Here is a 57,671-nt window from a genome sequence, read left to right on the forward strand (position 1 = left end):
CTGTTCGATAGAGTGAGAGCTGGGGAGAGGTGCCATGAGCGTCGAGACCGCGCGGCTGGCGGCGGCTCGCCAGGCGTTGAGCCGGGCCGAGGATGCCGCCGGGCTGCGCACCCGGCTGGCCCCGCTGCCGCGCCCGCAGGACGACGACGACGCCGCCGCGCCGGCCGCCGTCGTCGCCCCCGTCGAGGGGGTCACCGTCCCGGGCGGTGGCACCTCGACCGACCTGCTGCCGGTGCCGGCGGCGCTCGCCAGGCTCTTCCCCGGCGAGGGGCTGCGCCGCGGCAGCGTGGTCCAGGTGGCCCGGTCGACCTCGCTGCTGCTCGCGCTGACGGCGGCCGCCGCGCAGGACGGTGGCTGGACCGCGCTGACGGCGCTGCCCGACGTCGGTCTGCAAGCCGCCGCAGAGGCCGGGCTGGCGCTGGGCCGGTCCGTCGTCGTCCCGCGGCCCGGGCCGGAGGCTGCCGCGGTGCTCGGTGCGCTGGTCGACGGCTTCGACGTGCTCGTCGTCGGGCCGTGCCGGGCGCTGGGGGACCGGGACCGGCGGCTGCTGTCGGCCCGGCTGCGCACCCGTGGTGCCGTGCTGCTGAGCACCGCGCCGTGGCCCGGCAGCGACCTCGTGCTGCGCGCGGAGCAGGGACGGCCGCAGGGGGTGGGCGCCGGCTGGGGGGCGGTCGCCGGCCAGGAGATGACCGTCAGTGCCACCGGGCGGGGCCAGGTGACCGAGGTGCGGGTCCGCGTCGGGGCGCGCGGGCTGGTCGCTGCCGGCCCGACGCCGCAGGCCGGCCGGCCGCCGCTCCGGGCGGTGTCCTGATGGCCGCCGACCTGACGGCGACGGCTGGCCCGGCGGCCCCGGTGGCGTCGGCGGCGCTGCGCCGGGCCGCGCTGTGGGTGCCGGACTGGCCGGTCGCGGCGGCGGTGGCCGAAGGGCTGGTGGCCCGTGACGAGCCGGTCGCGGTGCACGACGCCCGCGGCGTCGTCGTCTGCTCGTCGTCCGCCCGGGGCGCCGGGGTGCGTCGCGGGATGCGGCGCCGGACCGCGCGGGGCGTGTGTCCCGAGCTCGTGCTGCTCGCCGTCGACGAGAACCGTGACGCGCGCGCCTTCGAGCCGGTGGTGCAGAGCGTCGAGGACGTCGTCGCCGGGGTCGAGGTGGCCCGGCCGGGGTTGCTGCTCATGACCGCCCGCGGCCCGGCCCGGCACGCCGGCGGCGAGGAGGCGCTCGCCGAGCTGCTCGTCGGCGCGGTCGCCGACGGCAGCGGCGCCGAGTGCCAGGTGGGGGTGGCCGACGGGCTGCTCGCCGCGCTGCTCGCCGCCCGGCAGGAGGTGATCGTCCCGGCGGGCCGCAGCGCCGAGTTCCTCGCCCCGCAGGACGTCCGCTGCCTCGAGCTGGCGGCCACCTCCCGGGACCGGCGCCGCGACCTCGTCGAGCTCACCGACCTGCTGCGGCGGCTCGGGCTGCGCACCCTCGGCGCGCTCGCGGCGCTGCGGCCCGGGGACGTCGCCGCCCGGTTCGGCTCGGTGGGGGTGCTCGCCCGCCGGGTGGCCGGCGGTGGCGACCTCACGGTGTCGGCCGCCCGCCGCCCGGAGCGGGACATCACGGTACGCACCGAGCTCGACCCGCCGGCCGCCCGCTCGGACGTCGCCGCCTTCGTCGCCCGCGCGCTGGCGGAGGAGCTCGCCGAGCGGCTGCAGCGTCGCGGCGAGACGTGCGGGCGGCTGCGGGTGCTGGCCCGCACCGAGGACGGCGCGGAGCTCGGCCGCACCTGGCGACTGGATGCCGCGCCCAGCGCCGCGGACCTCACCGACCGGGTGCGCTGGCAGCTCGACGGCTGGCTCAGCGGACGCAGCTCCCGGCCGCCGAGCGCGCCGCTCGTCCACCTCAAGCTGGTCGCCGAGGAGGTGAGTGAGGCCGGCGTCGTCAGCGACGGGCTGTGGGGCCGGCGCGGCCGCGGGGAGGTGCAGGCGGAACGGGCGGCGCTGCGCGTCCAAGGGCTGCTCGGCGCCGACGGCGTGCTCGTCCCGGTCCTCCAGGGCGGGCGCGACCCGCGAGCACGGACCCGGCTCGTGGTGTGGGGGGACGACCAGGCGCCGCAGCGCCGGCCGGACGCCCCGTGGCCGGGGCAGATCCCGGCGCCCGCGCCGGCGACGGTGCCCGCCGAGCCGGTCGCCGTCGCCGTCCTCGACGACCGCGGCGCCATGGTGGTGGTTGACGCCCGGGGGCGGCTGAGTGCACCGCCGGCGCGGGTGGGGGAGCGCCGCGTCGAGGGCTGGGCCGGGCCGTGGCCGGTGGCGGAGCGGTGGTGGTCGGGCGAGCGACGACGCCGGGCCTGGCTGCAGGTGACGGTGGCCGGTGCGCCGGCGCTGCTGCTCGCGCTGGCCGACGGCGAGTGGTGGGTCGAGGGGGTCTATGACTGAGCTTCGATGGTGGTCTCAGGCGGGGACCGGCGCGAGGACCCGTGCGGCAGCACCCAGCGGACCGGCGTCGCGCCCCAACGTCCCGACGACCACGTCGACGTCAGCGTTGAGCGGCAGGGCGGTGCGGGCCACCGACTCGCGCACCGGAACCGCGAGCAGCTCACCGGCCCCGCTGAGAGCGCCGGTCAGCACGATCGCCTGCGGGTTGAGCGCGTTGCACAGCCACGCCGCGACCTGCCCCGTCGCCTCCCCGGCATCACGCAGCGCGCGGCGGCACGCCGAGTCGCCGGCCGCCGCCCGCTCGAGCACCTCGCGGGGCGTCGGCAGCCCGCCGGGCCCGACGGCGAGCGCGCTCAGCACGGCCGGCACCCCGGCGTACACCTCGAGGCACCCTCGCCCTCCGCACCGGCACAGCGGTCCGCGGGGGTCGACCGGCACGTGCCCGAACTCGCCGGCGCCCCCGCGGCGGCCGGCCTGCACCTTCCGGTCGATCACCACGGCCCCACCGACGCCGGCGTGCAGCTTGAGCAGGACGAAGTCGTCATACCCGCGCGCAGCGCCCCACAGCAGCTCCGCGCGCGCCGCGCAGTTCGCGTCGTTGTCGGCGACCACGGTCACCCCGAGGGCCTCGGCGAGCCTGGTCGGCAGATCGAGCCCCTCCCACCCTTGGCGCATGCCGCGCGGCCCGGTCGGTGCGGGCACGGCCGGACCGAGCCCGAGCGCGAGCGCCAGGCCGATGCCGAGCAGCGGGGCCGCCCCCGGACGTCCGGTCAGCTCGCGCACGAGGTCGACGGTGGCGTCCAGGGCGTCGGCAGCGTCGTAGGCCGGCGACAACCGCCGGACGGCGCCGGGCCCGTGACCGTGCCCGGCGTCGACCACCCGGGCCCGGATGTGGAAGGCGCCGAACTCGACCCCGACCACCTCGCCACGGCCGGCGTCCAGCGCCAGGAGCGTGCCCGGGCGCCCACGTGCCGGCCCGCCCCGGCGACCGTCGGCAGGGACCGCCGCTCCGGCGTCGTGGGCCGCGCCGCTCGCCACCAGTGCGGCGGTGGCGCCCGAGACGGTCGACTTCGACAGGCCGGTGCGCCGGGTGAGCTCCGCGCGGGTCATCGGCCCGTGTGCGCGCAGCGCGTCGACGATGCGGGCGGTGGCGTCGCGGGTGTCGGTCATGTCGCCTGACGCTACTGCCATTTAGGCCGAAAATGAACCATTGACACCTCGCGGGGAGCCTTCTAGGTTCTGTTTCGTCCGTATCTTTGCCCCCCGGCCCCCGGCCGACGACGATCCCGGAGGAACCATGGCACGCACCCTCACCGCGCTCATTGCCGCAGCCACCCTCACCTTCCCCGCCGCACTCGCGGCCCCCGACGACCCTGCGCCACCCCCGAGCGAGCGACGTGAGTCGCAGGCAACCGGTGAGTCCGTCGCCGCCCCCACCGTCACCGGGCCGCTGGCCCACACCAGTGCGGTCGGCGACCCGAGCCACGGCTACCCCTTCCTGGCCACCGACGTCGACCTCGACGCCGCGGGGTACGTCGAGGAGGAGTTCATCATCTCCGGCGAGGCCACCCGCTACGCCGCGAGCGGCCCGAGCGACGCCACCGTCACCAGCACCGGGCACGCCTACACCACGCGCATCGTCGTGCGCCGCCCGGTGGCCGAGGCCGACTTCAACGGCGTCGTCCTCGCCGAGTGGATCAACGTCTCCAACCAGTGGGACCAGGAGGTCGACTGGTTCCAGACGCACGAGCACCTCATGCGCGAGGGCTACACCTGGGTCGGCGTCTCCGCCCAGCGCGACGGCGTGCACTCGGGCACCGGCCTCAAGTCGTGGAGCCCGGAACGCTACGGCAACCTGGACCTCACCGACGGCGGCGCCGTCGGGGACGACACGCTCTCCTTCGACGTGTTCAGCCAGGCCGTCAAGGCGCTGCGCGACCCGGCCGGCACCGACCCGCTGGGCCCGCTCGACCCCGACTACGTCATCGCCACCGGCCACTCACAGTCCGCCGGGCGCCTGCACACCTACTACAACAGCATCCAGCCGCTGAGTGACATCCTCGACGCGGTCGTCCTGCACGGCGGTGGCGGACCGGTCCGCACCGACCTCGACACCCCGCTGTTCAAGCTCAACTCCGAGGGTGACGTCGCCATCAACCTCATCGGCGCGGCCGAGCGCCAGCCCGACTCCGACGTGGTGCGCACCTGGGAGGTCGCCGGCGCCTCGCACGGCGACTGGAAGCTCATCACCGACTACGGGCCGCTGCGCCTGCGCGACATCGGCACGCTGCCCGGCGGCCACCCGGACATCCCGCAGACCTGTGACCTGCCCTCGCTGTCCCGGGTGCCCCAGCACCAGGTGCAGGCCGCCGTCTACGACCACACCGTCGACTGGGTCGCCCACGGCACCCAGCCGCCCACCGCGGACCCGATCGAGCTCGACGACGACGGCGGGATCGTCCGAGACGAGGTCGGCCTCGCCCAGGGCGGCGTCCGCCTGGCCGCCCAGGACGTGCCGGTACGGATCAACAGCGGCGTCAACTCCGGCCCCGGGTTCTGCTTCCTCGACGGCAGCTCCGACCCGCTGCCCGAGGACGTGCTCGCCGAGCTCTACCCGAGCGTCGAGGGCTACGCCGACCAGGTCGCCGCCACGACCGCCCACGCCGTCGAGCAGGGGCACGTGCCGGCCAACGTCGCCATCGACCAGGCCTGGTACTCCGACCTGTCCTACCTCGTGGCCGACCTCGCCGGCGAGGAGCGCCTGACCGAGGCGCTCGCGACCGAGCTCGCCACCGCGGCCGCACAGGCCGTGCAGCATGCCGACGACGGCGAGCTCGACCTCGTCGTCGAGCAGCTCGAGCTCGTTATCGCCCAGGTGACCGGCGCAGACCTGGACGCCGCTGCCCAGGAGGCGCTGCTGCGCCAGGCAGCGGCCGCGCTCGCGGTGCTGCCGGAGCCGGAGCCGGAGCCGGAGCCAGACCCGGAGCCGCAGCGGTACGGGTTCTTCCTGAACAACGACTGGGATGCGTGGGCAGACATCGTGTTCCAGTACGGCCGGCACGCTGATGAGGTGTTCATCGGCGACTGGGACGGCGACGGCAAGGACACCATCGCCGTGCGGCGTGGCAACCGGTTCCACGTGTCGAACGCCGCCCGCGGCGGGGACGCCGAGCAGGTCATCTCCTACGGCCGCCCCGAAGACACCATCCTGGTCGGTGACTGGAACGGTGACGGGCGCGACACCTTCGCGGTGCGTCGGGGGGCGGAGTACCACGTCCGCAACACGATGACCTCGGGCCCGGCCGACGTCGTCATCCAGTACGGCCGCACGGACGATGCGGTCGTGGTCGGTGACTGGGACGGCGATGGGGGTGACACCCTGGCGGTCCGCCGTGGGGCGCGCTACCACGTGAAGAACACCATGGCTGGTGGGGGCGCTGACGTGGCGTTCACCTACGGCCGGCCGGGGGACATCACCCTGGCCGGTGACTGGGACGGGGATGGTGCTGACACGTTCGCGGTGCGCCGCGGCAAGGAGTACCACGTCAACAACACCCTGACCGGTGGGGCGCCTGACCTGGTCCTGAAGTACGGCCGCACTGATGATGTGGTCTACGTCGGCGACTGGGACGGCAACGGCACCGACACGCTGGGAGTGCGTCGCACCCCCTGACCTGCTGACCGAGCGCGCAGCGAGGCCCGTACCCCGTTTGGGTGCGGGCCTCGCCGCGTTTGCGGCCATGGGACCGTTGAGGCATGGCGGCGGCTGTGGCATGGATGGAGCGACGCCAGGTGGTGCTGTACCTCGTTGCGCTGGCGGTTGGCGCCCTGGTGGGGATGAGCGTGCCCGCTGTCGCGCAACCGGCGGAGGCGGTGATCAACCCGGTGATCGCGCTGCTGCTCTATGCCACCTTCGTCGGGGTGCCGTTCGGCAGCATCGGGCGGGCGTTTCGTGACGGGCGATTCCTGACGACGACGCTGATCCTTAACTTCATCCTCGTTCCGGTCGTGGTGCTCGGGCTGTCGCGGATGGTTGCCCACGACGAGGTCCTTCTCGTCGGGGTGCTGCTCGTGCTGCTGGCACCGTGCATCGACTACGTCATCGTGTTCACCGGGCTGGCCGGTGGTGCTCATGAGCGACTCCTGGCGGCGGCCCCGATCCTCATGCTCGGTCAGCTGCTGCTGCTCCCGGTCTACCTGTGGCTGTTCGTCGGTGCCGACGTCGGCACCGACGTCGACCTGGCACCGTTGGTCGACGCCTTCGTGATGCTCGTCGTCCTGCCGCTGGCGGCAGCAGGTCTCACCCGGCTCGCAGCTCCCCGCACGCGCTGGGGCCGCCCGGTGAAGGACGGCGTGCTGGGCGCGATGGTGCCGCTGATGATGCTGACGCTCGCCACGGTGGTCGCTTCGCAGATCAGCGGAGTCGGCCAGCAGATCACCAGCCTTCTGCTGGCCATCCCGGTCTACGTGCTCTTTGCCGCCATCATGGTTCCGGTCGGCATCGTCGCCGCCCGTGTCGCGCGGCTGGACATGCCCGGCGCTCGTGCCGTGGTGTTCAGCGGCGTGACTCGCAACTCCCTGGTCATCCTTCCCGTGGCACTCGCCCTCCCGGCCGCGTTCGACCTAGTTCCACTGGTCGTCGTTACCCAGACGCTGGTCGAGCTGGTCGTCATGGTCATCCTTGTCCGGCTGGTCCCGCGAGCTGTTCGGACCCGCGTGACATCGGCTGTCACTGCCGAGCACCGGGCGCTCTGAGCCTCGACGCTCCCGGCAGGGGCTGCTGCCCGAACGGGCACCGGCTCTGCCCCGGCGTCGGCACACCCGTCGCGAGGCCCGGCGTACCGTGAGGTCATGCCAGCAGCCCGGGCGCTCGCCGTCCCGGGGGTCGAACGGGGCATCGCGCCGCGTCGGCACCCCGGCGCCCGGAGCGCCGGCGTCCGGCCCGCAGCCGGGACGTTGGGTCAGGTGCCGGTGGACACGCGGATGCTGCTCGCACTGCAGCGGACCGGCGGGAACGCGCTGGCCACGCTGGTGGTGCAACGCCTCGTGCCGCGTGACTCCGACCTGCACACGATGTGCTTCGACCGACCGGTGTTCACCGCGATGTCCGACGCCGAGCTCGACGAGACCATTGCCGCGGTCGACCGGATCCTGCCCACGCTCACCGAGGACGCCGACCTCGAGACGGCCCGCGGCAACCAGGCGGAGGCGCGGCGCGAGCAGGCGGCCCGGCGCCACCCCGGGTTCGCTGCGCACGAGGCGGCCGTCTCGGGTGCTGGCACGGCCGGCAGCCGTCGTGCGGCGGTGGAGGCGCTGGTGACGTGGTCGCGCCAGCAGCTGGATGTCTACCCCGACCTCGTCCGGCGGTTCCGGCGCCAGCAGCAGCCGGACGTCACCGAGAAGGTGCGGGTCCTGGGGCAGGCGGCCGCCGCCGTCGCCCGCATGGAGTTCCTGCTCGGCACGATCCTGCACCGCGGCGGCTCGTGGGAGGCGACCGCGAACGCCGGTCCGATGGTGGACGACTACACCGGCGGCGGGGACGCGGCGTGGTGCACCAAGTTCGCCACGTCCGCGCTCGCGGCGATCCGCGGCGACAGCGTCGTCGCCGGCTCCGGCTACAAGGTCGCCAACCCGACGGAGTTCCCCGGGCTCGACATCGAGACCGACGCCGCGCAGGGCGGCGCGTTCGTCGGCACGCGCCGCAGCCGGAGCGCGACCAGTGCCGACAGCCCGTTCGTCGAGCTGCGGGAGACTCTCACCGCCATCGCCGCCGGCACGGTGGCCGGCCAGACCGCCGCGGAGGCGGCCGAGGCGTTCCTGCGCGACCGCATCCGGCCGCAGCCCGGCGACATCTTGGTCACCCGCCGCGGGGTCGCCGACCCCAACAGCTTCGCCGGCGGTTCCCTCAGTCACACGCTCATGGTCGAGTCGGTCTCCGGCAGCCGGATCAGCCTCATCGAGGGCAACGCGAGCGCGACGACCGACCGGGTGTCGGGGCGGGTGCTCGACCTCAGCGTCGTCGGCGACGTCGAGGAGATTGTCTTCATCAGCCGGGCGAGCCTGGGCAGCGGCGTGGCCGCCGCCGAGTCGGCGCTCACCGGCATCGAGGAGGTCGAGGAGGCGTCCCGGGTCGACAAGGCGGCGATCCTGCGACCGATCGACGACCTCAACATCCTGCTCGAGGGCCTCGCCCGGTCCGAGGGGGACGTCTCGCAGGGGCGGTCCCGTGGCACCGTCGCCGAGCTGGTCGGCAACGGCTGAGCGCACCGGTCCGACTGGGCAGTGTCCGACCCTCGACGTACACTCGAACACGTGTGCGACGTCGGGGGTGGGTGATGGCAGGGCCGCGGTACGCCGAGCTGCACGCGCACTCGGCCTTCAGCTTCCTCGACGGCGCCAACCAGCCCGAGGAGCTCGCCGTCGAGGCGCACCGGCTCGGGCTGACGGCGCTGGGGCTGACCGACCATGACGGTCTCTACGGCGTGGTCCGGTTCGCCGAGGCGGCCCGCGGGCTGGGGTTGCCGACGGTCATCGGCGCCGAGCTCGACCTCGGCGGCACCGGGCGGGCGGCGGGCCGGTCCAAGGCCGGGGAGGACGGCCGGATGGATCCCGACGGCACCCACCTGGTCGTGCTGTCCCGGGGCAGCGAGGGCTACCACCGACTCTCCCGCGCGATCGCCACCGCCCACCTCGCCACCGGTGAGAAGGGCCGGGCGGACTACCGCCTCGAGGAGCTCGCCGCCGCCGCGGCCGGCGAGTGGCTGGTACTCACCGGTTGCCGCAAGGGCGCAGTGCCGCGGGCGCTCGCGGCCGGCGACCACGACGGCGCCCGCGTGGCGCTCGACGAGCTCGTCGCGCTGTTCGGCCGCGACAATGTCGCCGTCGAGGTGACCCGGCACGGCCGGGCGGGGGAGGACGCGCAGGCCGCGGCGCTGGCCGGGCTTGCCACCGAGGCGGGGCTGCCGCTCGTCGCCACCGGTGCGGTGCACGCCGCCCGCCCCGCCGACCAGCCGCTCGCCGACGTCCTCGCCGCCACCCGGGCCCGGGCCACGCTGGAGGAGATCGACGGCTGGCTACCGCCCTACCCCGCCTACCTGCGCTCGGCCGAGGAGATGCTGCGGCTGCACCACCGCACCCCCGGCGCCGTCACCACCGCCGCCGAGCTCGCCGCCGAGTGCGCCTTCGACCTCGCGCTCGTCGCCCCGAACCTGCCGCCGCACCCGGTGCCGACCGGCCACACCGAAGCCAGCTGGCTGCGCGAGCTCACCGAGCGCGGCGCCGCGGAGCGCTACGGGCCGCGCGGGGCCGAGCGCCAGCCCGGTGCCTACGCGATGATCGAGCACGAGCTCGACGTCATCGGCCAGCTCGGCTTCCCCGGCTACTTCCTCATCGTCCACGAGATCGTCGACTTCTGCCGGCAGCGGGGCATCCTGTGCCAGGGGCGCGGCTCGGCCGCCAACTCGGCGGTCTGCTTCGCGCTGGGGATCACCGCCGTCGACGCCGTCCAGCACCGGCTGCTGTTCGAACGGTTCCTGTCCCCGGGCCGGTCCGGACCGCCCGACATCGACCTCGACATCGAGTCCGGCCGCCGCGAGGAGGTCATCCAGCACGTCTACGAGCGCTACGGCCGGACGCACGCCGCGCAGGTCGCCAACGTCATCTCCTACCGGCCACGCTCGGCGGTCCGCGACGCCGCGCGGGCGCTGGGCCACGACGTCGGCCAGCAGGACGCGTGGAGCAAGTCGATCGAGCGGTGGGGAAGCCTGCGTCGGCCCGACGACGGCGGCGGGTCCGGCGCCGCGGCAGGCGGCCCGAAGGAGCGCGGCGGTCGTGGCCCGGCGCCGGCCGACGACATCGCCGCCATCCCCGCCGACGTCCTCGACATCGCCGAGCAGATGCTGCGGCTGCCCCGCCACCTGGGCATCCACTCCGGCGGCATGGTGCTGTGCGACCGGCCGGTCATCGAGGTCTGCCCGGTGGAGTGGGCGACCATGCCCGGGCGCACCGTGCTGCAGTGGGACAAGGACGACTGCGCCGACGCCGGCCTGGTGAAGTTCGACCTCCTCGGCCTGGGGATGCTCACCGCGCTGCGGATCGCCTTCACCGAGATCAACGCCCGGGCCGACGACGGCGCCACCCCGGTGGGCCTGCACGCACTGCCACAGGAGGACCCGCGGGTCTATGACCTGCTGTGCGCGGCGGACACCGTGGGGGTGTTCCAGGTCGAGTCCCGCGCCCAGATGGCCACCCTGCCCCGGCTGCGGCCACGGGAGTTCTACGACATCGTCGTCGAGGTCGCGCTCATCCGGCCCGGGCCGATCCAGGGTGACTCGGTCAACCCGTACATCAACCGGCGGCGGGGCCGGGAGAAGGTCACCTACCTCCACCCGCTGCTCGAGCCAGCGCTGTCCAAGACCCTCGGGGTGCCGCTGTTCCAGGAGCAGCTCATGCAGATCGCCATCGACGTCGCCGGCTTCAGCCCCGCCGAGGCCGACCAGCTGCGCAAGGCGATGGGGTCCAAGCGGTCGGCCGAACGGATGGCCGCGCTGCACGACCGCCTCATGGCAGGGATGGCCGAGAAGGGGGTCGGCAGCGACGTCGCCGAGCAGATCTACGACAAGCTCAAGGCCTTCTCGGACTTCGGCTTCCCCGAGTCCCACGCCTTCTCCTTCGCCTACCTGGTGTACGCCAGCGCCTGGCTCAAGGTCCGCCACCCGGAGGCCTTCTACGCCGCGCTGCTCGCCGCCCAGCCGATGGGCTTCTACTCCCCGCAGTCCTTGGTCGCCGACGCCCGCCGCCACGGCGTCCAGGTGCTTCGCGCCGACGTCCAGCTCTCCCGCCCCCACGCCCACGTCGCGACAGCAGACTTGTCCCCGAGAGCAGACTCGTCGCCCACAGCAGACTTGTCCCCGACAGCAGACTTGTCCCCGAGAGCAGACTTGTCGCCGACAGCAGGATTGTCGCCGAGAGCAGACTTGTCCCCGAGAGCAGACTTGTCCCCGAGAGCAGACTTGTCCCCGAGAGCAGACTTGTCGCCGACAGCAGGATTATCCGGCGACGTTCCCCGGGACCCGCGCACCGGCGTCCGGCTCGTCGACGCCGACCCGCAGCTCGCCGTCCGCCTCGGGCTGGCCCCGGTGCGGGGGATCGGGGAGAAGACCGCGGAACGGATCGTCACCGAGCGCGAGCACGGCGGACCGTTCCGGGACCTGCCCGACCTCGCCCGGAGGGTGGATCTGCGTGCTACCCAGCTCGAGGCGTTGGCCACCGCCGGCGCGCTCGGCTGCTTCGGCCTCGACCGGCGCGAGGCGCTGTGGGCGGCCGGTGCGCTCGCCGGTGAGCACGGGGTGCTGCCGAACACCGCCGTCGGCTATCACGCGCCGACGCTGCCGGGGATGGAGGATGTCGAGGTCGCCGTCGCGGACGTCTGGGCCACCGGGGTCTCGCCGGACAGCTTCCCCACCCAGTTCCTGCGCGACGACCTCACCGCGGCCGGCATCCCCACGATCGCCGCGCTGGCCGGCTACCAGACCGGCACTCGGGTGGAGGCTGCCGGCGTCGTCACCCACCGGCAGCGGCCGGCGACGGCGGCCGGCGTCACCTTTCTGTCGTTGGAGGACGAGACCGGGCTGCTCAACGTCGTGTGCAGCGGCGGGCTGTGGAGCCGCTTCCGGCAGGTGGCGCGCACGAGCGCGGCGCTGGTGGTGCGGGGACGGGTGGAGAAGGCCGACGGCGTCCTCAACCTCGTCGCCGAGCACCTGCGTCCGCTGCCGCTCAAGGTTGCCAGCAGGTCTCGCGACTTTCGCTAGCCCGCGGACAATCCTGCTGTCGGCGACAAGTCTGCTCTCGCGGACAAGTCTGCTGTCGGCGACAAGTCTGCTGTGGGGGACAAGTCTGCTGTGGGGGCGAGGGGAGGGGGAGGGTCAGTCGGCGCTGGCGGCGTACTTGTTCCCCCTGCGGTTGAGCCGGATGGCCAGCCGTTTGGGATCAGGCAGGTCGCCCTCCAGCGGCGGGTCCGGCTCGTGCAGCGCGGAGTAGACGGCCCAGATGACCGCCAGCAGCGGGATCGCGATGATGGCGCCGAGGAGGCCACCGAGGAAGGTCCCGGCCGTCACGCCGAGCGCGACGACGACGGGGTGCAGCGACACCTGCTTGCCCATGACGAGCGGCTGCAGCAGGTTGCCCTCGATCTGGCCGATGAGCGCGATGCCGATGGTGACGATCAGCGCGGCCAGCGGCCCGACCGCGGCGAGCGCGACGACGGCGGCGATGATCATCGCCAGCGGCGCACCGATGAGCGGGATGAAGGCGCCGATGAACACCAGCACCGCGAGCGGCGCCGCCAGCGGCACCCCGACGATGAGCAGCAGGACGAATGCCATGATCCCGTCGGCCGACGCCACGATCATGGTGCCGCGGGCGTAGCCGGAGAACGTGTACCAGCCGGCGCTGGCGGCCCGGTGCATCGGCTCGCGCGACCGGGCGGGGAGCTGGTTGAGGAACCAGCGCCACATGTCCTCGCCCCGGCTGAGGAAGAACACCGTGACGAACACGCTCAGCGCGAGGATGGTGAACACCAGGGCGACGGTGCCGGCGTTGCTCAGCACCTGGCTCACCAGGTCCCCCGCGTTGGCCGCGACGTACTCCTGCGCCTGGGCGACCATCGTGTTGATGGCGTCGACGATCTCCGCCTGGGTGATGTGGATCGGCAGCGGGCCGTCCTCGAGGAACTCGAAGATCCGGTCGACGCCCGCGCTGAACTGATCGGCGAGGGTCGACCACTGGCCCGCAACCGAGGAGATGACATAGGTGAAGATGCCGGCGACGACGAGGACCGAGCCGAGCAGCGTCACCGCCGTCGCCAGCCCGCGCGGCATGTACCGCGACAGCGCTCTGACGATCGGGTAGAGCACGGAGGTGATGACCATCGCCAGGAAGACGGCGATGAACACCGCCTGGATCCGTGTGGTGGCGAAGACGATCATCGCCACCACGATGACGATCCCGATGGACAGCCAGGCCATCTGGCCGTAGCGGCGCAGCCACCGGGGCACGTCGACCTGGTCGCGCTGACTGACCGCCCGGCCAGGCATCCGGCGCACGGTCAACCGGCCCGTCGTCGTCGGGCGAGGCATCCGCGGCCGAGCGGCGTCGGCGAGGATGCCGATGTCACGCGGCGGGTCCACGGGTGTCGCCGTGGGGGCGGCGGCGCGGCGCACCTTGCCGAAGAGCCTCATCCCGGTGGACCTCCTCGTGGCTGTCGCGACTAAGAACAGTGTGGCCCATGGCCGCGTTCGGGATGCTACGACACGACCGCGACGCGTGCCCGTGCTGCCGATGGTGGTGAGCAGCCGCCGGGTCTACCGTCGGGGCCATGAGCGCACCAGGTCCGATGCCGTCACTGCCGGGAGGGGTGACTCTCGTCAGTGATCCGGTGGACCAGCTGGTGGTCCGGACACCGCAGTCCCGTGCGGTGGTCCACCTCCAGGGGGCACAGGTGACGAGCTGGGAACCGGTCGGTGAGCCGCCGGTGCTCTTCCTCAGCCGGTCGGCTCAGTACGTCGCGGGCCGGCCGGTCCGCGGGGGCATCCCGATCTGCTTCCCGTGGCTGGGGGCCGGCCCCGCGCGGGACCGCCACCCGTCGCACGGCTTCGCCCGGGTACGACGGTGGCAGCTCGCGGCAGTCCGTGAGGAGGACGGCGCCGTCGTCGTCGTCCTCGAGCTGCACGACGACGAGGCGACCCGGGAGGTCTGGCCGCACGAGTTCACCGCGCGCTACGAGATCAGCGTCGGGCAGGTGCTGTCGCTGTCGCTCGAGGTACGCAACACCGGCTCGGAGCCGATGACCTTCGAGGAGTCGTTGCACAACTACTTCGCCGTCGAGGACGTCGCCCGCACGAGGGTGGAGGGGCTGGACGGGCGTACCTACGTCGCGGGCTTCCGTGACGCCGCCGCTGCTGCCCGGCAGTCGGGGCCACTGCGGGTCACGGGCGCCGCCGAGCTGGTGTTCCACGACGACGGCGAGCAGCTCACCGTCGTCGACGAGGTGCGGCCGCGGCGAATCCGGCTGACGAGCCGCCGCTCCCGCTCGACGATCGTGTGGAACCCCGGGCCGCAGTACGTCACCTCGATCCGGGACATGGCCGACGACGAGTGGTCGCGGATGCTGTGCGTCGAGACCGCGAACGTGGCGGACCAGGCGGTCACACTGGCGCCGGGGGAGACGCACACGCTGGGGCTCGAGGTCGCGGTCGCAGCGGCGGACTGACGCGGAAAAGTGGTGATCGCCACACTCCGTGCCAGGAGGCCTCACGGGTTCGAGTCGGGCCGGTGCGTCGTGCTATCTTTGCCGACGTCGTCATCGGGCCGGAAGGCCGGGTGGTCACCTGTCCGGGTGGCGGAATTGGTAGACGCGCTAGCTTGAGGTGCTAGTGCCCTTTATCGGGCGTGGGGGTTCAAGTCCCCCTCCGGACACCAGCAGATCCGCAGCAGGCCGAGGAATCGGTAGGCTGCGGGTCTTTTTTGGTCCTGCGTGGAATACCGGCCGGGGGTCGGGTGGTTGAGCCCGCCATGAGCTTCGACGACGTGGTTGGCCTGCTGGAACGTACCGAGGTGGTCGCGATCGTGACCACGCGCGCGGGAGGTGATCCGGCCGCGACCCCAATCTGGTCGGTCGTCGTCGACGGCGTGCCCTACGTGCGGTCCGCCTACGGTGACGGCGCATGGTGGTACCGGCACATCCTCGCCGGCCGGCCGGTGGCGTTCGCCATGGGCGACGGTGCGGTCGCCGAGCGCGACCGCGACGCGGCCCTGCAGCTGCCGCGCGAGCCGGTCACCGCGACATACGTGCCGGCGGACGACGCCGTCCAGCAACGCATCGACGAGGAGCTGGAGCGCAAGTACGCGACCGCGCCGAGGTCCTCGGTCGACGCGACGATCGCCGACGTGGCCCGGGCCTGCACGTTGCGGATCGAGCACCCCGCGTAGCCGATCGCGCTGTCGCCGACGAGCCCCTCTCCGGCCGCCCCCGGAAAATCGCTTGCCGTTGCGCTCGGTCGGGTGACACGGTCGTCGGGAATCCCGACGGTGAGGTGCGGGATCACGACATCTGGGGGGATGTCATGAAGAAGCTACTCGTGGCCGTTGCGACGGCCCTGATGCTCGCGATCTCCGCGCTCGGTGCCCACGCCGCCGGCCCGGACACCGAGGACGCCCGCCGCACGAAGACCGGGTTCGAGCTCGTCACGCTGTGCCTGGCGACCCGAGCCGGCCCGCAGGCAGAGCGCACGGTCGAGGTGCCCGGGCTCGCCGCACGGGTGCTGCTGCGCGTCACCCGCTCCTACGAGGGCCCGTGCGCGGAGTACGGCCAGTCCGCGGAGCGTGGTGAGGGCACCATGACGGCTTACTCGCAGACCGACGACGATGGCAAGCCCGTCTCCGTGGGAGTTGCGTTCACCGCCGGTGTGCTCGACGGCCTGCCGTACGACCCGCCCACGGCGGGGCTGTGGTGCTTCGACAAGGACGACGATGGCGAGGTCGACCCGATGGGTGAGTGCGCCGGCGGCTACGAGGACGCCCTCGAGCTCGGCGAGCACTTCCAGCAGGACGTCGATTCCCCGTTCACCTACGTGCTGACCAATTGGAACCCGCACGGCCACATGCCGCCCGGCGTCTACGACCTGCCGCACTTCGACGTGCACTTCTACATGACACCGAACGCCGAGCGGCTCGACATCCGGGTGGGGCCCTGCGAGGTCCTCGTCCACTGCGACGACTACCCGCTGGGCAAGGACCTGCCCGACGACAAGTACCTGGCCCCCGACTTCGCGGACCTCGACGCCGTCGAGCCTGCGATGGGCAACCACCTCGTCGACCTCACCGGCCCCGAGCACCACGGCGAGCCCTTCACCCACACCTTCATCTACGGGGTCTGGGACGACGAGGTCACCTTCTACGAGCCGATGGTCACCCACGAGTGGTACTCCGGCCTGGTCGGAGGCGACGTCGCTGACCAGTGCTTCGGGATCAAGCAGCCGGCGGCGTGGCAGGAGTCGGGCTGGTACCCGACGGAGTACTGCATGGCACATCGCGAGAACCGCGACGAGCTCACGACGTCGCTCGAGGGCTTCGTGTACCGCGACGCCAGCTGACCACGGCGCGCCCGGACCACGACGGTGACCGCCGCCTGCTGATTTTCCGCCGACGCGGTGTGCCGCCGGCGAGTGCGGTACAACAGGTGCCATGCGTGAGCTCGTGGTGCTGGGGACGTCGTCGCAGGCGCCCACCCGTACCCGCAACCACAACGGCTACCTGCTCCGGTGGGACGGCGAGGCGATCCTGTTCGACCCCGGCGAGGGGACTCAGCGCCAGCTGACCCATGCCGGGGTCGCGCCGCCGTCGATCACCCGGATCTGCCTCACCCACCTGCACGGCGACCACAGCTTCGGGCTGCCGGGAGTCCTCGCGCGGCTGGCGCTCGACGGCGTGGACCACCCGGTGCACCTGCACTACCCGGCGTCGGGAGAGGAAGCGGTGCGCGCGATGGTCGCGCTCGGCGGGCCGGGCACCGACCTGCGGCTCCACCCGCACGGCGCGGCCGGCGAGATCGCCGACGGCGTGAGCGTGGTGGCGCTGCGCCACCGGATCGAGACCTACGGCTACCGGGTGAGCGAGCCCGACGGCCGCACGCTGGTGCCCGGGCTGCTCGCGCGCGCCGGCATCGAGGGGCCCGACGTCGGCGTGCTGCAGCGGGCCGGCTCGCTCGGCCGGGTGCGGCTCGAGGACGTCAGCGTGCCCCGCCGCGGCCAGCGGTTCGCGATCGTCATGGACACCGCCGAGTGCGACGGCGCCGACGAGCTCGCCGACGGCGCCGACCTCCTCCTCGCGGAGTCCACCTACGCCGACGAGGATGCCGAGCTGGCCGCCGCCTACCTGCACCTCACCGCCGGTCAGGCCGGGCGGCTGGCCGCGGTGGGTGGGGTCGGCAGTCTGGTCCTCACCCACTTCTCCGCCCGGTACGACGACGTCGCCGGGCTCGCCGTGCAGGCACAGGCACGGGCCGGGGGCGCCACCGTCGTCGCGGCCGCCGACCTCGACACCTTCGCGATGCCCCGCCGGCGCGCGCTGCGGGCGTCCTGACGACGCCGGACGGCTCAGTGCCGCAGCAGGCGGACGTCGTCGAGGTCGGCGCCGGTCTCGAGCGCGACCTGCTCGGCCGGCTGCCCGGCGGCGAGACGCGAGATGACGTCGGTGACCCCGACTCCGGAGCGGGCGAGCGTTGGTCGGCCGGCGTCGCGGCGAGGGTCGAGGACGACGGCGGGGGAGCGGCCCGGCAGCCGGATCGCCGATGCGCGGCCGTCACGGTAGGTGATGCCGGCGAGCAGCCGCTCGACCGGCTCGCGGAACCGCGGCGGGTCGGCTGCGGCGAGGAGGGCGGCGAAGACCGTCGGGTCCTCGTACCGGTGGAGGACCTCGGGCCCACGAGTCACCAGCGTCTCGCTGGTCAGCGGTGAGACCGGCGCCAGCTCCCGGGCGAGGAAGGAGAGTGCCGGCCGCAGGTGGACGAGGGAGAGGCCGGCGGCGGAGAACGTCGCGAGGACGTAGGCCTCCGCCAGCCCGAGGAACGGCACGGTGAGCTCGTCGACGGCGTCGACCGTGGTGACGAGGGCGACCGAGCCGCGCTGCGAGCCGTCGGCGCCGCGGTAGGTCCGTTGCCGCGTCCAGGCGTGCATCGTGGCCGGCGAGATGCCGAGGATCGTGCTCGCACCACCGAGGGTGTACCGCGGGCGGAGGAGCTCCGGGTCGATCGCGTCGGTGCTGGTCACCGCGCTACCCGGCCGAACGTGCAAGGGTCCCGATCTGGGCGCCCGCCTCGTCGTGGACGAGGAGGACGTCCGGCGAGACCACCGCGGTGGCCGCCGAGCTCAGCCAGGTGTCGACGCCCTCGCAGTGCATCATCGTCGACGCCAGCGCCGGGAAGCTGACCGTCGCGCCGGTGCTGGTCCAGCTGCCGACCAGCCGGTTGCAGCCGTCGGTGCCCGACAGCCGGCCGTCAGCGGAGAGGACCAGCGACGGCTGTCGCGGGTCGGTGGTGTCGCCCCAGGAGCCGGCCGCGGTATGCATGGCGCCACCCTAACCGGCTGTCGCGGCCCGCGTCTGCGCGGGGCACTGCGGCTGTCGACGGCAACGTCGTCGTGGCTCAATTCCGGGCATGCGCTGACGGTTCACTTGTCGATGGAAACTGTCTAGGCTGTTGCGACTACTCGACGACGAGAGGGATTGCACAGTGACAGCGCACCGCATCGCCATGTTGGGCACCGGCCTTATCGGTGACTTCTACACCGCTGCTCTTCACCGCGGTCGTAACCGTGACACGGTTGACCTGATCTACTCCCGCACCGAGGAACGCGGAGCGGCATTCAAGGAGCGCTGGGGAGTGCCACGGTCGACGACGTCGCTGGAATCGGCCTGCGCCGATCCCGATATCGACACGGTCGTCATCGGGCTTCCCAACGACATGCATGAGGAGACCGTCCGACTGGCGGCTGAGAACGGCAAGAACGTGCTGTGCACCAAGCCGCTGGGCCGCACTGCCGTCGAGGCCAAACGCATGCTCGACATGGTGGAGAAGCACGGGGTGTTCGCCGGCTACCTGGAGGATCTCGTCTACACGCCCAAGACGCTGGCGGCGGTGAAGTCCGTGTCGGAGGGTGCACTGGGAGACATTCTCTGGGTTCGGTCCCGCGAGTCCCACCCCGGTCCGCACAGCGCCTGGTTCTGGGACGAGAAGAAGGCCGGCGGCGGCGCGATCATTGACCTCGGCTGCCACTGCATCGCGATCTGCCGCAATTTCGCGGGCAAGGACAACCGACCGGTGGAAGTCTTCTGCTGGAAGGACACCATGGTGCACCCGATCACCGCTGAGGACCACGCGATCATCCTCATCCGGTTCGAGTCCGGCGCTATCGGTCAGGTCGAGGTGTCATGGGCTTTCCGTGGCGGCCTGGACCTGCGGGACGAGGTCGCTGGGACCGAGGGCACCATCTGGCTCAACCACTTCCAACGCACTGGCTTCGAGATGTTCACCAGCGGCGCCGGTGGTGGTTACGTGGCGGAGAAGGCAGAGTCCAGCAGCGGCTGGCAGTTCCCGGTGGGGGACGAGGTCACCGAGCTCGGGTACGTGGACATGTTCACCGACATGTTCGACTCGATCGACAGCGGCACGCGGCCGCAAGAGTCCTTCTACGACGGCTACGTGGTCAACGCGATCATGGACGCCAGCTACGCCTCGTCGGCCAGCGGCGCCTGGGAGCCGGTGGAGATCGAGGACTGGCGCGGTGGGACCACGCCCCGCATCGCCCGGACGCCCGAGCTGCACGACGGGCACGCGATCATCAAGCGCGAGACCCTGCCCGACGGGCGGAGCAAGGTGCTGTTCCAGCACAGCGAGACCGGCGAGATCCTGGAAGAGGTCGCCAAGACCAGCTGACCGCTCGACCGAGACCGCCGGGAGCCGAGCTGTTCGCCAGCTCTGCTCCCGGCGGTCAGTCATGCCACGCCGGTGGCGTCAGTCCGACCGTTGTCCCGAGATCGCGACGTACGCCCAGGCCAGCGCGAGCACGATCACTCCGTACACCATCTGCTGAAGGGCTTGACCGACCCCGAGCGTCAGCAGCAGCCGGTTGAGGACGGTGAGCAGGAGCGCCGCCACGATGGTCCCGCCGTAGCCACCGGAGCCCCCGAGGATCGATGTCCCGCCGATGACGGCCGCAGCGATGCTGGGAAGCAGGAAGGAGTTCGTCTGGCTCGGGCCGACCGAGCCGCTGCTGCCCGAGATGAGGAGGCCCGCGATGGCCGCGAGGACTCCGACGATGACATAGGTCGCGATGAGCACCTGCCACACCTTGATGCCGGACAGGCGGCAGGCTGTGGGGTTGTCACCCACCGCGTAGATGTTGCGCCCCAGGCCCGTCCGGGCGAGCCCGACGAGGAGGATGACCGAGACCGCCACCCACACCACGACGTTCAGCGGGATGGGACCGATGAGCGTCCCGCCGCCGAGAGTGGTGAGGACCGGCAGCACGGCGGCGGAGCCGGACAGGAAGCCGCCGCTCGACAGCCCGACGGACACCGCCCCGAGCAGGACGCTGGACATGCCGATGGTCATGATGAGCGGGTGGACCCGGAACACACCGACACCCACGCCGTTGAGGAGCCCGGCGCCGGCCCCGACGACGAGCGCCAGTGCGATCGCCGTCGCAGGTCCGGCGCCACTCTGGGTGGCAGCCACGTAGGCAGCAAAGTTCGCGATCATGGTGACCGAGAGGTCGATGCCGCCGGTGAGGAACGCAATCGTCTGACCAGCGGCGAAGAGCGCCAACGGACAGGCCAGCAGCAGGATCGAGCGCAGCCCGCCGCTGGTGAACAGGCTCGGGTCGACGATCCCGGTGATGAGGTAGAAGACGACGAAGACCACGCTGAGCACGATCACCGGCCGGTCGCTCAACGTCCGTCGGACCCGCTGGGACCTGCGCAGGGGGGCGGTCTCCACGGCAGTGCTCATAGCTTCCTCCGGCGTAGCTCGAGCAGTCCGCCGAGCATGACCACGCTGATGATGATCAGGCCCTCGAGCAGCACTGCGACGTTCGGGTTGATCCCCATGCTCAGCAGGATCGCGGGGATGAGGGTGAGCACGAACGCGGCGAGGACGGGGCCCAGCAGCTGGCCGCGCCCGCCGGCCAGGGCCACGCCACCGAGGACGACCGCCGCGACGGAGCTGAGCAGTGCGCCGAGGGCGATCGACTCCTGCGGGCTGCCGCTGCCGAGCAGCGCGGTAGTCACCAGCCCGGCGAGCCCGGCGAAGACTCCGGACAGCAGATACGCCTGGATCCTGGCGCGTTTCACCACGATGCCCGCGAGGAACGCCGCCTGGCGATCGCTGCCGATGGCATAGGTCGCGATCCCCGCCCGGCTGCGCTTGAACGGCACCCAGATCAGGCAGAAGATGCCGGTCAGCCAGAGCAAGGAGGGCCACGGGTTGGAGAAGCCGCCGACGATCAGCTGGGCGAGCTGAGGGTTCGACCCGCCGCCGGGCCCCCCGAGGACGAGCAGTGCCAGCCCGACGAACGCGAAGTGCAGCGCCAGCGTGACGACGATGTCAGGCATGCCGGAGACGGTGACGATCCAGCCCATGAGCCCGGACAGCAGCGCGATACCGACGACCGTGCCGACGGCGACGAGGATGCTGGCGCCGAACGACGCGTCCTCCATCAGCCACGCCGAGACGCAGTTGGCCAGCACCATGAGGGCACCCACCGCCAGGTTGATGCCTCCGGAGATGACCACCACCCCTTGGGCCATCGCGAGCAGCGCCAGCATGAGGGTGCCGGCGGTCAGCGCCCGGAGCTCGAAGCCACCGAAGTTCTCGACCTGGAGGTAGCGCACGAAGATCATCGCGAGAAGGAGCAGGGCGACGCCCACGACCCAACCGTTCTGGGCCCGGAAGCGGGCCAGCCGGCTCGTCGGCTCGGGCATCGTCGTGAGCGTCGGCGTCGGCGTCATGACTTGGTCACCTCCACCCCGTGGAGCCCGTGCGCCGCATTGAGCAGGGCTTCCTCGCTCGCGTCGGCTGGCATCTCCGCGACGACCTCACCGCGGTAGATCACGAGCGCTCGGTCGCAGACGAACCCGATCTCGCGCAGCTCACTCGTGTACATCACGACGGCAGCCCCGGAGTCGGCGACCTCTCGGATGAGGTCGTAGATCTGCCGCTTGGTCCCGACGTCGATCCCGCGGGTGGGGTCGAAGAGCAGGAGGGTGCCGAACCCCTCGGCGAGCCATCGCCCGATGGTCAGCTTCTGCTGGTTTCCGCCCGAGAGCCGACGGGCCTGGGACGCGGCACGGGTATCGATCGACAGCCGGTCGATGGCGCCGTCGACCGCACGATCCTCCTTGCCCCTGGCGATCGGTCCCCACCGCGAGACCCGCGCCCGCGACGCGAGCGCGATGTTCTCCCTGATGGACCGCTTGGGCAGCAGCGCCAAGGCCCGGTCGGCCGGCACCAGCACGACGCCCCGCTGGATCGCGGCCGCCGGGTGACGAGCGCCCAGCACCTTGCCGTCGACACGGATCTCTCCGGCGCGTGGGCGCTGGCCGCCGGAGAGGACGTCGAACAAGGTGTCCTGCCCCTGCCCCTCCAGCGCTACCAGGCCCAGCACCTCGCCTGGACGCACCGTGAAGCTCACGTCGCGCAGCATGGGGCCGGCACCGAGCCCGTCGACGACGAGCCGCGGCTCAGGCTCCACCGTGGTCTCGCGTCGGAAGCGGCGTCCTTGCTCGGCCTCTGCCTCCATCCGCTCGCCGAGCATGGACTGGACGATGCGCTTCTCTCGCCCCTCCTTCGGGGCGAAGCTGGCGACGTCGTGCCCGTCACGGAACACCGTGCACATGTCGCAGTGCTCGATCACCTCCTCCAGGCGGTGGGAGATGAACAGCACCGATCCGCCGCCCAGGGTCTGCCGGGCCATCACGGTGAAGACCTTCTCGCTCAGGTCCGCCGGCAGCGCGGCAGTGATCTCGTCGAGGATGAGCAGCCGGGGGCGGTGCGCAAGCGCGCGTGCGAGGTCCAGCATCCGGAGGAACGGCAGCGGGATGTCGGCCACGCGCTCGCCGAAGTCCATCCCGCTGAGCTCGAGCTCGGCGAGGTGCTCCTGGACCGCGCCGGCGTCGGTGCCGGTGAGCTTGAGGTTCTGCCGCACCGTGAGGTCCGGGATGAGCGCCGGGTCCTGGAACACCGCAGCGATGCCCTGCGCGTAGCCGGCTGCCGGGGAGCGCAGGTTGACGACCTCGTCGGCCATGGTGATGGTCCCGCAGTCCTTCGTGATGACCCCGGTGAGCGCCTTGACGAAGGTCGACTTGCCGGCGCCGTTGGCGCCCAGGAGGGCATGGGCCTCGCCGGGCGCCACCGTGAGATCGGCCGATCTCAGCGCGACGACGCTGCCGTAGGACTTGGCCACACCTCGCGCGACCAGCAGTGCATCAGCGGACATCAGGCTCTTTTCAGGTCGAGGCCGGGCGCGTGTGGAGCGGGACAGGTCAGGAACCGCTAGGGCCCCTCGCAGGCGTACAGCTGGTCGCGGGTCATGTCGAGCGGGAAGTCGATCTCGACGGCGGCACTGGTGTCCGGCCCGCGGTCCGGGTTGTAGGCGTCCTCCAGCCGTTCGGCGCTGTCGGCCATCGTCCACAGCTCCGGCGTGAGCATCGTGGTCTGCTCCACGTCCTCGCCATTCAGCACCTGCAGCGCCACGTGCGTCCCCACCGCACCGATGACGGCCGGGTTGGTCACCACGGCACCCGGTGCGCCGTCGATCAGCTGGCCCACGAAGGCGTTGCTGTCCTGGCCGGTGACGGGGACGAGCTCCTTCCCAGCCGTGTTGATGCCGTTGACCACCGTGTAGTCGGCGCCGGTGGTCCAGACGCCGTCGTAGTCGGCCGCGCTGAACTGCTGGACGGCGATCTCCCCGGCCAGCGTGTAGTCCCAGTTGCTCCAGACGGTGGTCAGCTCGATGTCCGGGTAGGCCTCGAGGGCCGCCTCCACGCCTTCGTGCCGGTCGGTGTCGGACTGGACGCCTTCGATGCCGCGGACATAGAGGATGTCTCCTGCTCCGCCGACCTCCTCCGCGAGCCACTCCATGCCGAGACGGCCCCACTCGACCTGGTCGTTGGTCACGACGTACGCCTCGTCGGTGGTGACGCCGGCATCGATGGCGACGACGACGATGCCCTGTGAGGTGGCCTCCTCGATGATTCCGTTGAGCTGCTCAGGGTCGGAGGGGTTGACCACGATCGCGTCGACCCCTTCGGAGATGAGGGTCTGCAGGTGCTGGACCTGCTCGGTGGGCCCGGCGTTCTCCGACATCACCACCACCTCGGACACCTGACCGCTGGCGAGTGCTTCGGCCTGGATCGAGCAGACCATCTGCTCGCGCCACCCGTTGCCGGCCAGGGTGTTGCTCACGCCGATGACGTAGTCACCGGTCTCTCCGCCCGGTTCGCCGGTGGCGGTGGCGTCGTCGGCGGGCGCGGTCGTGCCGGTGTCGTCGTCCCCGCTGTCGCCGCCGCAGGCACTCAACGTCAGCGCTATTACTGCTCCTGCCGCTGCCAGACTCATTTTCGTAGGCTTCATTGCCGAGCTCCGTCTCCATTGCCGGTTGTCCGCGTCCGAGCGGCGTCGGTCGTAACCGCCCCCGGGAGATGCCTTGCTCCATTTCACGACACTGTATGGGCAATCTCAATGCCAGGTATTGACAACGAAACCTAATCAGTCAGCCGGGACCCCGTCAAGGACCGCAACCGGTTCGTGACCTCCGCGAACGGCCGCGGCCCCCGTCTGCGCGCGCCGGCCCGCCGCTGGCGCAGCTTCAGCGACAGGTTGCTGGCTCCGCGTCGGCGCTGGGTCGGGCAGCCGTCGGGCGCGCCGCGACGGTGCGTCACCGGCGCTGGACGTCGCAGGGCAGGTGGTCGCTCGGTCCTTGACCTGCCAGGCGCCATATTCTACTGTCCACACCCATATAGCGGCTGGACTATATGGGCGTGAAGGGACGACTGAACATATGGCATCGACCGGCCAGTTGGCTGGACAATGGTCGACCCGGGTCATCGAGCTGATCCAACAGGTTCAGGAGACGCAGGCGGAAGCCATCGCTACGGCCGCTCATTGGTGCGGCGACGCAATTGCCTCCGGTGGCCTTGCGCATATGTTCGGCAGCGGGCACTCGCGCATGGCGGTGGAGGAGATGTTCCCCCGCTATGGCTCGTATCCCGGCTTCCATCCGATCGTCGAGCTGTCGACGACGTTCCACACCCAGGTCGTCGGCGCGAACGGGCAGCGCCAGGCGATGTACGTGGAGCGGACATCAGGCCTCGCCGACGTCGTGCTGTCGAACTTCGCCTTCGGCCACCGGGACGTGATGATCGTCTTCAGCGTCTCAGGCACGTCCACCGTTGCGGTGGAGATGGCGCAGGGCGCGAAGAGCCGCGGTCTGCGAACCGTCGCGGTAACCTCGGTACCGCACTCCTCGGTCTCACGATCGCCAACCGGCACGACGCTTCGCGAGGTTGCCGACCTCGTCATCGACATCGGCACGCCGCCCGGGGATGCGCTCGTGCAGGTGCCCGGGCTCGACACCCCGGTCGGACCAGGATCGACGGCGGTCACCGTGGCCGTGGTCAACGAGCTCAAGGTGCAGACCGCGGAGCTGCTCGTGGCGCGCGGCGTCCACCTGCCGGTGCTGACCTCGGCGGTGATCGTCGGCAACGAGCGCTCGGCCGAGCTGTTCGACGCCGCCTATGACGAGCATGCCAGACGGGTGGCAACCGCGATCGGCGGTGCAGGGGCAGCGCGTGCTGAGGCGCGAGCAGGTAGGGCTGCGAAGCTGCCGATGGTGGAACGTCCCGAGCGGCCGACCGCTACCTGATCTGCGGGAGCTCGCCGATGAGCGACTCTGCCCCAATACTTCGCAAAACCTTGACAGGCCACCAGCCGGCCGTCAAGGTGGGTGGCTTCAGAAGCCTACTCAGAGTGGAGGGGTCATGAGTAAGCGGTCCATATCTGGATTGTTGTCATTACCATTGCTGATGTCGCTCCTGGTGAGCACGCCGGCTGCTACGCAAGCAGCCGACGATCCCGGGAATGATCATCAGCCAAACCAAGCCTCGACGTTCGCAGATCTTTCTGCGGCTGACGAGTTCGAAAAAGTGCTGCTGACACCTGATGTGCCAGAGCCGATGACGATGGATATAGCTGCCGACGGCAGGGTCTTCACGACCAGCCGCGATGGCGTGATCCGAGTTTACCACCCGGACACGGAGGAGGTGACCGTCGCGGCGGAGCTGAGCGTGTTCGACGATCATCCGTTGCCGGCAGACCCGGATATCGAAGGATCGAAGAACCAGGAGGGGGGCCTCCTGGGACTGGCGCTGGACCCGGACTTCGAGTCCAACGGCTGGGTGTACGCCTATTACACCAGCAGGGATGAGAACAATCATTTCCTGTCGCGATTCGTCGTCGAGGGCGACGAGGTAGATGTCTCCTCGGAGATCGTCATGCTCAAGGTACCGTACAACAAGACGAACTGCTGTCACGTCGCGGGGGACATCGATTTCGACTCCGCGGGGAACCTGTACCTGAGCACCGGTGACGAGTCGACGCCCGACCTCAACGACCAGTACTCGCCGATCGACAGCCGACCGACCCACTGGTACAACGATGATCGGCGCACCTCGGGCAACTCGAACGACCTGCGTGCCAAGGTCTTGCGAATCACCCCGCAGCCGGACGGTACCTACACGATTCCCGAGGGGAACCTGTTCCCGCAGGACGAGTACGACCAGGACCTGACGAGGCCCGAGATCTACGCGATGGGGTTCCGCAACCCGTTCCGGATCTCGATCGATCCGGCCAATGACCGGCTCCACATCGGCAACTACGGCCCGGACCGGCTGGGTGAGTGGACCGAGCGTGGTCCGTGGGGCTTCGACCAGTACATGGCGACGTCGGAGGCGGCCAACTACGGGTACCCGTACTGCATCGGCAACAACTTCCCGTACCGGCCGTGGGACTACGAGACGAACGAGCCGCTCGGCGACTTCTACGACTGCGAGAATGGCCCGATCAACGACTCGCCGAACAATACCGGCCTCGAGCAGCTGCCGCCCGTCACGCCCGCCACGATCTACTACCCGAGGAGCTGGGCGAACTGGCCCTCGACCTGGGTGGGTATGCCCGATGGCGAGGTCAGCCCGATCCCGGAGCCGTTCCTCAACATGGGGTCCGGGGCCGGTGGGCCGATGTCCGGGCCGGTGTATCGCTATGACGAGGACCTGGAGTCCGAGACCAAGTTCCCCGAGCACTATGACGGCCGGTGGTTCTTGCTCGACTACCACCGCGGCCATGTGAAGACGGCCGAGCTCGACGAGAACGAGCAGATCGTCGCGATCGACGACTTCCTTCCCGGTCAGTACTGGGCGGGTCTCATGGACGGCCAGTTCGGCCCGGACGGGTCGCTGTACGTGCTCGAGGGCGGGGGCTTCGGTCCCAGCTCGAACGCCGGGCTGTACCGCATCGACTATGTGGAGGGCGAGGAGCCCGGTCCCGTCCAGTGCGTCACCGACGATTTCGGCGGTACCGAGCTCGACCGTGAGCTGTGGTCGACCATCGTCCGTGAGAACCCGGATGGTTACCGGCAGGTCGACGGCGGGCTCGAGATCGACATGCTGCAGGGGGACATGATCAGCAACCACCTGAGCGGCAACATCGTCACCGACGGGCAGAACTTGATCACGACTCCCATGCCGGACGGGCGGTGGGTTGCCGAGGTCACGGTCGAGATGCCAGCAAATGCGGTGAACCACGACCAGGCCGGCTTCATCATTTACGACGACGACGAGAACTTCACCAAGATGGCGTACTTCCCGTCATACGGCAGCAATCCCGACGGAAGGTTCGAGTACCTCTACCACGAGAACGGCGAGATCCGGTATCAGGGCGGGGTCGACAATCCCGCTGTTGTCAATGCTCCGGACACGATCGAGATCCGGCTGACGAGTGACGGCCAGAACGTTGCTGCCGCGTACTCGCGGGACGGTAGCTCGTGGATCAATGTCGGACGGCCGGCGCCGGTCTCGAATTACGAGGCACCGCAGCTCGGCTTCTTCGCGGTGCACGGCCCGGACGAGATCGCCAGTCCGTTGACGGCGACGTTCAGCGACTTCTCGCTGTGCGTGCCGGAAGGCCCGGTCTGCGGGGCTCCGGCACCCGACGACGGGTACCGGGCGCTGTGGGACGGCTTCACGCTGGACGGCTGGAACCAGGCCGGACCTGGCGGGTTCGCCGTCGTCCCGGACGAGGACCGTGAGGGCGCGTGCGCGCTGGAGACGATCGGCGACCCGGAAGGGCTCGGGATGCTCTGGTACGAGGAGGAGTTCGAGTCCTATCGACTGCACCTCGACTTCAAGGCCGTCGAGGAGAACGACAACTCGGGTGTCTTCTTCGGCTTCCCGGACCCAGGTGACGATCCGTGGATCGGTGTGAACCAGGGCTACGAGATCAACATCGACGACACCGGCGGCCGGCCGGACGCCCCGGACAGCTCGAAGACCGGGTCGATCTACACCTACCAGGCGCCGACGTCGTTCCCGACGGTGGCCGGCGAGTGGAACGAGATGATCATCGAGGTCGAGGACCCGATGGTGCGGGTGTCGATCAACGGCGTCCTCGTCAATGAGTACGAGAACCCGAGCGACCGGGGACGTGACCTGTCCTCCGGATACATCGGCATCCAGAACAACCGCGTGTCGGACAACGTGTTCTTCCGCGACATCTGGGTCCAGGAGCTCGGCGACGACACCTGCCCGGCTCCCGAGGCACCGCCCGAGGGCTACGTCTCGCTGTTCGACGGCGAGTCGCTCGACGGCTGGACGCAGGCAGGTCCTGGTGGCTTCGAGATCGACGAGTGCGGTCTGCTGCAGCCTCACGGCGGCATGGGTCTGCTCTGGTACGACGAGCAGATGTACGAGGACTTCGTGATGCAGGTCGACTTCCGGGTCCAGGACCCGGCGGACAACTCCGGTGTCTTCGTCCGGTTCCCCGATCCGGAGGGCGACGCCGGCAGGCCGGTCAATGAGGGCTACGAGGTCCAGATCTATGACGCCACCGACAACCCCATGGGGCGGACCGGCGCGATCTACACCTTCGCGCCGGCCGAACCGCTCGCAACCAACCCCATCGGTGAGTGGAACACCATGGAGATCGAGGCGATCGGCCAGGAGTACCGGGTGACCCTCAACGGGGTCGAGGTCGCCACCTACACCGGCGACGGCAGTCGCGGCCTCGAGGGCTTCGTCGGCCTGCAGAACCACTCCTCCGGCCAAGCCGCCGGTGAGAGCGTGGACTTCCGCAACGTCTGGATCAAGGAAGTGCAGGACGATCCAGAGCTGACGGTCGACGCTTCGCTGAACCCGGCGGAGCCGGACGGCATCGCCCCCTGGTACGTCTCGCCGGTGATGCTCTCGCTGGAGTCCAACAACCCCGGTGCTGAGCTGCAGTGGCGTCCCAGGACCGACGAGACACAGTGGCAGACGTGGACCGAGCCGGTGACGTTCGACGAGGACGGCGTCTACAACATCGATTACAAGGCCGTGCTGCCTGGTGACGGTGAGCCGAGTGAGAAGGAGATCCTCGTCGGGGAGAACGGCTTCGAGTTCAGCGAGAGCGAGTTCTCGGTGGAGCAGGGCGACACGGTCAAGTTCCAGTACGTCCCCGGGTACCCGCACGACGTCGTCGTCACGGATGCGAACGGTGTGGTGCTGGACTCCCGCCCCGAAGGATCCGACTGGGAGGACGATCCGTTCTACTTCGAGGCGACCGAGCAGGGCACGTTCTACGTGTACTGCACGCCGCACGCGAACCTGCTGGATCCGGACGATCCGACGACGTGGCGGGGGATGGTCTCGACCTTCGAGGTCACTCCTGCCAGCGGTCAGGGGCCGGTGGAGACCGGGATCTCGGAGATCGAGTTCTTGATCGACCAGACGGCTCCGGGCACCGAGGCATCGCTCGAGGGCGAGCCGCAGGGGGACGACTTCACCGGCGAGGTGACGGTGAGCCTTGCAGCGCAGGACGCCACCTCCGGTGCCGCGCAGACCCACTGGCGGCTGGCGGGCGACGAAGACCACAACGTCTACGCCGAGCCCCTCGTGTTCGACGAGGAAGGCGAGCACGCGGTCGAGTTCCGGTCGACCGACGTGGCCGGGAACGTCGAGGACTGGCAGCTGGTCGAGTTCGCCATCGTCGGCGACGAGCCCGGGACGTGCCCGGACTCCGACCAGCGGGCGACCGTCGTCGTCGGTGACGTCGATAGCGGTGTCACCAACCACACCCTCGACGACGGGTGCACGATCAACGACCTCATCCTCGACGACGACGCCTGGCCGAACCACGGTCAGTTCGTGCGGCACGTGGGTGCGGTGACCACGCAGCTGGTGGCAGACGACGTCATCAGCGTGCGGGAACGGTCCGCGATCGTGCGGTCCGCGGCGCAGAGCGACGTCGGTGGGCAGCTGAGCCAGAGCAGAGGAGGGGTGACGCTGCAGATGGTTCGCTGACGTGAGGAGGACCTCCGGCGTGGTGCGGCTGGTCGGCTGCACCACGCCGTATGTCCTCGTGCGCCCTGGCCCGGATTGAGTCAGAACCCCAGGTCCCGCAGCCAGCTGAGCAGCTCGTCCTCGCGCTGCTTCGCCTGCTCGCGGTGCCACGGCCCCAGCTCACGGGAGGCCACCAGCCGGCCGTCCCGCAGGTACACGACGCGCTCGGCCCGAGCGGCGCAGGTGGGGTCGTGCGTCACCATGACGAGGGTGGTGCCCTCGCGGTGCACGCCGGTGAGAGCATCCATCACCTCGATCGACATGCTGCTGTTCAGTGCGCCGGTCGGCTCGTCGGCGAACAGGATGGCCGGCTCACCGGCCAGCGCGCGGCAGATCGCGGCTCGCTGCCGCTCACCGCCGGAGACCTGGGTGGTGCCGTGCCGCGCGACGTGAGCGATCCCGAACCGTGCCATGAGCGCGTCGACGCGCGCGACCACGGCAGCCTTCTCCCTGGGCGCCGCCTTGAGCGCAGGCAGCAGGATGTTGTCCCGGATGTTCAGGTTCTTCAGGAAGTACGCCTGCTGGAAGACGAACCCCATCCGCGTCAGCCGGACCCGGCTCATCTCCGTGTCACCGAGCGAGGTCAGGTCTTGTCCGTCGAGGAGCACGGTGCCGCTCGTCGGGCGGTCCATACCGCTGACGCTGTAGAGCAGCGTGGACTTCCCCGAGCCGGACGGCCCCATGACGACGAGGAACTCGCCCTGCCGCACGGCCAGGTCGATCCCATCGATGACGAGGGTCGGCGGGTCGGTGCCGACGTAGGCCTTGGTCAGGTCCGTCGACTCCAGGGTCACGCGAGCGGTGTGCGGCACGAGGTTTCCTCTCATCGGTTGAGCCACGAGCTCTTGTCGGCATTACGCAGGGGCGCGGTGAGCAGCACCGCCGCGAGATATCCGGTGGCGAGCAGCAGCAGCGGGTAGGTCACGTAGACGAGCAGCGGGGTCGGGATGAATGCGAGATCGGCGATGCCCAGTCCGGCGACGGAGATGAGCAGACCGACGACGGTCTCGCCGGCCGTCGCGGCGAAGACGACGCCCAGGCCGGTCCCGACGGCGACTGACAGGAGCGTCTTGAGCCTCACCTGCGAGACGATCTCGCGCGCCGAGAATCCGATGGTGGACAGCGTCCCCATGGTCTGGCGCTCCCGGGTGAGCCGCAGTCGGAGGAACAGGCTCGTGATGAGCCCTGCGACCCCGACGCCGAGGACGACGGCGAGCACCGCGGCGCTCCGGAATGCGCCGGTGACGGTCGACAGTGTCTGCCGGACGTACTCGCGCACCGGGATGACCGCCGCCGTCGGGAACTGCTCGCTGTACTCCGCCGCGACCGCAGCAGGGTCCGCGCCGTCGCGGGTGTCCGCGTAGACCACGTACCCGGCGGCGCCGGCCGTCACCTCACCGGGCATCTTGGCGGTGTACCCGCCGCTCGTCACGTCCTGGTAGATGCCGCTGACCACCACCGTGGTCGGCTCCCCATCACGGCGCAGGGTCATCTCGTCCCCGGTCGAGAGCCCGTACCTGTCCGCGTTGAGCACCGAGAGCGCGATCTCGCCGGGGCCGGGACGCTCGCCCTGGAGGATCTCGACGGCGTGGCTGGAGTAGTCGCCGACCTCGACCCGAAGGGTCTGCCACCCGTCCTCCCCGGGCGTCTCGTACAGCACGTCGGCGAAGGCGCGCACATCGGTCAGCCGGGTATCGCGGTGCGCACCGGCGAGCAGCGAGTCGCGCACGGCGTCGACGTCGTCGGAGAACTGCAGGTCCGCGCGCAGGTCGCTCTCGGGAGCGCCCATGTAGGTGACGAAGCGGGGGCTCTCAAAGGTGCTCAGCAGGTTCGTCGGCAAGATCATGAGGACGGCGGCGAGGAAGAAGACGACGGGGATCAGTGCCCATTGGCCGCCGTCGGCGCGCAGGTCCACCAGCGCCAGCCGTCGGGTGATGCTCCCGCCGCGCGACGGCGCGAGCCTCGACCGGCGCGCCCGCCTGGCCTGCCGGGCGGCCCGGCGGGCGGAGCGGCGCTCATCGTGGGTGCTGCCGTGGACGAGGGCCGTGACGACCTCGACCTTCCGCACCCTGCCGAGGGCGCGACGGCAGCAGGTGATGACGAGCAGGTACACCAACGCCAGGACGACGACCGGCACGAGGATCGTCATCGCTCCGGTGGGCGCGGCTGCGTAGTTCAGCTCGAGGGGCCGGGTCAGCACACCCGTGGCGACGACGGCGAGGACACCGCCGACGAGGCACGCCAGCAGGGTGATGACGCGGTACTTCGCGAGGTACAGCCCGGCGATGGTGCGGTCCGGGAGACCGATGGCCTTCATCACGCCGATCTCGCGCACCTCGTCCTCCAACGTCCCGCGGATGACGAAGCGCAGGTTGAGCAGCGCGATCGCCACGAGGAGGAGGCTGACGAAGACCAGCGCCACCACCACCAGACCGTCGCCGAACGCGTGGATCATCCGGATCATCCCGAGGGTGACCGCCTGGCCGTTCTTCGGCACCGTCTCGTCGGCCTCGTAGGCGCGCTGGAGGTCGGCCGTCCCGGCCGGGTCGGTGAGGCGGTACTCGACGATGCTCTCGGGGGCCCCGCCGCCGGCCCGCTCCAGCGCCAGCAGGTCAGGCTCGGAGACCAGGAACCGGGTGGCGGAGGACAGCGAGGAGGCCATCTGGGAGTCCCGGACGAAGCCCTGGACGATCAGCTCGTGGCTCCCGGCATCAGTGCTGATGCTCAGCTCGTCACCGACCTCGAGGCCGACGCTCTGCTGGTAGGCGACCGGGACGTAGACCTCGCCGGGGCCGGGGGAGGGAATCGCCCCGGTCTCGTCGATGAGGAAGTCGAACTGCTCGTTCTGGGTGACGACGAGGTTGTCGATGAGGCTGGCGGAGAGGTCGCCGGACTCGCCCGTCGTCGCGCGGTGCCAGCCGATGGCCGCGCCGTCGAAGCCGAGCATCTCCACCACGAGCCAGGCCTCGATCTCCGGATGCTCCGCGGCGAACCGGGACAATGCGGCCGGGTCGTAGTCACCCTTGTGCATCTGCAGGAAGTGGGGCGGTCGGGCCTCCTCGAAGAGCTGGTCGACCGACCCGATCAGGCGTTCCATCACCATCGCGCCCGTGGTCGCCAGGAACGCGCTGAGCACGAGGACGACGCCGAGCGCCAGGTTGACGCCCGGGGTGCCCTTGAGCTCGTTGCCGGCGTACCGGCGATCCAGCGCATCCCTCGACATGCTGCCAACCTGCCAGCCGTCTGTCACGGGCACATCGGGGATCCCCCGGGTCCCGACCCTGGTCGCGCGCAATGTTCGTCGGCTGCTCGTCCGGGGTTTCCCTGGCGTGAGCCGGGTGTTCACGCCCGGCTCCTAGCGTGAGATCGCTCACCGTCGTGGGCGCGGCACCCGCGGTGCCGCCACTGGATTCATAAGCCGAGAGCGAGAGATTCCTGATGAAGCACGCAACCGCATGCTGGGCCCGTCGCGGCCTGGTCGGCGTGGCTGTCACCAGCATGGTGGCAGTGACCGCCGCCCCGGTGATCGCCGCACCCGAGGGTGACGCACCCGCAGAGCCCGCGAACGTCATCGTCCTCATCGGTGACGGCATGGGCTACAACCACGTCGCCAACACCAACCTCTACGAGACCGGACAGAGCGACTACCAGGTCAAGATCGACACCGCGACCGGCGTGGTCGAGCGCGTCCCCGGCGAGCCCGTCCAGGTCTTCGAGAGCTGGGACCTGCGCGCCATGACGTCCTTCCAGCACGGCAACTCCTACGAGCCGGACCGCGCCTGGACCGATCACAACTACGTCAACGAGAGCACGACCGACTCCGCCGCTGCGGCCACCGCGATGGGTACCGGCGTCAAGACGAACAACGGCGTCATCGGTCTGGACCACGAGGGCAACGAGGTCGAGAACCTCGTCGAGCGCGCGGCCGCCACCGGCCGCTCCGCCGGGCTCGTCACCTCAGTGCCGTTCAACCACGCCACCCCGGCCGGCTACGTCGCGCACAACGCCGACCGCAATGCCTTCACCGCGATGGGCACCGAGATGATCGACTCCAGCCTCGACGTCGTCATGGGCGCCGGTCACCCCGGCTTCGACGACTCGAACCAGCCGATCGACACGCCGCGCTACGACTACCTCACGCAGGCCGACCACCAGCGTCTGCTCGACGGCCAGACGAACTTCGACTACATCGAGGACGCCGCGGACTTCGAGGCGCTGGCCGCGGGAGAGAACGTGCCCGAGACCGTGTTCGGCCTCGCGCAGGTCGCCTCCACCCTCCAGCAGGGCCGGGCCTCCGCCGGCATCGAGGAGCGTCCCTACGACGCCCCGCTCAATGAGAACGTGCCCACGCTGGAGACGATGACCGCCGGAGCGCTCAACGTCCTCGAGCAGAACGAGGACGGCTTCTTCCTCATGGTCGAGGGTGGCGCGATCGACTGGACCGGTCACGCCAACGACACCGTGCGGAACATCGAGGAGACGCAGGACTTCAACGCCTCGGTCGAGGCCGTCGTCGACTGGGTCGAGTCCGAGGACTCCTCGGCCACCTGGGACAACACCATGGTGGTCGTCACCGCCGACCACGAGACCGGCTACCTCGGTGGCCCGGACGAGGACCCGAACTGGACCGAGATGACCGGCCAGCCCGGCCGCACGCCGACCGTCGGCTGGTACTCCGGTGGCCACACCAACCAGGTCGTCCCGGTCTGGTCCAAGGGTGCGGGTACCGACGCGCTGTTCGCCCGCGCCAACGGCACCGACCCGGTCCGCGGCGACTACATCGACAACACCGACCTCGCCAACGTCCTCCTCGAGGACCTGTGGCTGATCGAGCCTGCTGACGGCGACATCCCGGTCGAGGCCGTGATCCCGGACGCCGGCTCCGAGGGGCCGGGCGCGCTGGCGCTCTCCGTCGCTGACGGCAGCGTCACCCTCGGTGACCTCCGCAACGCGGGTGACCGCCTCCGCCTCGCCGGCGAGCTGCCCTCGGTCTCGGTGACCGACTCCCGGGCCGAGGGTGCCGGCTGGTCCGTCGCCGGTCAGTCCTCGGACCTCGTCGACGGCTCGCGCACGGTGCGGGGCTCGAACCTCGGCTGGACGCCGGGGCTGATCGAGGCCAAGGACGGGGTGACGGCCGGTGCCCGCGTCATGACCGAGCTCTCGGGCGGCGAGGGCCTCAGCGCCCCCGCGACCCTCGGCTCGGCCGACGCCCAGGGCCGGGTCGGCACCAGCCGGCTCGATGCCGACCTCGAGCTGGAGGTTCCGGTCGACACCCGTCCGGGCACCTATCAGGGCGCGATCACGGTGACGCTCTTCCCGGTCGACTGATCACGTCGTCACAACGATGACCGGCAGGGCGGGCCTCACCAGGTCCGCCCTGCCTGCTGCCGAGCGACGAGCAGCCCGCTGACCTACCCGGAGACGCGTTCGCTGGCCTCGGCGCGGGCGGCGTCGATCCGCTCCTGGGCGAGTGCCGAGCGGCGCAGCGGCGGGATGATCTCCTCGTCGGGCGTGATGATCACCAGGTCGTTGTCCATGTGGTCGGCCATGGCGTGGACCGCGTCGATGAAGTCGGAGCGTCGGACCGCGTCGACGATGCGTTCATGCTCGAGCTGCATCGTGGCGGCGTCGCCCGCGTGGACCAGTCGCTCGCGGTTCTCGGGGACGTTGAGCTTCTCGGTGATACCCGCGTACAGCGAGGCGAGCAGCCGGTTCTTCGCGGCGTCGAACAGCAGGTAGTGGAAGCGCGAGGCGAGCTCGCGGGTGGCGTCGTCGTCGCCGTGCGCGGGGCAGTGGGCGATCTGCAGCGGCGTGGCGATCGCCGCCTCGAGCGCCGCGACGTCGTCGTCGGTGCGGTGGAGGGCGGCCTGCTGGGCGGCCTCCATCTCCAGCGCCCGCCGGTAGCTGAGCAGCTCCTCGAGGGTGTAGGCGGTGAGGAACTCGGAGAGCACCGCGCTCGTCGGGGCGCTGGACCGCACGAACGTGCCGCGCCCTGGCAGCGTCTCAAGCATGCCGATGCTCGCCAGCGACCGGACCGCCTCGCGGATCGTCGACCGGCCCACGCCGAGCATCTCCGAGAGCGCCGGCTCGATCGGGATCCGCGACCCCACGGCCCACTCGCCGGTGGTGATCTGCCGGCGCAGGTAGGCCAGGGTGTTGCGCGCGCGCTCGGTACCGCTGGTAGTGGCCATCACCCGAGTATAGGAAGCGCGCCGAGGAACCGGGCGATCCCCGACGCCGGGACGGCGTCGGGGATAAGTCTGCTGTCACTGATAAGTCTGCTGTCACTGATAAGTCTGCTGTCACTGATAAGTCTGCTGTCGCTGACAAGTCTGCTGTCGGCGAGAGGGGGGCTGTGGGAGCCGGCTACTCGGTGGCGAGCCACTCGGCGATCTGGGCGCGGCCCTCGACGGTGCTGGTGAACCCCAGCGCCTGCACGTCGCGGCCCTCGACGAGCAGGACGCGGTCCTCGGCCACCGCCGGCAGCCCGGCGACCGCGTCGTTGGTGAGCAGCGGGGTGAAGATCTGCTCGCCCGAACCGTTCATGTCCACGAGCAGGATGGCGTCCGGCTCGGCGGCGAGGACCTGCTCGGCGGTGATCGGGCCGGACCGGACGAGCCCGAGGTCCGCGCTGGCGTCCTGCGCCCCGGCGAGGCGCAGCACCTCGAGCGGGAATGCGGAGCCGGCGGTGACGAACGGCTGGCCGGCCTGGTTGCTCAGCACGAGCACCCGCGGCCCGTCGGGGTCGGACGCGTCACCGAGCCCCGAGCCGATCTCCTCGGCCAGCGCGGCGGCGTCGTCGTCCAGGCCCAGCGCCTGGCCGACAAGCCCGATGTTCAGCTCCATGTCGGCGACCGACGCCCAGTTGTTCGGCAGCACGAGCACCGGGATGCCGGCGCCCTCGAGCACCTGCCCGATGCCCTCCTCCAGGCCGCGCCGGTCGCTGAGCAGCACGAGGTCGGGCGCCGCGGCGATGACCTGCTCCGCGTCGATCGCGCCCTCGGTGGGGGCGTGGTGCTCGACGGCGGCCATTGCGTCGGCGTGGTCGGACAGCACCGGGTTGCTCATCGCGTCCTGCACCATGACGAGGCGGTCCGTCGCGCCGAGCTCGGCTACCAGCTCGGCGGTCTCGTAGGTGAGGGCGGCGATCCGCTGCGGCTCGTCGTCGAGCGTCACGCTCGCGGCCGCCAGCTCGCGGCCGGCCGGGACCTCGACGGTCCGCGGGAAGTCGGTGGCCTCGGTCGTCGGCGCCGTCGCGCCCGGGTCGGCGGACCCGTCGGGCGCAGGGTCCGCGGCGCAGCCGGCGAGGACGAGCAGGGAGACGAGCGCAGCCGTGAGCACGGCGGGCGGGCGGAGTCGCATGAGGGCCTTTCAGCGGTGTGCCGCCACCGGGAGGCGGCGGGAGAAGGTGGTCGCGGTGGGGCACGAGGGCCGCACCAGGCTGAGGGTGGGAGAGCCGGTGGGGGAGTCGAAGACCTCCGCGGTCACCCCGTACACCCGGCGGATGAGCTCGGCGGTGATGACGTCGGCCGGGGCGCCGAAGGTGGCGACGCCGTCGGCGATGATGCCGACCCGGTCCGCCCAGCGCAGCGACTGGGTGAGGTCGTGCATGGTGACGACGACGATGTGGCCGGCGGCGGCCCGCTCGCGCAGCACGTGCATGACGGTGAGCTGGTGGCCGAGGTCGAGCGCGGCGGTGGGCTCGTCGAGGAGCATGACGGGGGAGTCCTGCGCCAGCACCCGGGCCACCTGGACGAGCTGGCGCTCGCCGCCGGAGAGCCGGGCGTAGCTGCGGTCGGCGAGGTGCTCGACGCCGAGCCGCTCGAGCGCCGTCGTCGTCCGGTGCTCCGAGCCGGTGGCCCGCCCGGCGGCCCGTGCACCGACGGCGACGACGTCGCGCACCCGCAGCTCGTTGGGGGCGTAGCTGTCCTGCGTCATCAGCGACATCACCCGGGCGAGCTGCCTCGGCCGCAGCCGGTGCACCGCGGTCGTGCCGTAGTAGGCGGCGCCGGTGCGCTCGACGCCGGAACCGACGATCGCGGCCAGCAGGCTCGACTTGCCGGCGCCGTTGGGGCCGACGAGGCCGAGCAGGGTGCCCGGCGTGATCGTCTGGGTGACCGGGGTGAACAGCGGCCGGCCACGGTGGGCGACGAGCCGGTCGAGGACGAGGTCGGTCACGAGGCCCGCCGGGAGAGCAGCATCGCGAGGAACACCGGTGCCCCGATGACCGCGCACACCGCCCCGGTCTGCACGACCACGGTCACCGACGCGGTTCGGGCGATGGTGTCGGTGACGACGAGGAACAGCGCGCCGCACACCACCGAGAGCGGGAGCAGCAGCGAGTGCTTCGCGCCGACGACCAGTCGCACCGCGTGCGGCACGACCAGCCCGACGAAGGCGATGACGCCGGAGACCGCGACGGCCGCACCGGTGACCAGTGAGGCCACGAGCAGCAGCACCAGCCGGGTGCGGTGGACGTCGTACCCGGAGGTGGCGGTGACGTCGTCGCCGAGCAGTAGCGCGTCGAGCGCGCGTACCCGGGTGAGCAGGATGAGCAGCCCGAGGACGATCGGGACGACGGCGATCGCCGCGTGGCTCCACGTGCGCAGCTCCAGGTCCCCGGCGAGCCAGAAGACGGCGCCGCGGGCGAGGGCGTCGTCCTCGGCGTTGGCGACGAGGATGGAGATGACCGCGCCGGCGAACGCGTTGATCGACACCCCGACGAGGATGAGCGTGTAGGTGCTGGCGCCGCGGTTGGCGTGCAGCACCGCCTGCAGGAGCAGCGCGACGGCGACGCTCCCGGCGAACGCCGCGATCGGGACACCCCACTGCAGCGAGCCGCCGAGGCCCAGGGTGATGCCGGCGACCGCCCCGACGGCGGCGCCGGATGAGACCCCGGTGACCCCCGGGTCGGCCAGCGGGTTGCGGAACACCGCCTGCATGACGACGCCGACGCCGGCGAGCGCGCCGCCGACGAGCATCGCGACGGCGATCCGCGGCAGCCGCAGCGACCAGACGACGACGCTCGCCTGGCTGTCCTGCGGGTCGACGATGGCCCGGACCGCCTCGAGCGGGTCGAGCCGTAGCGTGCCCAGGCCCACGCCGAGGACGACGGCAAGCACGAGCGCGACGACGGCGCCGAGCCCCAGCCAGCCGGCGCGGCGGGAGAAGCGGGGTGGTGGCGCGACAGCCGGCTCCGCCGTCGTCGACTCGTCACCGGTGTCGGGAGGTCGCGGCGGGCTCGCCAGCTGGGTCATCGGGGTCCTTCGGGTGGTCAGGGCGACGCCGGCCCGGTTCCCCCCAGTCCGGCGGGCGAGCCGGTCCGGGTTCCCCGGACCGACGTCGCGGGGACAAGGTAGGCACAACGAGTTCATCAGATCAAGTAGTTCATCTGATGTGGGCCCGCCAGGTTCGCCGGCTCTGCCTGTGCGTGGGCGCGGTGCGCCAAGCGGCCGTCCTGATTCGGGCGCCTCGTCGGTGAGTTCCGGTGGGGCGGCGGCCGAAGTAGCACAAGTGCTATTCTTGACTCATGTGCCCATCTGCGCGTGAGCGGCGCCCCGTCGAGATCGGCTTGCGCGAGCTGCGTCAGGACGCCAGCGAGGTGGTGCGACGAGCAGAGTCCGGCTCCCAGTTCGTGGTGACCGTCGCGGGCCGTGCCGCGGCCAGCCTTGGGCCAGTCGCACCGAGGAGTTGGTGTACGCCCGCTGAGCTGGATGCGATCTTCGCTGCACCGGCGTGGGGCACCGGCGTCGAGGCCCGCGACTACCTCGAGCAGAGCGTTCGTGACCCGTGGCAGGAAGCCGAATGAGGTACCTCCTCGACACCTGCGTGCTCGTCGCCGACGCAGCGCCCGCCCTGGGCGCTGACGCCGAGTCGGCCATCAGTGTGATCTCGCTGTCGGAGCTTCATTTCGGGGTCCTCAGCGCCACGAGTGACCGAGAACGGGCGGCACGTCTTCGTCGGCTGACGTTGATCGAGAGCACCTTGCGTGCACTGCCCGTCACCGATGAGGTGGCGCGTATCCATGGCGCGATGTCAGCGCATGTGAAGAGCCTGGGCAGGCAGCCCCGGCCACGCGCGATGAACCTGCTGATCGCAGCTACCGCTGCGCACCACCAGGCGACGGTGCTCACGGAGAACATTGACGACTTCTCCGGCCTCGAGGAGTTCGTACTCGTAGCGCGGCCGCAGCGGGGGGCGTGACCACGGAGCCGGAACGCCGCCCACGGGCGGTGTGCGGACCGGGGATGCGAGCATGTCGCCATGACGGAGGTATCACTGCGCTCCGCGCGCGGCAGGTGGGTGGTGCTCGCCGCGACGCTCGGCTCGGCGGTCGCGCTGCTCGACGGCACGGTGGTCAACGTCGCACTCCGGCCGATCGGCCTCGACCTCGACGCCAGCCTCGGGCAGCTGCAGTGGGTGGTCAACGCCTACATGCTCACGCTGGCCTCGCTCATCCTCGTCGGCGGGACGCTCGGCGACCGGCTCGGCCGGCGCCGCGTCTTCCTTGTGGGCGTGGCCTGGTTCGCGCTCGCCTCGCTCGCCTGCGGGCTGGCGCAGAGCACCGAGCAGCTCATCCTCGCCCGCGGCGTCCAAGGTATCGGCGGGGCACTGCTCACCCCGGGCAGCCTCGCCCTCATCCAGGCGACGATCGTCCCCGAGGACCGCGCACGGGCCATCGGGGTGTGGTCGGCGTGGTCGGGTGTCGCAGCGGCCGTGGGACCGCTGCTCGGTGGCGGCCTGATCGAGGCGCTGTCATGGCGGTGGATCTTCCTCATCAACCTGCCGGTGGCCGCCGTCGTCATCACCATCGGCGTGTTGCGGGTGCCGGAGTCGGGCGGCGTGCCGCGTGCCTCCCGGGCGCCGTTCGACGTCGTCGGGGCAGCGCTGGGGGTGGCCGGCCTCGGTGGTCTGACCATCGCGCTCATCCAGGGCGGCTGGCTGCCGGCGGTGGTCGGCGTCGCCGGGCTGGTGGCGTTCCTCGTCGTCGAGGCGCGGGTCCGCCACCCGATGCTGCCGCTGACGATGTTCGCCGACCGGACGTTCTCGGCGGTCAACGCGATGACCTTCGTGGTCTACGGCGCGCTCGGCGCGCTGATGTTCTTCCTCATCCTGCACCTGCAGGTCGTGGCCGGGTACAGCCCGCTCGCGGCGGGCGCCGCCACCATCCCGTTCACCGTCCTCATGCTCGCCTTCTCGCCCCGGGTAGGCACGCTGATGAACCGCACCGGGCCCCGGCTGCTGATGTCCGCCGGCCCGGCGATCGCCGCCGTCGGCGTCGTGCTGCTGACGCGGGTGCCGCCGGCGGCGAGCTACGTCGTCGACGTGCTCCCCGGCGTGGTGCTGTTCGGGGCCGGGCTCACCCTCATGGTCACCCCGCTGACCGCGACGGTGCTCGCCGCCGCCCCGGCGTCGCAGGTGGGGCTGGCCAGCGGGGTCAACAACGCCGTCGCCCGGGCAGCCGGCCTGCTCACGGTGGCCGCGCTGCCCGCCGCCGTCGGGCTCGGGGGTGACGACTACCAGCTGCCGGAGGTCTTCCGGGCGGGCTACGTCGCGGCGATGTGGTGGTGCGCCGGGCTGCTCGCGCTGGGAGCGGTGGTAGCCGCCGTCTTCGTGCCCGGACGGCGGGCGGAGCCGGCCCCGCAGCAGGGCTGAGCACCGGGTCAGGCCACCAGCGCCCCCGGTCCGCGCAGCACGCCGAGCCAGGCGGTGGCCAGCAGTACCCCGCCGAGCACCCCCAGCACCACGCCGACGAGCAGCCAGTCGGCGGCGACGACCCGCACCGGTCGCCAGGTGCTCCGCGGGGTGAGCCCCAGCCCGCGCGACTCCAGCGCCTGGGCCATCCGCTCGCCGCGTCGTACCGAGACCACCAGCAGCGTGAAGACCACCCGGGCCAGGTGCCGCGGACCGCGCGGCGGCCGGCCGCCGCNCGCGGCGGCCGGCCGCCGCGACGCATCGGCGCCCGCACCGCGTGGGCGTGCTGGATCGTGGCCCACTCGCGCGGCATCTGCTGCAGCATCCGGTAGCCGGCGAGCACCGCGTAGGCGACCCGGGCGTCGAGGCGGGCGTTCTGCCGCAGGCTGTGCATGAGCGCGACGCCGTCGGTGGAGACGAGGAACCCGATGGCGAGGATCCCGATGAGGAACGTCCGCATCGCCAGCGCGGCGCCCACGCTGATGCCCTCGGCGGTCACCCGCAGCGGCCCGGCCTGCCACAGCACGGCCCCGGGCCGGCTGAGGACGTTGACGAGGAACACGCCGAGCGCGAAGGCGACGAACGGCAGGTGGGCCAGCGCCAGCGTCCGCGTCGGCATGCTGGCGGTGGTGACGATCCCGACCAGCGCCAGCAGGTAGAGCAGGGCCGGGGTGACCGGGTCGAGCACGAACATCACGGCCACCGAGACGACGAACACCAGGGCCAGCTTGACCGTCGGGTTGCGCCGGGCGAGTAACGGCTCGGCGGTCATCGCGGCGCCCCCGCGGTCCGGAGTGCCCGGCCGCTCGTGACCGCGGCGTCGAGCCGGTCCAGCGCCCGTCGGACCGCGGCCGGCGTGCCGACCCGGGTGAGCAGCCAGTCGACGAGCGGCGGCAGCGTGAGACCCGCCCGGGTGAGGACCGTCGGGTCGCTCAGCACCTCGGTCACCGGACCGTCGGCGATGACCGCGCCGTCGGCCAGCACGACGGCGCGGTCGGCCAGCGTGAGCACGGTGCGCAGGTCGTGGCTGGCGAGCACCACCGCCCGGCCGTCGTCCGCCGCCGCACGCAGCGCGCCGATGGTGGCGATGGTGTCGCGCCGGTCGAGGCCGAGGGTGGGCTCGTCAGCCAGCAGGCACGACCGGTCGTGGGCCAGCATCGCGGCCAGGCTCACCCGCCGCTTCTCCCCGCCGGACAGCCGGAACGGGTTCTGCTCGGTCAGGTGCGACAGCCGGTGGGTGCGCAGGGCACGGTCCACCACCGGCGCGACCGGCTCGGCGAGGCCGTGGCCGATCTCGGCGGCGACGGTGTGCGCGACGAACTGGTGCTCGGCGTTCTGGAAAACCATTCCTGGCCGCGGCCCGTCGACGGTTCCGGCGGCGGGTGGCAGCAGCCCGGCGAGGGTGAGCAGCAGCGTCGACTTCCCGATGCCGTTGCGCCCGAGGAGCGCGACCACCTCGCCGGGCCGGACCGCGAGGTCGACGGCGCGCAGCAACGGTGGCTGCGGTGGCGGGGCTGCCGTCCGGCGGCCGGGACCGGGTGAACGTCGTGGCCGTGGGCGGTCGACCGCGAGGCCGCGGGTCACCAGCACCGGGTCGGCACGGGGCCCGGGATGGTCGGCGGGGCGGGCGCCCTCGTTCCCGTCGTCGGCGAGCCGCTCGAGCAGATCGGCGTTCGGCGCCGCGGCCAGCCCGCCGGCCACCCCGGTGAGGGCAGCCAGCTCGGCCTCCAGCGGGAGCCAGCTGCCGGCGGCGTGCAGCCGGGCAGCGTGGTCGTGCAGCACGTCCGCGGTGGGGCCGTCGGCGAGCACCTCGCCCCGCTCGCCCAGCACGACGGCGCGCGCCGGCAGCCCGGCGATCCCGGCCGCACCGGCGAGGTCGTCGAGCCGGTGCTCGACGAGCACCACCGCGGGACGGTGCCGGGCGACGGCGGCGCTGAGCGCACGGCGGACGTCCGCGACGCCGTCGGGGTCGAGCATCGAGGTCGGCTCGTCCAGCAGCAGCACCGAAGGCTGCCCGACGAGCGCCGCGGCGAGCGCGACCCGCTGCGACTCCCCGCCGGAGAGCTCGGCGGTCGCCCGGTGGCGCAGGTGCGCCGCGCCGACGACCTCGAGCGCTGCGTCGATCGCCGGGCCGATCGCGGCAGGGTCGACCGCGCGGTTCTCCAGCGGCAGCGCGAGCTCCTGCTCGACGTCGGGAAGGCACACCGCGGCCGACGGGTCCTGCGGCAGCACGCCGACGCGCCGGGAGAGATCGACCACCGTGGTGTCGGTGGTCCGGGTGCCGGCGACCGTCACGGTACCCCGGAGATCGGCGGTCACCGAGTGCGGCACCACCCCGGAGATGGTGTGCAGCACGGTGGACTTCCCCGAGCCCGAGGCGCCGAGGACGAGGACCTCCTCACCGGGCGCGGTGCGGAGATCGACGCCGCGCAGCACCGGCTCGGCGCGGCGAGGGAACCGGATCGACACGCCGTCGAGCACGACGTCAGCCACGCCGTCAGCCACGGCCGGCTCCGGCGAGGCTGTGGCCGATGGCGAAGTTGTCGACGACGCCGGTCCGCGCCAGCGCGTCGACGATGACCTTGGCGAGCAGCCCGCCGAGCACCACGCCGGAGACCAGCTGCATCACCAGCCGGAGGGCGAAGATGTCCTGCCCGTACCAGCCGGCCCGGAACGCCGAGTAGAAGAACACCAGGGCGGCACCGAGCAGCCCGGCGACGGCGAACACGCCCCAGCCGAACCGCCGGTAGCGGGTGAGGAGGAACGGCAGCTCGCAGCCGAGCCCTTGGATCGCGGCGGCGATCATCAGCGTCGGCCCCACCGGTGAGCCGAGGAAGACGAACTCCACCACCGAGGCGAGCACCTCGGCGATGACGCCGGCGAACGGCCGTCGGACGATGGCGATGACGATCGGCGCGACGAGCAGCCAGCCGCCGAACAGCACGTGCTGGGCGAGGTCCCCGGCCGGACCCATGGCGATCGCCAGCCCGTTCCACGCCTGGACCAGCACCCAGTAGACGAAGCCGAAGACCACGCCCATGACCACCATGAGCATGAGGTCCTTCAGCTGCCAGGACGAGCGGCGCGCGCTCACGGCTGCGGCACGGTCGTCGGGGAGCCGACCGAGACGGTGAGGTGGGTGACGACGTGCGGCACCCGGGCGCCGACCTCGGCCCAGGCGTCGACGGCGGTGGCGAGCACGTCGGCGACGTCGCCGCTGAGCCGCGTCGCGTAGTGCGTGCTGGCCACCGTGCCGCGCTCCTTGGCCCGGGCGATCGCCGCCTCGATGATCGGCAGGTGATCGCCGTGGTCCGAGCCGCTGTCCAGCAGCGGGTACAGCGACCAGTGGGCGGCGGCCGGGACGCCGGTGGCGGGGAGGTCGACGGGGGTCGCGCCGGGCAGCCCGGTGACCGCGAGGTCGCAGCTGACCTCTCCCGGGCAGCCGCGGGAGAACATCGCGTGGGCGACGACGTGCCCACCGCCGCTGCGACGGGACGCCGCGGCGATGACGCCCGCGAGGTAGCGGGCGAGCTGCTGCTCGGCCGGTGCGTCACGGGCGGTGACGTAGGTGCTGACGTCGTCGGTCACCACGTCGAGGCCGGCGGTGAGCCCGGCGCGCTCGACGTCGCCGAGCGCGCCGAGGATGACGTCGACGAAGTCGTCGCAGTGGGGGTGGATGCTGAACCGCATGCCGATGCCGAGCTGGCGCGGTGCGACCTCGCCGGTCGCGGCGGGCTGGTCGATGGTGCTCATGGGACCTCTCCGGCCCACGGGTACTTCAAGCCCCGCCGACGGGTTGGCCGGCAGACGCCCTACTCCCTACGCCGGTACGAACCGGATCAGGTTGACGGGTCTGCGGATTCTCCGCACTCTCAGCGCCGCTGGCGCTCCCCGGGGGTTGGCACGACCGTAGACAGGCGGCCCGGGGATGTCCAACCGGCCGGCATCTCAGGTGCCGCAGTACGTGACGTACGGGCTGGCGGCGGCCGGGCCCGGCTCGGCGTAGCGGACGAGGCCCGGGCGCACGTCGTAGGGGCGGGTCACCGCGTCGAGCAGCCGGTCGACCGGCTCGAGGTCGCCCGCGGTGGCGGCGTCCAGGGCCTCCTCGACGAGGTGGTTGCGCGGGATGTACACCGGGTTGACGGCGTCCATCTGCGCGGCGTCGGGCTGCAGCCGGCGCCAGCGGTCCAGCCAGTCGGTGACGCCGGGCGCGTCACCGGTGAGCTCAAGCACCGGGGCGGTGTCACCGCGGGCGGCAGACGCGAGCCGGCGGAAGAAGGTGATGTGGTCGGGACGGGTCTCGGTGAGGAGCGGGGCGAGGTCCGAGACGACGGCGGCCGCGTCGTCGTCGGTGGTCTCGTCGTTGGTCGCTTCGTCATTGCTGGTCTGGAGCCCGAGCTTGCGCCGCATGCCGGCCGTCCACGCGGCGGAGTACCGGTGGGGGAAGGTCTGCAGCGAGGCGGTGACGAGCGCGGCGGCGTCGTCCTCGTCCTCGTCGATGAGCGGCAGGAGGGCTTCGGCGAGCCGCGCGAGGTTCCACTGCGCGACTAGGGGCTGGTTGCCGTAGGAGTAACGGCCCTGGATGTCGATGGAGCTGAAGACGGTGGCCGGGTCGAAGGTGTCGAGGAACGCGCACGGGCCGTAGTCGATGGTCTCGCCAGAGATGGTGGTGTTGTCGGTGTTCATCACTCCGTGCACGAAGCCGACGAGCATCCACTGCGCGATGAGCCGTGCCTGCGCGTCGAGCACCGCCTCGTAGAGCGCGAGAACGGGGTTGGCGGCGTCGGCGGCGGCCGGGTGGTGCCGGGCGATGGCGTGGTCGGCCAGCCGCCGCAGGAGGTCGGCGTCGCCGGTGGCGCGGGCGTACTGGAAGCTGCCCACTCGCAGGTGGCTGCTCGCCACCCGGGCGAGCACCGCGCCGGGCAGCGTGGTCTCGCGGTAGACCGGCCGGCCGGTGGCGACGACGGCGAGCGAGCGAGTGGTGGGGACGCCCAGTGCGTGCAGCGCCTCGCTCACGATGTACTCGCGCAGCATGGGGCCGACGGCGGCGAACCCGTCGCCACCGCGGGCGAAGGGCGTGGGGCCGGAGCCCTTGAGGTGGAGGTCGCGGGTGCCGCCGGCGGTGTCGGTGAGCTCCCCGAGCAGCAGCGCCCGCCCGTCGCCGAGTACCGGGACCGGGACCCCGAACTGGTGGCCGGCGTAGGCCTGCGCGACCGGGGTGGCGCCGTCGGGCAGGTGGTTGCCGGTGAGGAGCCGGGCGCCGTCGTCGCTGCGGAGGAGGTCGGGGTCGATGCCGAGCTCGGCGGCGAGGGGCTCGTTCAGGACCAGCAGGCGCGGGTCGGGGACCTCGGCGGCCCGCCACGGCGCTGCCATCTCGGGCAGCTCGCGGGCGAAGCCGGAGCCGAGGGCGAGGCCGGCGGGCGCGGTGGTGCTCATGATTCGACGATACGTCGGGCGGTGGCGGATGGCAGGGCGGGACGGGGTTTCGGGGTTGTCCGGGCCGTGCGTGGTGGCCTCGTATCCTGGGGGCGTGATCACCGGAGAACTCAAGAGCAAGATCGACCGCGTCTGGGACGCCTTCTGGTCGGGCGGCATCTCCAACCCGCTGGAGGTGATCGAGCAGATCACCTACCTGCTGTTCGTCCGGCGGTTGGATGACCTCCACACGGTCAAGGAGCGCAAGGCCAACCGTTTCAAGGAGCCGCTGGAGGACCCGATCTTCCTGCCCGGCCAGCAGCACCTGAGGTGGTCGCGTTTCAAGAACGAGGACCCCGGGGTGATGTTCCGGACCATCGACGAGGAGGTGTTCCCGTTCCTGCGCCGGCTCGGCGCCGACGGGTCCACCTACTCGCAGCACATGCGCGACGCCCGCTTTACCGTCCCGACGCCACAGCTGCTGGCGCGGGTGGTGGACATGCTCGACGACGTCCCGATGGACAACCGCGACACCAACGGTGACCTGTATGAGTACATGCTCGGCAAGCTCGCCTCGGCCGGCCAGAACGGTCAGTTCCGCACCCCGCGGCACATCATCCAGCTGATGGTCGCGATGATGGACCCGACGCCGGGGGAGACCATTGTGGACCCGGCGTGCGGCACCGCCGGGTTCCTCGTGGCGGCTTCCGAGCACCTCCGCGAGAACCACCCGAGCGTGGTGACCGACGCTGCGCAGCGGCAGTTCTTCCACCGCTCGACCTTCCACGGCTACGACTTCGACTCCACCATGTTGCGGATCGGCAGCATGAACATGCTCATGCACGGCATCGAGGCGCCGGACATCCGGTACCGCGACTCCCTCTCCGAGGGCGCGGCGGCCGAAGAGGGTACCTACTCGGTGGTGCTGGCTAACCCGCCGTTCGCTGGCAGCCTGGACTACGAGTCGACCTCCAAGGCGCTGCTCAAGGACGTGAAGACGAAGAAGACCGAGCTGCTCTTCCTCGCGCTCTTCCTGCGGCTGCTCAAGCCCGGTGGCCGGGCGGCCGTCATCGTGCCCGACGGCGTGCTCTTCGATTCCAGCGCCGCCCACCGTATGCTGCGCAAGCGTCTCGTTGAGGAGCAGAAGCTCGACGCCGTCGTGAAGCTGCCGGCTGGAGTCTTCCGGCCCTACGCTGGCGTGTCGACGGCGATCCTCGTCTTCACGAAGACCAATAGCGGCGGCACGGACAACGTGTGGTTCTACGATATCGAAGCAGACGGCTGGAGTCTGGACGACAAGCGGTCGCCGTTGCTGGGAACGGAAAAGTTGGGTCCAGCGCCCGCAATTGGCCTCGCCGACAACGAGCATGCGAAGAATAACCTTCCGGATGTGCTCGCGCGGTGGAGTGAGCGCGAGGGAGCGGAACTCGCGCGCGCGCGGACCGACCAATCCTTCTCTGTGCCCAAGGACCACATTGTTGGCCAAGACTACGACCTGTCGATTAATCGCTATCAGGAAGTGGTTCACGAGGAGGTTGAGCATCGCGCACCGGAGGAGATCATCGATAGCCTTGAGCAATTGGAAGCTGAGATCCTTCAGGGTCTGGCCAGACTGAAGGGGATGATGTGATTCCCTTTGTTGCGCTCTCCGAGTTGTTGGTCAGCTCTCTAAGCGGCTACTGGGGTAGCGATCCCGGAACGAAAGACGTCGACGTAAAGATCATTCGTAATGGCGACGTCAAGCCGAGGTCGGGCGTACGGTGGGATCACCTACCCCTGCGAGGCGTGGTCCATCGAGAGTTGCAGAAGGCCTCAGTATTTAAAGACGACTTGCTGCTCACCACCTCAGGCGATTGCGGCGTCGTTGCGATGGTTGAACGCGAGCCGGTCGAACCCACAGTTGCTAGCAACTTCATTAGGATCCTTCGATTTGACCGAGAAAAGTCGGTGCCGCGATACGTATACTGGTATATGCAGACGAAAACGTTCCGCAATTCATTAAGGCCCTTCATTCGAGGCACTACCATGAAGAATCTCTCGACGAGGGACGCCTTTCCCGCCGTTCAACTTCCCATGCCTCCGCTCGTCGAACAGCGAAGAATCGCAACGATCCTCGATCGGGCCGACGAACTTCGGAGCAGTCGTTCTCGCTCAATCAACCAGCTCGATGAACTGTTGGAGTCGAGTTTCCACTCGACTCTCGCAGACCGTAGTGCCGATTGGACGATCGCGACTGTGGCTGACATAGCCGCGCCGGGGAAGGCGTCTATCCGGACGGGCCCGTTCGGCAGTCAGTTGTTGCACTCAGAATTTGTTGACGAAGGCATTGCTGTCCTCGGCATCGATAACGCGGTAAACAACGAGTTTTGCCGGGGGGCCAAGCGATACATTACGCCTGAGAAGTATGAAGGGCTCCGTCGATACACGGTCAGGCCAGGAGATGTGATCGTGACCATCATGGGAACATGTGGCCGATCCGCGATAGTTCCTGATGGCATTCCACTGGCGATCAACACAAAGCACCTGTGTTGCATCACTGTGGACCGTTCCCTGTGCCTGCCGGAGTTCCTGCACGCAAGTCTGCTCTGGCAGCCGCTCACTCGTTCGCACCTGGCGCGGTCGACGAAGGGTGCCATCATGGCGGGCCTCAACATGGGGATCATAAAATCAGCGCCATTGGTTTTGCCTCCTCTAGAAGTTCAGACCAGGATCGCCGATCAGCTCGAGTATGTTCGTCAGGAAGCGAGCCGTAACAGTGCTTCGCTAGCGGCCATGGACGAACTGTTCGCGTCGCTCCAAGACCGCGCCTTCTCTGGAGTTCTGTGACCGTGCACGTCGGCATCGACCTCGCGTGGAGTCACCGCGCCAGGACCGGCCTCGCCGTCGTCGATGCGTCGGGCGCACTCATCGCGTCAGGCAGCGTCACGGCGGATGAGGAGATCGACGGCTGGTTGGCGCAGCACGCCGTCGGGATGGTTAACGTGGCGATCGACGCACCTCTCATCGTCACGAATCCCACCGGGATGCGGGAGTGTGAGCGACTCATCGGGCGTGCCTTCGGTCGCTACGACGCGAGCTGTCACGCGAGCAGCCTCGCCGTCCCCTACTTCAACCCGCCCCGGGCAGCCGTGCTGGCGGGGCGCCACGGCTGGGTGACCGATCCGCTTCACCGGGCGTCGGTGTCCGCCCCTGGTGCCGTGGAGGTCTACCCGCACGCGGCGATGGTCGGGCTGTTCGGGCTCGGCCGGATCCTGCAGTACAAGAAGGGTCCCGCCGTGGCGCGGTACGAGGGGTTTCGACAGCTCCTGGAGCACCTTGCGAGCCTCGAGCCGCTGGCGTTGGCCGGCCACTCGCGGTGGCAGGAGCTGATGAGGCTCACCGCGGCAGCCACTCGTCCGGTCGACCTGAACCTGATCGAGGACGAGCTCGACGCCATCATGTGCGCCTACCTCGCATGGCTCTGGCACCACGAGCCGGGTGCCCTCCAGGTCTACGGCGACGCAGCGAGCGGCTACATCATCGCCCCGCCGCCACCCGTGCATGCGGCCACCCCCAGACCGCCGGCGATGAACGCGGGTGATGGGGCCGGCGAGCGGGAAGGCATCGGGTCTCCGGCATCGCCGACCGAGATACCAGCCGACGGAATGACAGGCGTCCATACGGACGCGGCTGCCACGACGGCGCCCGTACTGATCAACGTCGTGGGCCGCCCCACGGGTTGCGGCGGCAGTTCCAACGAGGCGGCATGGAAGGAGAACGTCAGTTCCGCTGTCGCGCAGCATCGCTTCCCTGCGCCGACTCGGCTGCACGTCGAGTTCGAGTTCCGGCTGGGAACCGACCAGCAAGGCCGGAACGCTCCTTCCCTCGACGACCTCCTGAAATCCACGATCGACGCCCTCGACCAGCTCCTGGGCCTTCGCCCGATCGCGGGCAGGCCCCAGGCTGACGACGAACGAATCGACCGCATCATTGCCGCCAAACGACTCGTTCATGAAGGCGAGCACCCCGGTGCAACCATAGTGATCTGGCCCCGGCAGCCAAAGTGATGGCTGGTATGTATCGGCTATGACATTCCTCGATTCACGGCCGGTTGAGCTTCAGACGCCGGCTTTCCACAGCGCCCAGGCCGAGCACAAACGGAGGCTGCACTCTTGCCGCCCACCGAAAGATGTCGGCTTCGTACCGGACGAACCGCGCCAGGATCTCCGGGCCGGTGATTCGTGCGTCGGTGATCGTGAAGACGCGAGCATCACAGTTGTAGATGATGTCGGCTTCCGTGGAGTTCTTGGCGATCGCTGCGTCCTTCGTGAGCAGACACTCTCCCCGTTCGGACGCATCGCGGATCCAGTCGGTGTCGGCCACGCTCTGGCTTGCTGTCGGTCCGTAGCGTTCATCCATCGTGGTGACGTGCCAGCCGCGATCGCGTAGGCCTGACGGGACGAGGTGAGAGCCGAGGCCGCGGTCAAGGAAGAACCTCGGTTCCGGCCTCGCCGGCATCATGCGGCGACGAGAGCGCGGACTTCGTCGGGATCCAGACCATAGTCGAGCGCAACTTCGCCGATTAGTTCGCCTGCCTCTACGCGGCCGACGATGTCCTGAACCCGGATGGCCCGGCTGGCCAGCATCGGCCTGCCGAAGTTCCTCAAGGGGTCGACGACCACGTCGGTGCGGTACTGGGGAAGCCCGATGACGGCGACGCGACCGCTGCGGTAGGTGATGGTCTTGAGATACTGCTCGACGACGTCGCGGAACACGATCTGCTGATTTCGCACTATGACGAGATCGTTGACGATCTCGTCGTCTCCACCCTCACCCTGGTACTCCCACAGCACCTCCGCGCCGTCGGTCTTGAGCCGCTCGCTGGTCAGCGCCGCCGCCACGCCGATCTCTTCCTCGAGGTGTGCCAGTGCAGGCCGGATCCGCTGCATGGGAACGCCCGCAGCACGGAAGGCAGCGAGCACGTATGCCTCGGCCAACCCGAGGAACGGTACGACTTCGCGTCTACCCGTCCCAGTCGTCGTGATGATGGCGTCCGACCTGTGCTGTGCGCCATCGGTTCCCTTGTAGCTCCGCCCCCGTGCCCAGCTGTGAAGGGTGGACGACGGCACACCGACGATGGCGGCCGCCTCACGAAGCGTGTAGAGCGGTCGCGTCAAGACGGGATCGAGCGTGGCACCGAGGGTCATGACCTAAGCGTAAACCAGCGCGCTGCCGAAGGATGGAGCCTCGCCTACGCCTGTGCATATGTGGGAGCCACGCCAACAAGCCCTCGCGCATCGAGGCCGGGTCCCGCGTCACCGGACATCCCTGCGCCAAGTGCACCCCCTGAATCGCAGGAGCTTCCTCGCGGTAATGGCAGCATGGGACCGAGGCAGGCATCGCCAGGCACTCTTCGCGGCAGGGAATCGGTGACGACAAACTTCGAGTTCATCAGGTCAGAGTGGCCCGAGACCTTCGACGACTGCCGTCGCGCCGAGAGCTACGCGCGCACCGACCCGCGCTCCGCCGTCTTCTACGCCCGCCGCGTCGTGGAGCAGGTCGTCGTGCTCATCTACGACGTCCAGCGCATCCCGCTGCCCTACAAGTCCGACCTCTCCGCCCGGATCGGAGCGCCGGAGTTCCGGCAAGTGGTCGGCCCGGAGCTCACCGCCAAGGTGAGCGTTATCCGCAAGGTCGGCAACGTCGGGGTCCACGAGAACCGCGTCATCACCGAGAACACGGCACTCAACGTGCTGCGTCAGCTGCACGAGGTGGTGCTCTGGGCCGCGTTCCACTACTCGCGTCGGCCCGACGACGTCCCCACCGCGGCCCAGTTCGACGCGGCACTCGTCCCGGGTGCGCACCAGCCGGGCAGCCAGCCGCCGCTCTCCGCTGCTGAGCTCACCACGCTGCTGCAGACCTTCGAGGCCAAGGACGAGGCACTCGCTGCCGAGAAGGAAGCGAGCACGGCGCTTCGGGCCGAGCTCGACCAGCTCCGCGCGCAGATCGCCAAGGCGCAGGCGCAAAAGTCCCAGCCGCACGCCGACGTCGAGCTCGACGAGGCCGGCACCCGGGACCTGTACATCGACGCCTACCTCCTGGAGGCCGGTTGGAAGCTGGACTTGCCCCGCGACCGGGAGTTCGCCGTCGTCGGCATGCCCACGCCAAGTGGCGCCGGCAAGGTCGACTACGTGCTCTGGGGCGACGACGGACTGCCGCTGGGCATCATCGAGGCCAAGCGCACCCGACGCGACCCCGCCGTCGGGCAGCAGCAGGCCAAGCTCTACGCCGACGCCCTCGAGACGATGACCGGCCAGCGGCCCGTCATCTTCTGGTCCAACGGGTACGAGCACTGGCTCTGGGATGATGCCGCCGGCTACCCGCCACGCCGCGTCCAAGGTTTCTACACCAAGGACGAGCTCGCGCTCATGGTGCAACGCCGCCGCACCCGGTTGCCGCTCGCCGAGGCCGTGATCGACAAGAGCATCGCCGGGCGGCACTACCAGGTCCGGGCGATCCGCGCCGTCGGCGAGGTGCTAGTGAAGAAGGAACGCGCCGCGCTCCTCGTCATGGCCACCGGATCGGGCAAGACCCGCACCGCGATCGCGCTCGTCCAGCAGCTCATGACGGCGAACTGGGCCAAGCGCGTGCTCTTCCTCGCCGACCGCACCGCGCTCGTCCGGCAGGCGACGAACGCCTTCAAGACGCATCTGCCCTCGATGACCACCATCAACCTCCTCGACGAGAAGGCCACCGACGGCCGTGTCTACGTCTCGACCTACCCCACGATGCTCGGGCTGATCGACGACACCGACGGCGGCCGGCGCCCCTTCGGCCCGGGCTACTTCGACCTCGTCATCATCGACGAGGCCCACCGCTCGGTCTACCAGAAGTATCGAGCCATCTTCGAGTGGTTCGACGCGCCTCTCCTCGGCCTGACCGCCACACCCAAGGACGAGATCGACCGCAACACGTACTCGCTGTTCGAGCTCGAGGACGGGGTCCCGACCGACGCCTACAGCCTCGACGAGGCCGTCGCCGAGGGCTATCTCGTGCCCCCAGTGCCGGTCTCGGTGCCGCTGCGGTTCATGCGCGAGGGTATTCGCTACGACCAGCTCACCGAGGCCGAAAAGGACGAGTGGGACTCTCTCGAGTGGGGCGAGGACGGCGTAGTCCCTGACGCCGTCGACCCCGCGGAGCTCAACAAGTGGTTGTTCAACAAGGACACCGTCGACAAGGTCATCGCCACGCTCATGACGCAGGGCCACAAGGTGGCCGGCGGAGACCGGATCGGCAAGACGATCGTGTTCGCCAAGAACAACGCCCACGCCGAGTTCATCAAGCAGCGCTTCGACCTCGCCTACCCCGAGTACGGCGGGCAGCTGGCGCGGGTCGTGACCTACCGGACCGAGTTTGCTCAGACCGTCATCGACGACTTCTCCGAGACCGAGAAGGCCCCGGACATCGCGATCTCGGTGGACCTGCTCGACACCGGGATCGACATCCCCGATGTCGTCAACCTCGTCTTCTTCAAGCTGGTCCGGTCTGCCTCGAAGTTCTGGCAGATGATCGGCCGCGGCACCCGGTTGCGACCCGAGGTGTTCGGCCCGGGGCAGGACAAGAAGAACTTCTACGTATTCGACTTCTGCCAGAACCTGGAGTTCTTCAATCAGCCCGGCGCCGGTTCGGAGGGATCTGTCCAGAAGTCACTGTCGCAGCGGCTGTTCGAGGCTCGGGTCGCACTCATCACCGCACTCGACGCCACCGGGGTCGGCGCCGGGGAGGACGGCACGACGTCCCTCGGGGGGCTGCGGGGGGACACCGCGAGTCACTTGCACCGGATCGTCAGCGGCATGAATGTCGACAACGTCGTCGTCCGCTCCCGGCGGCGGTGGGTCGAGAGGTATGCCGATGCCGCCGCGTGGGACCAGCTCGATCGGCACACCGCCGGGGAGGTCGTCGAGAACCTCGGTGGCCTACCGACGTCCGTCCGGGACGACGACGAGGACGCCAAGCGATTCGACCTCCTCTTGCTGCGTATCCAGCTCGCGGTACTCGATGACGATGCCGCGGTGGCCGAGAGACTCCGCCGGCAGGTGCAGGACATCGCTGCGATGCTGCTCGGCCAGACGTCCATCCCCGCGGTCGCGGCACAGCAGGCGTTGCTCATTGGCGTCGCCGAGGACGAGTGGTGGCGTGATGTCACGCTGCCGATGCTTGAGCTCGCCCGACGGCGGCTGCGCGGGCTCGTGGGCTTCATCGAGCGGCGCCACCGCGCGGTCGTTTACACCGACTTTGCCGACGAGCTGGGCGACGGCAGCGTCGTCGACCTCCCCGGAATGAGTGTCGGTACCAACTGGGAACGGTTCCGGGCCAAGGCGCGCGCCTACCTGAGCGAGCACGAGGACGACGTCGTGCTCCAGCGGCTCCGCCGCAACCGGCAGCTGACCGAACAGGACCTCACGACCCTCGAGGACCTTCTCGTAGCGGGCGGCGGGACGCCGGAGGACATCGCCCGCGCCCGGGAGGAGTCCCAGGGCCTCGGCCTGTTCATCCGGTCCCTCGTGGGGCTCGACCGCGAGGCCGCCATGGCGGCGTTCTCAGAGTTCCTCGTGGACGGCCGGCACTCGGCGACCGAGATCCGGTTCGTCGAGATGATCGTCGAGCACCTGACGAGCAACGGCGTCGTCGAGGCGCGTCGGCTCTACGAGGCACCGTTCACCGACAACGCCCCGCACGGGCCGGACACCATCTTCAGCGACGAGGACGTCGACCGGATCGTCGTCATCCTCGACGAGGTGCGGTCCCGTGCGGCGCCGGATGCGACGGTGGCCTGACGGAGTCCGAGCAGGCCGCAGCCGAGCGACGAGCGCATCATCTTGTCCGACCTGCACGCCTCTGCGAGGCGGCTTTGGTCGAGTGCTGTCAAGGCGCCTGAACGTCAGGACTGCCGACGCTGGTTCGACTCCTGACGTGGCACCGGCGTCCAGCCCGAGGGTGTTCCCGAGGAACCCGCGGCGCCGGACGACTTCAAGCCGATATCGGACACAGCGGTGGCTGACAGCTGCCCGGCGAACGTCCCCAGCGAACGCACCGGTCCGCACGGACCACTGTGGCGTCATCCGAGCACCGGCGGGCGGGCGGTCCGCGGAGCGATGTCGGAGGTCACTTGTAGCGTCGGTGACATGGACGAGGGACGGCGCGACGAGGCCCAGGCGGCGGCCGGCGATGATGCCGGGCGCCCGCCCCAGGCGCCCTCCGTGGCGGACCTCGAGCGGTGGCGGGCAGCCGTCGCGCAGACCGCCCCCGACCTCACGGACGCGGAGCGGATCGACCGGCTCCGGGCGCTGGAGGAGGTCAAGGCGGCGGCTTGCGCCGCGCAGGCGGCGATCGCCACGGACTTCGCGGGGTCCCAGCGCGTGGAGCAGGCGGCTGCGGGCGTTCCGCCGGCGCGTCGGGGCGCGGGATCGCCGCTCAGGTGGCGCTCGCGCGGCGGGAGTCGCCGGCGAGGGGTGGCTACCTGCTGGGGATGGCACAGGCGTTGGTGGGGGAGATGCCCCATACCTACGCCGCGCTCCGGCGAGGTCTGATCAACGAGTGGCGAGCCGCGCTGCTGGTCCGCGAGTCGGCGTGCTTGTCGCGCGACGACCGCCGTGCGTTCGACGCCGAGATCGCCACCGACGCGGCGGCGCTGGATGGCGTCGGAGACCGGCAGCTCGTGGCCCGAGCCAAGGCGATCGCCTACCGGCTCGACGCGCTCTCGGTCGTGCGACGGGCACGGCGTGCGGAGGGGGACCGGCGGGTGACGCTCCGCCCGGCACCCGACACGATGAGCTACCTGACCGGGCTGCTGCCGGTGGCCCAGGGCGTGAGCGTCCTCGCGGCGCTGAAGCAGGCGGCTGATGCGGGCAGGTCTGCGGGCGATGCCCGCAGCCGCGGGCAGATCATGGCCGACACCCTTGTCGAGCGGG

42 protein-coding genes, 1 tRNA gene, 2 pseudogenes and 1 riboswitch (1 of these 46 cut by a window edge) are annotated in these 57,671 nt (G+C 70.6%); of the genes and pseudogenes, 23 read left to right on the plus strand and 22 right to left on the minus strand.

Annotation, left to right across the window (positions count from 1 at the left end; translation table 11 throughout):
- Positions 1–34: 34 nt before the first annotated feature.
- Together imuA' and V2J52_RS00315 are read left to right on the plus strand one after the other, a co-directional pair.
- A complete protein-coding gene (gene imuA', locus V2J52_RS00310; protein ID WP_331225669.1) occupies positions 35–811 on the plus strand; it encodes a DnaE2-dependent mutagenesis accessory factor ImuA' in 777 nt (258 codons plus the stop codon).
- Positions 811–2,412 (plus strand): Y-family DNA polymerase, encoded by a 1,602-nt coding sequence (locus V2J52_RS00315; RefSeq protein WP_331225670.1) that lies wholly within the window; start codon positions 811–813, stop codon positions 2,410–2,412. Before imuA' ends, V2J52_RS00315 begins: the two co-directional genes overlap by 1 nt.
- Before the next feature lie 15 nt (positions 2,413–2,427).
- Here the strand turns inward: V2J52_RS00315 and V2J52_RS00320 are convergent, their stop codons facing one another.
- Positions 2,428–3,582 (minus strand): ROK family transcriptional regulator, encoded by a 1,155-nt coding sequence (locus V2J52_RS00320; RefSeq protein ID WP_331225671.1) that lies wholly within the window; start codon positions 3,580–3,582, stop codon positions 2,428–2,430.
- 127 nt (positions 3,583–3,709) lie between these two features.
- Between V2J52_RS00320 and V2J52_RS00325 the strand changes: the two genes are divergently transcribed.
- The 4 genes from V2J52_RS00325 to V2J52_RS00340 all read left to right on the plus strand — a co-directional run bounded on the left by V2J52_RS00325 (position 3,710) and on the right by V2J52_RS00340 (position 12,221).
- Complete coding sequence (locus V2J52_RS00325) at positions 3,710–6,085, plus strand: alpha/beta hydrolase domain-containing protein (protein ID WP_331225672.1); 2,376 nt, start codon at positions 3,710–3,712, stop codon at positions 6,083–6,085.
- 83 nt (positions 6,086–6,168) lie between these two features.
- Complete coding sequence (locus tag V2J52_RS00330) at positions 6,169–7,167, plus strand: arsenic resistance protein (protein ID WP_331225673.1); 999 nt, start codon at positions 6,169–6,171, stop codon at positions 7,165–7,167.
- 96 nt (positions 7,168–7,263) lie between these two features.
- On the plus strand, positions 7,264–8,673 hold the full coding sequence (locus tag V2J52_RS00335; protein ID WP_331225674.1) for a CHAP domain-containing protein: 1,410 nt from the start codon (positions 7,264–7,266) through the stop codon (positions 8,671–8,673).
- Positions 8,674–8,747: 74 nt separating this feature from the next.
- Positions 8,748–12,221, plus strand: coding sequence for an error-prone DNA polymerase (locus tag V2J52_RS00340; RefSeq protein ID WP_331225675.1), 3,474 nt, complete (start codon positions 8,748–8,750; stop codon positions 12,219–12,221).
- A 114-nt stretch (positions 12,222–12,335) separates the two neighbouring features.
- Here V2J52_RS00340 and V2J52_RS00345 read toward each other — a convergent pair whose 3' ends face one another.
- Complete coding sequence (locus V2J52_RS00345; RefSeq protein WP_331225676.1) at positions 12,336–13,649, minus strand: AI-2E family transporter; 1,314 nt, start codon at positions 13,647–13,649, stop codon at positions 12,336–12,338.
- Positions 13,650–13,786: 137 nt separating this feature from the next.
- On the opposite strand from V2J52_RS00345, the gene V2J52_RS00350 reads away from it, so the two are divergent.
- The 5 genes from V2J52_RS00350 to V2J52_RS00370 all read left to right on the plus strand — a co-directional run bounded on the left by V2J52_RS00350 (position 13,787) and on the right by V2J52_RS00370 (position 17,550).
- Complete coding sequence (locus V2J52_RS00350) at positions 13,787–14,680, plus strand: D-hexose-6-phosphate mutarotase (protein WP_331225677.1); 894 nt, start codon at positions 13,787–13,789, stop codon at positions 14,678–14,680.
- 120 nt (positions 14,681–14,800) lie between these two features.
- Positions 14,801–14,889, plus strand: a tRNA-Leu gene (locus V2J52_RS00355).
- A 93-nt stretch (positions 14,890–14,982) separates the two neighbouring features.
- Positions 14,983–15,399 carry a DUF2255 family protein gene (locus V2J52_RS00360; protein ID WP_331225678.1) on the plus strand — a complete coding sequence of 139 codons (417 nt, stop codon included), beginning with the start codon at positions 14,983–14,985 and terminating at the stop codon, positions 15,397–15,399.
- 149 nt (positions 15,400–15,548) lie between these two features.
- Entirely contained in the window at positions 15,549–16,562 is a 1,014-nt protein-coding gene (locus V2J52_RS00365) for a hypothetical protein (protein ID WP_331225679.1), read from the plus strand.
- Positions 16,563–16,653: 91 nt separating this feature from the next.
- Positions 16,654–17,550: a ribonuclease Z gene (locus V2J52_RS00370; protein ID WP_331225680.1), complete on the plus strand. Its 897-nt coding sequence runs from the start codon at positions 16,654–16,656 to the stop codon at positions 17,548–17,550.
- A 14-nt stretch (positions 17,551–17,564) separates the two neighbouring features.
- Here V2J52_RS00370 and V2J52_RS00375 read toward each other — a convergent pair whose 3' ends face one another.
- Positions 17,565–18,236 (minus strand): hypothetical protein, encoded by a 672-nt coding sequence (locus V2J52_RS00375; protein WP_331225681.1) that lies wholly within the window; start codon positions 18,234–18,236, stop codon positions 17,565–17,567.
- A gap of 4 nt (positions 18,237–18,240) precedes the next feature.
- On the minus strand, positions 18,241–18,534 hold the full coding sequence (locus tag V2J52_RS00380; RefSeq protein WP_331225682.1) for an META domain-containing protein: 294 nt from the start codon (positions 18,532–18,534) through the stop codon (positions 18,241–18,243).
- Positions 18,535–18,718: 184 nt separating this feature from the next.
- Between V2J52_RS00380 and V2J52_RS00385 the strand changes: the two genes are divergently transcribed.
- Positions 18,719–19,900 (plus strand): Gfo/Idh/MocA family protein, encoded by a 1,182-nt coding sequence (locus tag V2J52_RS00385; RefSeq protein ID WP_331225683.1) that lies wholly within the window; start codon positions 18,719–18,721, stop codon positions 19,898–19,900.
- A 78-nt stretch (positions 19,901–19,978) separates the two neighbouring features.
- Here the strand turns inward: V2J52_RS00385 and V2J52_RS00390 are convergent, their stop codons facing one another.
- From V2J52_RS00390 to V2J52_RS00405, 4 genes are read right to left on the minus strand one after another with little or no spacing between them, the layout of a single operon-like run.
- Positions 19,979–20,974, minus strand: coding sequence for an ABC transporter permease (locus tag V2J52_RS00390; protein ID WP_331225684.1), 996 nt, complete (start codon positions 20,972–20,974; stop codon positions 19,979–19,981).
- Positions 20,971–21,972, minus strand: a complete 1,002-nt coding sequence (locus V2J52_RS00395; RefSeq protein WP_331225685.1) for an ABC transporter permease — start codon at positions 21,970–21,972, stop codon at positions 20,971–20,973. The genes V2J52_RS00390 and V2J52_RS00395 overlap by 4 nt, the downstream gene beginning before the upstream one ends.
- Positions 21,969–23,459 (minus strand): sugar ABC transporter ATP-binding protein, encoded by a 1,491-nt coding sequence (locus V2J52_RS00400; protein WP_331225686.1) that lies wholly within the window; start codon positions 23,457–23,459, stop codon positions 21,969–21,971. Before V2J52_RS00400 ends, V2J52_RS00395 begins: the two co-directional genes overlap by 4 nt.
- 56 nt (positions 23,460–23,515) lie before the next feature.
- Positions 23,516–24,580, minus strand: coding sequence for a substrate-binding domain-containing protein (locus V2J52_RS00405; RefSeq protein ID WP_331225687.1), 1,065 nt, complete (start codon positions 24,578–24,580; stop codon positions 23,516–23,518).
- Between the two features lie 442 nt (positions 24,581–25,022).
- Between V2J52_RS00405 and V2J52_RS00410 the strand changes: the two genes are divergently transcribed.
- Complete coding sequence (locus V2J52_RS00410) at positions 25,023–25,886, plus strand: SIS domain-containing protein (protein WP_331225689.1); 864 nt, start codon at positions 25,023–25,025, stop codon at positions 25,884–25,886.
- 115 nt (positions 25,887–26,001) lie between these two features.
- Positions 26,002–30,573: a 3-keto-alpha-glucoside-1,2-lyase-like domain-containing protein gene (locus V2J52_RS00415; protein WP_491062152.1), complete on the plus strand. Its 4,572-nt coding sequence runs from the start codon at positions 26,002–26,004 to the stop codon at positions 30,571–30,573.
- 80 nt (positions 30,574–30,653) lie between these two features.
- Here V2J52_RS00415 and V2J52_RS00420 read toward each other — a convergent pair whose 3' ends face one another.
- Positions 30,654–31,439 (minus strand): ABC transporter ATP-binding protein, encoded by a 786-nt coding sequence (locus V2J52_RS00420; RefSeq protein ID WP_331225690.1) that lies wholly within the window; start codon positions 31,437–31,439, stop codon positions 30,654–30,656.
- Positions 31,436–33,835, minus strand: a complete 2,400-nt coding sequence (locus V2J52_RS00425; protein WP_331225691.1) for an ABC transporter permease — start codon at positions 33,833–33,835, stop codon at positions 31,436–31,438. The genes V2J52_RS00420 and V2J52_RS00425 overlap by 4 nt, the downstream gene beginning before the upstream one ends.
- 215 nt (positions 33,836–34,050) lie before the next feature.
- Here V2J52_RS00425 and V2J52_RS00430 point away from each other — a divergent pair, with 215 nt between their 5' ends.
- Entirely contained in the window at positions 34,051–35,940 is a 1,890-nt protein-coding gene (locus V2J52_RS00430; RefSeq protein ID WP_331225692.1) for an alkaline phosphatase, read from the plus strand.
- A gap of 83 nt (positions 35,941–36,023) precedes the next feature.
- Here V2J52_RS00430 and V2J52_RS00435 read toward each other — a convergent pair whose 3' ends face one another.
- From V2J52_RS00435 to V2J52_RS00450, 4 genes are all read right to left on the minus strand, one after another.
- Complete coding sequence (locus V2J52_RS00435) at positions 36,024–36,803, minus strand: FadR/GntR family transcriptional regulator (RefSeq protein WP_331225693.1); 780 nt, start codon at positions 36,801–36,803, stop codon at positions 36,024–36,026.
- Between the two features lie 175 nt (positions 36,804–36,978).
- Positions 36,979–37,974, minus strand: coding sequence for an ABC transporter substrate-binding protein (locus V2J52_RS00440; RefSeq protein WP_331225694.1), 996 nt, complete (start codon positions 37,972–37,974; stop codon positions 36,979–36,981).
- A gap of 9 nt (positions 37,975–37,983) precedes the next feature.
- Positions 37,984–38,790, minus strand: coding sequence for an ABC transporter ATP-binding protein (locus tag V2J52_RS00445; RefSeq protein ID WP_331225695.1), 807 nt, complete (start codon positions 38,788–38,790; stop codon positions 37,984–37,986).
- Positions 38,787–39,869: a FecCD family ABC transporter permease gene (locus tag V2J52_RS00450; protein ID WP_331225696.1), complete on the minus strand. Its 1,083-nt coding sequence runs from the start codon at positions 39,867–39,869 to the stop codon at positions 38,787–38,789. The genes V2J52_RS00445 and V2J52_RS00450 overlap by 4 nt, the downstream gene beginning before the upstream one ends.
- 272 nt (positions 39,870–40,141) lie before the next feature.
- Between V2J52_RS00450 and V2J52_RS00455 the strand changes: the two genes are divergently transcribed.
- From V2J52_RS00455 to V2J52_RS00465, 3 genes are read left to right on the plus strand one after another with little or no spacing between them, the layout of a single operon-like run.
- Entirely contained in the window at positions 40,142–40,420 is a 279-nt protein-coding gene (locus V2J52_RS00455; RefSeq protein WP_331225697.1) for a type II toxin-antitoxin system Phd/YefM family antitoxin, read from the plus strand.
- Positions 40,417–40,815 (plus strand): PIN domain-containing protein, encoded by a 399-nt coding sequence (locus V2J52_RS00460; RefSeq protein WP_331225698.1) that lies wholly within the window; start codon positions 40,417–40,419, stop codon positions 40,813–40,815. The genes V2J52_RS00455 and V2J52_RS00460 overlap by 4 nt, the downstream gene beginning before the upstream one ends.
- A gap of 60 nt (positions 40,816–40,875) precedes the next feature.
- On the plus strand, positions 40,876–42,267 hold the full coding sequence (locus tag V2J52_RS00465; protein WP_331225699.1) for an MFS transporter: 1,392 nt from the start codon (positions 40,876–40,878) through the stop codon (positions 42,265–42,267).
- Between the two features lie 8 nt (positions 42,268–42,275).
- On the opposite strand, the gene V2J52_RS00470 is transcribed toward V2J52_RS00465, so the two are convergent.
- The 6 genes and pseudogenes from V2J52_RS00470 to V2J52_RS00495 form a co-directional block, all read right to left on the minus strand.
- The gene (locus V2J52_RS00470) at positions 42,276–42,500 is read right to left on the minus strand and encodes a hypothetical protein (RefSeq protein WP_331225700.1); all 225 of its coding nucleotides are present in this window, start codon (positions 42,498–42,500) and stop codon (positions 42,276–42,278) included.
- Positions 42,501–42,631: 131 nt separating this feature from the next.
- Positions 42,632–43,078: pseudogene (locus V2J52_RS17000) on the minus strand (energy-coupling factor transporter transmembrane component T family protein); the annotation flags it as partial.
- Complete coding sequence (locus V2J52_RS00480) at positions 43,075–44,811, minus strand: ABC transporter ATP-binding protein (RefSeq protein ID WP_331225702.1); 1,737 nt, start codon at positions 44,809–44,811, stop codon at positions 43,075–43,077. The gene V2J52_RS00480 and the pseudogene V2J52_RS17000, both read right to left, overlap by 4 nt.
- A complete protein-coding gene (locus tag V2J52_RS00485; RefSeq protein ID WP_331225703.1) occupies positions 44,804–45,400 on the minus strand; it encodes an ECF transporter S component in 597 nt (198 codons plus the stop codon). The genes V2J52_RS00480 and V2J52_RS00485 overlap by 8 nt, the downstream gene beginning before the upstream one ends.
- Positions 45,397–46,059, minus strand: coding sequence for a YkoF family thiamine/hydroxymethylpyrimidine-binding protein (locus V2J52_RS00490; protein ID WP_331225704.1), 663 nt, complete (start codon positions 46,057–46,059; stop codon positions 45,397–45,399). Before V2J52_RS00490 ends, V2J52_RS00485 begins: the two co-directional genes overlap by 4 nt.
- Before the next feature lie 44 nt (positions 46,060–46,103).
- Positions 46,104–46,210: riboswitch (TPP riboswitch) on the minus strand.
- 44 nt (positions 46,211–46,254) lie between these two features.
- Positions 46,255–47,742, minus strand: a complete 1,488-nt coding sequence (locus V2J52_RS00495) for a protein adenylyltransferase SelO (RefSeq protein WP_331225705.1) — start codon at positions 47,740–47,742, stop codon at positions 46,255–46,257.
- A gap of 94 nt (positions 47,743–47,836) precedes the next feature.
- On the opposite strand from V2J52_RS00495, the gene V2J52_RS00500 reads away from it, so the two are divergent.
- The 3 genes from V2J52_RS00500 to V2J52_RS00510 are packed head-to-tail and all read left to right on the plus strand — an operon-like array spanning position 47,837 to position 51,767.
- Positions 47,837–49,351 carry a type I restriction-modification system subunit M gene (locus tag V2J52_RS00500; protein ID WP_331225706.1) on the plus strand — a complete coding sequence of 505 codons (1,515 nt, stop codon included), beginning with the start codon at positions 47,837–47,839 and terminating at the stop codon, positions 49,349–49,351.
- The gene (locus V2J52_RS00505) at positions 49,348–50,547 is read left to right on the plus strand and encodes a restriction endonuclease subunit S (RefSeq protein ID WP_331225707.1); all 1,200 of its coding nucleotides are present in this window, start codon (positions 49,348–49,350) and stop codon (positions 50,545–50,547) included. Before V2J52_RS00500 ends, V2J52_RS00505 begins: the two co-directional genes overlap by 4 nt.
- Positions 50,544–51,767, plus strand: coding sequence for a DUF429 domain-containing protein (locus tag V2J52_RS00510; RefSeq protein WP_331225708.1), 1,224 nt, complete (start codon positions 50,544–50,546; stop codon positions 51,765–51,767). The genes V2J52_RS00505 and V2J52_RS00510 overlap by 4 nt, the downstream gene beginning before the upstream one ends.
- A 34-nt stretch (positions 51,768–51,801) precedes the next feature.
- On the opposite strand, the gene V2J52_RS00515 is transcribed toward V2J52_RS00510, so the two are convergent.
- Entirely contained in the window at positions 51,802–52,221 is a 420-nt protein-coding gene (locus V2J52_RS00515) for a PIN-like domain-containing protein (protein ID WP_331225709.1), read from the minus strand.
- Complete coding sequence (locus V2J52_RS00520) at positions 52,218–52,907, minus strand: DUF433 domain-containing protein (RefSeq protein ID WP_331225710.1); 690 nt, start codon at positions 52,905–52,907, stop codon at positions 52,218–52,220. Before V2J52_RS00520 ends, V2J52_RS00515 begins: the two co-directional genes overlap by 4 nt.
- Positions 52,908–53,129: 222 nt before the next feature.
- On the opposite strand from V2J52_RS00520, the gene V2J52_RS00525 reads away from it, so the two are divergent.
- Entirely contained in the window at positions 53,130–56,537 is a 3,408-nt protein-coding gene (locus tag V2J52_RS00525) for a DEAD/DEAH box helicase family protein (RefSeq protein WP_331225711.1), read from the plus strand.
- 423 nt (positions 56,538–56,960) lie between these two features.
- Positions 56,961–57,671: pseudogene (locus tag V2J52_RS00530) on the plus strand (HNH endonuclease) (it continues 605 nt past the right edge of the window).

The sequence above is a fragment of the Georgenia sunbinii genome (genome assembly GCF_036421875.1).
In the GTDB taxonomy this organism is placed as follows: domain Bacteria; phylum Actinomycetota; class Actinomycetes; order Actinomycetales; family Actinomycetaceae; genus Georgenia_B; species Georgenia_B sunbinii.

What these genes read in the sequence shown, in the direction of transcription:
- imuA' (WP_331225669.1), top strand. Translation starts at nt 35, where the DNA reads ATGAGCGTCGAGACCGCGCGGCTGGCGGCGGCTCGCCAGGCGTTGAGC.
- V2J52_RS00315 (WP_331225670.1), top strand. Translation starts at nt 811, where the DNA reads ATGGCCGCCGACCTGACGGCGACGGCTGGCCCGGCGGCCCCGGTGGCG.
- V2J52_RS00320 (WP_331225671.1), bottom strand. Translation starts at nt 3,582, where the DNA reads ATGACCGACACCCGCGACGCCACCGCCCGCATCGTCGACGCGCTGCGC.
- V2J52_RS00325 (WP_331225672.1), top strand. Translation starts at nt 3,710, where the DNA reads ATGGCACGCACCCTCACCGCGCTCATTGCCGCAGCCACCCTCACCTTC.
- V2J52_RS00330 (WP_331225673.1), top strand. Translation starts at nt 6,169, where the DNA reads ATGGCGGCGGCTGTGGCATGGATGGAGCGACGCCAGGTGGTGCTGTAC.
- V2J52_RS00335 (WP_331225674.1), top strand. Translation starts at nt 7,264, where the DNA reads ATGCCAGCAGCCCGGGCGCTCGCCGTCCCGGGGGTCGAACGGGGCATC.
- V2J52_RS00340 (WP_331225675.1), top strand. Translation starts at nt 8,748, where the DNA reads ATGGCAGGGCCGCGGTACGCCGAGCTGCACGCGCACTCGGCCTTCAGC.
- V2J52_RS00345 (WP_331225676.1), bottom strand. Translation starts at nt 13,649, where the DNA reads ATGAGGCTCTTCGGCAAGGTGCGCCGCGCCGCCGCCCCCACGGCGACA.
- V2J52_RS00350 (WP_331225677.1), top strand. Translation starts at nt 13,787, where the DNA reads ATGAGCGCACCAGGTCCGATGCCGTCACTGCCGGGAGGGGTGACTCTC.
- V2J52_RS00360 (WP_331225678.1), top strand. Translation starts at nt 14,983, where the DNA reads ATGAGCTTCGACGACGTGGTTGGCCTGCTGGAACGTACCGAGGTGGTC.
- V2J52_RS00370 (WP_331225680.1), top strand. Translation starts at nt 16,654, where the DNA reads ATGCGTGAGCTCGTGGTGCTGGGGACGTCGTCGCAGGCGCCCACCCGT.
- V2J52_RS00380 (WP_331225682.1), bottom strand. Translation starts at nt 18,534, where the DNA reads ATGCATACCGCGGCCGGCTCCTGGGGCGACACCACCGACCCGCGACAG.
- V2J52_RS00385 (WP_331225683.1), top strand. Translation starts at nt 18,719, where the DNA reads ATGTTGGGCACCGGCCTTATCGGTGACTTCTACACCGCTGCTCTTCAC.
- V2J52_RS00390 (WP_331225684.1), bottom strand. Translation starts at nt 20,974, where the DNA reads ATGAGCACTGCCGTGGAGACCGCCCCCCTGCGCAGGTCCCAGCGGGTC.
- V2J52_RS00395 (WP_331225685.1), bottom strand. Translation starts at nt 21,972, where the DNA reads ATGACGCCGACGCCGACGCTCACGACGATGCCCGAGCCGACGAGCCGG.
- V2J52_RS00400 (WP_331225686.1), bottom strand. Translation starts at nt 23,459, where the DNA reads ATGTCCGCTGATGCACTGCTGGTCGCGCGAGGTGTGGCCAAGTCCTAC.
- V2J52_RS00405 (WP_331225687.1), bottom strand. Translation starts at nt 24,580, where the DNA reads ATGAGTCTGGCAGCGGCAGGAGCAGTAATAGCGCTGACGTTGAGTGCC.
- V2J52_RS00410 (WP_331225689.1), top strand. Translation starts at nt 25,023, where the DNA reads ATGGCATCGACCGGCCAGTTGGCTGGACAATGGTCGACCCGGGTCATC.
- V2J52_RS00415 (WP_491062152.1), top strand. Translation starts at nt 26,002, where the DNA reads ATGAGTAAGCGGTCCATATCTGGATTGTTGTCATTACCATTGCTGATG.
- V2J52_RS00420 (WP_331225690.1), bottom strand. Translation starts at nt 31,439, where the DNA reads ATGAGAGGAAACCTCGTGCCGCACACCGCTCGCGTGACCCTGGAGTCG.
- V2J52_RS00425 (WP_331225691.1), bottom strand. Translation starts at nt 33,835, where the DNA reads ATGTCGAGGGATGCGCTGGATCGCCGGTACGCCGGCAACGAGCTCAAG.
- V2J52_RS00430 (WP_331225692.1), top strand. Translation starts at nt 34,051, where the DNA reads ATGAAGCACGCAACCGCATGCTGGGCCCGTCGCGGCCTGGTCGGCGTG.
- V2J52_RS00435 (WP_331225693.1), bottom strand. Translation starts at nt 36,803, where the DNA reads ATGGCCACTACCAGCGGTACCGAGCGCGCGCGCAACACCCTGGCCTAC.
- V2J52_RS00440 (WP_331225694.1), bottom strand. Translation starts at nt 37,974, where the DNA reads ATGCGACTCCGCCCGCCCGCCGTGCTCACGGCTGCGCTCGTCTCCCTG.
- V2J52_RS00450 (WP_331225696.1), bottom strand. Translation starts at nt 39,869, where the DNA reads ATGACCCAGCTGGCGAGCCCGCCGCGACCTCCCGACACCGGTGACGAG.
- V2J52_RS00455 (WP_331225697.1), top strand. Translation starts at nt 40,142, where the DNA reads ATGTGCCCATCTGCGCGTGAGCGGCGCCCCGTCGAGATCGGCTTGCGC.
- V2J52_RS00460 (WP_331225698.1), top strand. Translation starts at nt 40,417, where the DNA reads ATGAGGTACCTCCTCGACACCTGCGTGCTCGTCGCCGACGCAGCGCCC.
- V2J52_RS00465 (WP_331225699.1), top strand. Translation starts at nt 40,876, where the DNA reads ATGACGGAGGTATCACTGCGCTCCGCGCGCGGCAGGTGGGTGGTGCTC.
- V2J52_RS00490 (WP_331225704.1), bottom strand. Translation starts at nt 46,059, where the DNA reads ATGAGCACCATCGACCAGCCCGCCGCGACCGGCGAGGTCGCACCGCGC.
- V2J52_RS00495 (WP_331225705.1), bottom strand. Translation starts at nt 47,742, where the DNA reads ATGAGCACCACCGCGCCCGCCGGCCTCGCCCTCGGCTCCGGCTTCGCC.
- V2J52_RS00515 (WP_331225709.1), bottom strand. Translation starts at nt 52,221, where the DNA reads ATGATGCCGGCGAGGCCGGAACCGAGGTTCTTCCTTGACCGCGGCCTC.
- V2J52_RS00520 (WP_331225710.1), bottom strand. Translation starts at nt 52,907, where the DNA reads ATGACCCTCGGTGCCACGCTCGATCCCGTCTTGACGCGACCGCTCTAC.